This window comes from Streptomyces sp. NPDC017979 (assembly GCF_044328175.1).
Taxonomy (GTDB): Bacteria; Actinomycetota; Actinomycetes; order Streptomycetales; family Streptomycetaceae; genus Streptomyces.
In genome coordinates this window covers 230,687-288,357 of the sequence record NZ_JBIRGU010000008.1, presented here as the reverse complement: position 1 = coordinate 288,357, position 57,671 = coordinate 230,687, and the positions used below count along the sequence as shown (strand labels likewise).

The window sequence follows — 57,671 nt, the reverse complement described above, 5'->3', positions numbered from 1 at the left end:
AAGTTGATGTGGGAGCGGGCGTCGACGAGCAGGGCGCGCTCTTCGCGGTCGGCGAAGGCGCAGTGCACGGCCGTGAACCGGTCGCTGAGCAGGCCGAGTTCGGCGAACCGGCGCACGGGGGTGGCGCCGTGGTACGCGGCCATCACCTCGACCTCGTTGCGCAGCGCGCCGACGTGGGTGGCGAACGGCACGTCGTAGCGCCGGACGAGTTCCGCGAAGCCGGCGCCGAGTTCGTCGGTCATGTTGACGCCGTAGACGGACGTCGGGCGGGCGCGCACCAGTCCGCTGGTGTCGCGCTCGCAGGCGCGCAGGAGCGCTTCGATGCGGGTCAGTACGGTGTCGGCGTCCCGGGTGCGGCGGAAGCGGGTGTCGCCGGGGGCGCAGACCGCGTCGCTGGCCCACGTGCTCACCGAACAGCGCATGCCCAACTCGCGGGCGGCGGTCGCCAGGGCTTCGGGGCGGTTGAAGGATCCGACGTCCCCGAGGGTCGTGACGCCGGAGCGCAGTTGCGTCCACATCGAGTAGCGGGCGATCGCCACCGCCTCTTCGGCGGTGAGCATCTCGATCTGGTCGTAGAAGGAGTCGAAGAGCGTGGATATCTGCTGGATGTCCCCGCCCAGGGCCATGAAGGCGGGTTTGTCGTCCCGGTCGTGGGGCGAGCGCTGCGCGCCCTTGAACACGAAGCGGGTGGCGAACATGTCGTGCCAGTGCGGGTTCACCAGGCCGGGCAGCACGAGCTTGCCCCGGGCGTCGAGCACCCGCAGCCCGACCCGGGTCGTGGGCGTCAGCGCGGCCTCGACCTGCGCCGTCGGCCCGGCAGCGGTGATGCGACCGCCTTCGATCAGTACGGATCCGTCGGGTACGACCTGCGCCCCGACGTCCGCCGGGTAGAGGTACCCGCCTCGGACAAGCAGTGCACTCATCTGCTGGGTCCTTTCGTGTCTCCGTTACCACCAATGAAGTTACGTAGGTAACAGGCGGGGAGCCACGGGCCCTCGATAAGGGGTTCTTCTCGTTGCGCGAAGAAAGCGGGGCGGCGCGGGGGGCGGAATGCGCGGCCGACGGGTGCACGATGGAGGGGAGTTCAGCGCGGGGAATGGGAGAGGCCCGCCGCCCGGGAACGTTCCGGACGGCGGGCCTTGAACTTGGCCGCGGCTACTCAGCGCGCCGCCCCGTCAGCCCACCGCCCGTCAGCCCACCGTACGGAAGAAGGCGCGCAGGTCGTCGACGAGGAGTCCGGGCTCCTCCAGGGACAGGAAGTGTCCGCCGCGCTCCAACTCGGTCCAGCGCACGACGTGGTGGTCGCGCTCGGCCCAGCGGCGCACGGTGACGTCGTGGGCGGACACCAGCACGGCGGTCGGTACGGTGCCGGGCGCCGCGCCCCAAGCGGCCTCGGGCTGTGACGTGCCCTCGCCCTCGCCGGCGCCGGCGCCGGCGTCGGCGCTCCAGGCGGCGGATTCGTCACCCCACGAGTTCGCGGACATCTCCTCGTAATAGACCTGGGCGGCGGAGCCGGCGGTGCCGGTGAACCAGTAGAGCGAGACCTCGGTGAGGATGCGGTCCCGCTCGATGCCGTCCTCCGGAAGGCCCTCCTCCGGGTGCGTCAGCTCCTTGAACTTCTCCACCATCCAGGCGAGTTGCCCCACGGGCGAGTCGGTCAGCGCGTACGCCACGGTCTGCGGGCGCTTCCCGTTGCACTGGAGGTAGCCGTCGTTGAAGTCCTGCATCGCCTGCCAGCGCTGCCGTTCCACTTCCGTGAGCCCTTCCATCTCGCCGTCGACGCCGGCGGGGAAGGTGATCATCGCGTTCATGTGCACGCCGCTCACGTGCTCCGGCGCCTGCTTGCCGACCTCGGGCGCAACCCACGAGCCCGTGTCGTACCCGTGCACGCCGTACCGCTCGTACCCGAGGCCCGCCATCAGCCGGACCATGGCCCCCGCCATCGCGGCGGCGCCCGTGCCCGGTCCGGCCAGCGGGGTGGAGAAGCCGAACCCGGGCAGGGAGGGGATCACCAGGTGGAAGGCGTCGGCCGGGTCGCCGCCGTGGGCGCGGGGATCCGACAGCGGCCCGACGACGTCCAGGAAGTCGACGAAGCTCCCCGGCCAACCGTGCAGCAGCAGCAAGGGGGTGGCGCCCGCTTCGGGCGAACGGACGTGCAGATAGTGCAGGTTCTGCCCGTCGATCCGGGTGCGGAACTGCGGGTACGCATTGAGCGCGGCCTCCTGGGCGCGCCAGTCGTACCGACTCCGCCAGTACTCGGCGAGCTCCTTCAAGTACCCGACGGGCACGCCCCGACTCCACCCGACCCCCGGCAACTCGTCGGGCCAACGAGTGGCGGCGAGGCGGGTGCGGAGGTCGTCGAGGTGGCTCTGGGGAACGTCGATGCGGAAGGTTGTGCTGTCCATGCGCTCAAGCTAGGCACCGTTGCGGTCAGCTTCCGTCCGCAAGGTGGCGGCGTCTGCCCTGCGGGGTGCCTTGACCCGTGCGGCCCGGTGGTGGGGTGGTCGCGCGGAGACCGACGCGCCCGCAGGGCATCGGCGAGGTCGTCAGGGGGTGCGGACAACCACGCGCAGGTCGCACGGATCAATGCGCCCGCAGGAGGTGTCCACGTCGCCCCGCTCCGCAGGCACCCGCACGGACGGGCGAAAAAAATCATTGGCACATGAACGGGATCGCGTCGTACGTTACGCAATCGCCGTCCGCCCGGCGCCCCCACGCCCGCCCGCGGACCGTCCCCCCACACCCACCGCGGCGACTGGAGAACCATGACCGGACCGAGCCTGGCCAAGGAAGACGACGACGCGGCCGCCGAGGAAGGGCTCTTCTCGCGGCGGTACGCCTCCACCACCCTCACCTTCGCCGTGGTGGAGTTCCTCATCGGCTTCGCCGCGCTCGCCGTGCTGCCCACCCTGCCCGTCGCCGCGCGCGACCTCGACGGGGTGGCGCTCTACCCCCTCGTCGCGGGCTGCTTCGTCGCCGCCAGCCTGCTCGGCGGGGTGGTGGGCGGGAACTGGGCCGACCGGGCGGGAGCCCAGCGGCCCCTCGCCGCCGGCGTGGGGCTCGCCGTGATGACGCTGCTGGTCTCCGCCACCAGCACCTCCGTCTGGCAGTTGGCGGCCGGGCGCTTCCTGGAGGGGCTGGCCGCGGGCATGGTCATGGTGTCCATCAACACCGCCATAGCCCACTCCTTCCCCGACCACCTGCGTCCGCGTGCCCTCGCGCTGATGAGCACCTGTTGGATCATCCCCTCGCTGATCGGCCCGCCGGTGGCGGGCCTGGTGGCCGCCGAATGGACGTGGCGGGCGGTGTTCTTCGGGCTCGCCGCGTTGAACGTGCTCCCCGCGCTCGCCGTCGTGATCGTGCTGCGTCGACGCGCGGCCGCCGCCGCGCCGCCCGCCGCGTCGAAGGACAAGGCTCCGCGTCCCGCGCTGCTGGTCGCGGTCGCGGTGAGCCTGGGCGCGGCGCTCGGGCAGTACGGCGTGTCCGGCTGGAACGCGCTCCATCTGGCGTGCACGGCGAGCGGGGTCGTGCTGCTCGTCGTGTTCGCGCCCCGGCTGCTGCCGCCCGGCACCTGGCGCGCCGCGCGCGGACTGCCGGCGACGATGCTGCTGCGCGGGCTGCCGTCGGGGGCGTACTTCACCCTGGAGGCGTACGTGCCCCTGCTGCTCGACTCCGAGCGGCGCATCCCGGCCGTCCAGACGGGCCTGGCGTTCACGGGCGCCGCCTTCGCCTGGGCCGGCGGCTCGTGGATCCAGGGCCAACTGCTGGTGCGCTGGCCCCGTCACCGTACGGTCGCCGTCGGCGCGCTGGTGTTCGCGGCCGCCATCGGCCTCGCCGTCGCGAGCACGTTCCGCTTCGTCCCGGCGCAGGCCGCCGCGGTCTCGCTGGTGGTCGCCGCGGCGGGCATGGGGATGCTCGCGCCCTCGGTCACCCTGCTGGCGCTCAACCACAGCCCGCCCGACCGCCAGGGGTACGCCAGCAGCGCTCTGCAAACGACCCAGAACTTGGGGCAGATCGCGGTGTTGGGCGTCGCGTCCGCGGCGTTCACCCTGGCCCAGAGCTTGGCGTCGGAGCCGCTGGTCGCGTACGGGACGACGTTCGTACTGATCCTGGTGCCCGCGCTGCTGACCGCGCTCCTCGCACCCCGCGCCCGTACGGCCTAAGCCGCCGGTGCGTCGGCTTCTTCGCGCCCCGGCTCCTCCTTCTCCTTCAAGGAGAGCGTCAACTCGCCGTCGCGGGCTTCGACGAGGACCATGTCGCCCGGGTTCAGCGTGCCGTCGAGCAGCATCGTCGACAGCCGGTTGTCCAGCTCCGACTGGATGGTCCGGCGCAGCGGCCGGGCGCCGAACTCGGGTTGGTAGCCCCGGTTGGCGAGGAGTTCCTTGGCGCCTTCGGTGATGTCGAGGTCCACGTGCTGGGCGTGCAACCGGCGCCTGGTGCCCGCCAGCAGCAGATCGACGATGCGCACCAGGTCCGCCCGGGTCAGGGCGTGGAAGACGATGACCTCGTCCACCCGGTTCAGGAACTCGGGCCTGAAGTGCGCCCTCAGCTCGGCCATCAGCTCGTCACGGATCTCGTCGACCTCTCCGTGGTGGTCCAGGATCGTCTTCGAACCGATGTTGCTGGTCATGATGACGACGGTGTGGCGGAAGTCCACCGTGCGCCCCTGGGCGTCGGTCAGCCGACCGTCGTCGAGCACCTGGAGCAGCAGGTTGAAGACGTCCGGGTGCGCCTTCTCGACCTCGTCGAAGAGGACGACGCTGTACGGCTTGCGGCGCACCGCTTCGGTGAGTTGGCCGGCCTCCTCGTACCCCACGTACCCGGGCGGTGAGCCGATGAGTCGGGAGACGGTGTGCCGCTCCTGGAACTCGCTCATGTCGAACCGCACCATGCGGTCGGGGTCGCCGAACAGCAGCTCGGCGAGGGCCTTCGCGAGCTCCGTCTTGCCGACACCGGTGGGGCCGAGGAAGAGGAAGCTGCCGGTGGGGCGGTCCGGGTCGCCCATGCCGGCCCGGCCCCGGCGCACCGCCTGGGAGACCGCGGTGACGGCCTCGTCCTGGCCGATGACGCGTTCGTGCAGGGCGTCCTCCAACTTCAACAGCCGTTCCCGTTCGGTCTCGTTGAGCTGGGAGACGGGAATGCCGGTGCGGGCGGAGAGGACTTCGGCGATGTCGTCCGCCGTGACGCTCGCGGTCTGTTCGCGCTCCTCGCCGCGTTCGGCGAGTTCCCGTTCGACGTCGCGCAGGCGCCCCTTGAGTTCCCCGGCGCGCTCGTAGTCCTCGGCGCTGACGGCCTCGTCCTTCTCCCTCCGCAGCTTGGTGAGCCGGTCCTCCAGGTCGCTGAGCCCGGACGACCCGCCGACCGACCGCAGCCCCACGCGTGCACCGGCCTGGTCCATGAGGTCGATCGCCTTGTCGGGCAGGAAGCGGTCGCTGATGTACCGGTCGGACAGCGCGGCGGAGGCGTCCAGCGCCTCGTCGGTGAAGCGCACCTGGTGGTGGGCCTCGTAGGAGTCGCGCAGCCCGCGCAGGATCTCGACGGTCTCGTCCACGGTGGGTTCGGGCACCATCACCGGTTGGAACCGGCGCTCCAGCGCGGCGTCCTTCTCGATGTGCTTGCGGTACTCGTCGATCGTGGTGGCGCCGACGACGCTGAGGTCCCCGCGGGCGAGCGCGGGCTTGAGGATGTTCCCGGCGTCCATGGCGCCCTCGCCGCCGCTGCCGGCTCCCACGACGGTGTGGAGTTCGTCGATGAAGAGGACGACGGACTTCTTGGCCGCGGTGACCTCGTCGATCACCTTCTTCAGACGTTCCTCGAACTCGCCGCGGTACTTCGAGCCGGCGACCAGGCCCGGCAGGTCGAGGGCGACGACGCGGCGGTTGCGCAGCGCCTTCGGCACCTCGTCGGCGACGATCCGCTGGGCCAGCCCCTCGACGATCGCGGTCTTTCCGACGCCGGGGTCGCCGATCAGGACGGGGTTGTTCTTGGTGCGCCGCGACAGCACCTCGACCGTCTGCTCGATCTCCTCCGCGCGCCCGACCACCGGGTCCAGCCGGCCGCCGCGCGCCTCCTCGGTGAGGTCGCGGCCGTACTGGTCGAGGGTGGGGGTGTCGCCGCCGCCGGCCGGCTCCGGTCCGCCCTGCGGCGCGGCGCCGGCCAGCGCCCCCGGTGCCACGCCTTCGGAGCGCAGGGCACCGGCCAGGCCGGACCGCGGGTCGTCCGCGAGCGCGGCGATCACGTGCTCCGGGCCGATGTAGGACGCACCGGTCGCCTGGGAGCGGGCGTGTGCGGCGAGCAGGGCGCGCTTCGCGGCGGGGGTGAGGGAGGGCTCGACGTCGCCGCCGCCGGTGGGCAGCGTCCTGGCGACGTCCCCGGCCAGCCGGTCCGGGTCCACGCCCGCCTGCTGGAGCACCTGTCGCCCGGCCGGCACCTGCGTCGCCGCCCACAGCAAGTGCCCGGTGTCCAGGTCGGACCCGTCCTCGGCCGCCCGGGCGCCGGCCGCGGCCAGCAGTTCGTGCGCGGAGTCGCTGAGCAGCCGGCCGATGGGGACGCGTTGCACCGCCGGCGGTGAAGCGGCCGGGCTCATCCCGAAGAAGCGGTTGAACAGGTCGGAGAACGGGTCGCCGGACCCGAAGGGCGAAGTCGTCACGTCGATCATCCCTCCGGCGCGCACCGGCGCGGTGCACCACCGCGCACCCGGCACTCGCCGCGTCGATATGCACGTAGTGCCCGAACTTCCACCATTGTTCCCCGCGTCGCCGCCTCCGGCGACCGGAGCGAGCCGTAGGCCACGCGCCCGCGAGGCCCCGCCCCTTCGCTCGGTGAGGGCGCCTGCGCCCCGTCTGTGGCTGGTCGCACAGTTCCGCCCCCGTCTCCCACAGGGCCCGGGGGACCCCAGTGCTTTTAAGGGCGCGGGGAACTGCGCGACCAGCCACGACGCACCCGCGCAGACCAACACTCCCGCAGGACTACGGCGTGTTTGTCCAGTGGCGCTGAGACCTCCCCACGCCCTCTGGTCACAGGGGGCGGAACTGCGCAAACGCCCCCACCGAGCCGCAGACACCAACGCACCCCGCAGGGAAACCGCGGCTTCGCCCAGACGCACCAGGGCCAAGCGGTCGGCCTCGCAGGACGGAGCACCGCGCCTGGCGCAAGGGCCTGCCGAAGGTCGGTGGACGGCGCACCGATCTCCTACCTAAGGTCACGCCGTGCCTGACATATCGCTGACCACGCTCGTACTGCTCGCCGTCGCCGCCGCGGCGGCCGGATGGATCGACGCGGTGGTGGGCGGCGGCGGACTGCTGCTGCTCCCCGCGCTCCTCCTCGGCCTGCCGCAGGCCCCCGCCGCACACGCCCTGGGAACGAACAAGGCGGTGGCGATCGTGGGGACGACGGGCGCCGCCGTGACGTATCTGCGCAGGGCGACGATCGACGTCCGCACGGCCGCACGGATCGGCCTTGCGGCGCTCGCCGGATCGATGGGCGGGGCGTTCTTCGCGGCCGGCATCAGCAGTGCGGTGCTCCGGCCCGTGATCATGGTGGTGCTGCTCGGAGTCGCCGCGTTCGTCCTGCTGCGCCCCGGGTTCGGCACGCTCCCCGAGGAGCGGCGGCGGGCCGTGACCCGGGCGCGGAAGGTGACCGCGATCGTGGTCGTCGGCGGTGGGATCGGGTTCTACGACGGGCTGTTCGGGCCGGGTACGGGGACCTTCCTGGTGCTCGCCCTCACCGCCGTGCTCCACCTCGACCTGGTGGCGGCTTCGGCCACCGCGAAGGTGGTCAACGTGTGCACCAACGCGGGCGCCCTGGTCATGTTCGCCTTCCAGGGCGCGGTGATCTGGCAACTGGCGGCCGTCCTCGCCGTGTTCAACCTGTTGGGGGCCACGGTCGGCGCACGGATGGCGCTGCGCAAGGGGAGCGGATTCGTCCGCGGGGTGCTGCTGAGCGTCGTGCTCCTGCTGGTGACCAAGCTCGCCTTCGACCAGTGGGGGCCGTGAGCCCCCGCTCCCCCGCGCCCGGCCGTCAGTTCCGCTGCTTGAGCGCGCGGTCGAACAGGTCGATCAGCTCCGACCAGTGGCGCTCGTCGGACGCGCGGTCGTAGGCGTCGGTGTCGGCCTGGGTGAAGCCGTGGTGCGCGCCGGGGTAGACCTCCGTCCGATGGCGTACGCCCGCCGATTCCAGCGCTGCTTCCAACCGGTCGATCTGCTCGGTCGGCATGGCGCGGTCCTGGTCGGCGTGGCCGAAGTACGCCTCGGCCCGGATGGCGCCCGCGAGCAGGTGCGGGCTCTGCTCGTCGTCGGCGGCCAGGTTCGAGCCGTGGAAGCCGGCGACGGCGGCGACGCGGTCCGGGAAGGTGCCGGCGGTGCGCAGCGCCAGGTTGGCGCCCAGGCAGTAGCCGACGACGCCGACCGGCCCGTCCGTGGTCAGCGGGGAGTCCCGCAGCCAGTCCACGTGGGCGCCGGCGTCCCGCATCGCCGGCTCCGGGCCGAGCGACTGGATCAACGGGAGGAGTTGTGCGAGGAGTTCTCGGCGCCGCGGGCCGTCGATGAAGTCCGGCAGGGCGACCACGGGGGCCGGCCCCTGCCGGTGGAAGAGGTTCGGCACCAGGACGGCGTAGCCGTGGGACGCCAGCCGGTCCGCCATCTTCCGTACGTGCTCCCGCAACCCGAAGGCGTCCGAGAAGACGAGGACCGCGGGGTGCGGTCCGCCACCGTCGGGGTGGGCCAAGTAGGCATCGGCGGTGCCGTCCGGCGTACGGACGTCCACGCTCCCTCCGTGCACAGCAACCATGTTCGATCCCTTTCCGTCCTTCCGGGAGCCTGCTTCGTCGGCTCGCTCCGTGCGCCCTACGCCCCGGGCACTTCGACGATCACCAGGGTGCCCCAACTACCGGGGCGCACCGAGTGCCGCGCGCCGGCCGGAATCCGGTACACCCCGCCGGGGCCGACGGTCACCGCGACGTCGTCCACCACCAACTCCAACTTCCCGACGAGGACGAACAGCATCTCGGCGGCGCCGTGGGACTCGGCCTCCACCGGCTTCTCGTCCATCCGCAGCACCTTGACGCTGGCCGTCCCCACCTGCCCCAGCAGCCGGGAACTCCAGGCGTCCGGCAGTGCGTTTGCCGCTTCGAAGACGTTGATCGGGCCCATGGCCTACCTCTCAGGGGCGCCGCTCGACAGCAGGCGCCCGCGGCACGTTCGGTGGATGCCAGGGAAGCTACCCGAGTCGCGCCGGGCCTTGGTCGACCGTTCGGTAAAACCTCGGAGCGGCCGACGCGAGCCGCCGTCCCCGAAGCGGTCCACGGCTCCGACGACCCCGCACCAGCCGGCCCGACGGCCCGGTACGGTTCCCGCATGGACGTTTCCGCAATGAGTTCGAACGATGACGCCGTGACCCCGGCGACACGGGTCAAGGAGGCCGCGCGGCGCCAGTTGGTGCAGGTGGGGGCCGCAGCGCTGACGCCGGAAGCCGTGGCGCACGGCGGGGACGTGTCCGTCGCCGAGGTGACGGACGCCTTCCCCGACCGGGACGCCCTGCTGACCGCGCTGGTCATCGACGCGTACAACGCGTCCGCGGCCGAGATGGAGCGGGCGGACGAGGCCGCCAGGGAAGCCGGCGCGTCCGCGGGCGCGCGACTGCTCGCGGCCACCCGCGCGCTGCGCGCCTGGTCCTTCGCCAACCCCGGTGACTTCACCCTGATCTACGGCTCCCCGGTGCCCGGTTACCACGCGCCCCAGGACACGGTCCCGCCCGCCTCCCGCACGCCTGCGGTCCTGGCGGCGATCGTGCTGTCCGCGCTGGAGGCGGGGGAACTGACCCCGCCGCGCCGCACCCTGCCGGGTCCGCCGCTGCTGCTGCCCGCGGCCGAGGAACTGTTCGGCGGCGCCCCGCCGGCACCGTACTCGGACCTCCTCGAACGCGGCATCGCGCTGTGGAGCAGCCTCGTCGGGCTGTTGGTGTTCCAGGTCTTCAGCCGTACCCACGACAGCGTCAGCGACGAGGTCGCGTACTTCGACCACGCCATCGCGGTGGCAGCCGAGGGCATCGGTCTGGAAGTGCCCCTGGACGCGCCCGTGAGCGCGCAGACCGACTGAATCATTCGCCGCACCAGCGGCACCGGTAGGAAATCAGGCAGTGAACACCATCAGAACCCTGTGCTTCGTCATCGCAGCACTCTCTTCGTACGCCGCGCTCGTCTACCGGCTGACCCAGGCCAGGCGCAGTTGGCAGGACAGCGCGTACCGCGCACTGATCACCACCCTGGTGCTCCAGTGCCTCACCTTCACCATGGGCGCCGTCGCCATGGGCGGCGACAGCTTCCTCGGCGTCGGCAACCTCGCGATCCTCGGCATGCACCTGTCCGCGGTCGCGTTCTGCGTCAGTGCGCAGATCATCCTGCTGCGCTGGGCGGCGGCCGACGAGGACGCCCGGCGCAAGTCGCGCTACTGGGTGATCATTGGGATCGCCCTGAACGCGGCGCTGACGGCGCTGTTCTTCCTCGCCGACGGTCCCGGTCGGCCCTCGTCGGACTTCGACACCGGCAGCGGCCAACCGCTGGTCCTGGTCTACCTGTTGGCGTTCATCGTCTCCCAGGCGGTGCCGTGCGTGACGATCTTCCGCCAGTGCGGTCCCTACGCGCGGCTGACCGACAACGCCTCGCTGCGGCAGGCCCTGCGGATGTTGTCGGTCGCCGCGATGGTCCTCTTCCTCTACTGCTCGGCGCGGACGGTCAACATCCTCACGGCCGCGGCGGGGGTCGACATCGGCGCGTGGGCGCTCGCCTCGAACGTGTTCAGCGCGGCGGGCATCGCGATCCTCTCGCTCAGCCTGACGAACTCCTCGTGGGGCCCTGCGGCGGCCCGGTCCCTGGAGTGGGTGCGCACCTACCGTTCGTACCGGGCGCTGTATCCGCTCTGGCGGGACCTGTACGAGTCCTCGCCGGACATCGCGCTGGAGCCACCGGGGGCTTCGGTGTCGGCCTCGGTGTCGGACCTCGACTACCGGCTGCACCGTCGGGTGGTGGAGATACGGGACGGGTGGCGAGATCTGCGCCCCTACATCGACCGAACGGACCGGGCCGCCGACGGTCCGGAACCGGGTGCAAGCGAGGAGTCGCGGCAGGCGTTCACCGAAGCGGCGCAGCTCAGACGGGCGCTGCACGCCAAGCGGGCCGGCACCATGCCGCACGACAACAAGGACGCGGGCGACTTCGACGACCGGGACCCGGACAATTTCTCCGCAGAGGTGGCCTGGCTCACCCAGGTCGCATCGGCCTACAGTAAGCTCGGCAGGGCAGGTTGAGAGCTCCCGCCCGGTTTGCATCCCCCGTCAAACCGGGCGGGCCTCCCCCGTGTCTCCCCCGTTGCGTTGCACTTCGCCGGGCGGATGGCTTCCACCCGGACCGACCCGACCCATCCCCCGAGGGTCGGACCGGTCCGACGCCACTGAGCAGGCCAACCGGGCACCCCCGTGATCCAAGTTAGCTGTCAGCTATCGGCGGGTTCCAACGTTGGCAAAATCCCGCCCAATTGTCAACCGACCGCTAATCTGTGACACTGCTATATAGCCAAGGGCTATGCCGAGGAGGTGACGGGAGGACCATTCACCATGACCGCGACTGACGACGAACGGCCCCTGCTCGCCGTGCGCCTCGACGACCTGTTCAAGACGGTCCGCCCCAAGGGCAAGCACTGGACCAACGCCGAGGTGGCGGAGGAGCTGAAGCGGACGAACCCCGATCTGAAGGTCGGGGGCGTGTATCTGTCGCAGTTGCGAACGGGGAAGCGGTCCAATCCTTCACCCGACCTGCTGGCCGCCCTGGCGCGATTCTTCGGCGTCTCGGTGGCCTACTTCTTCGACGACGAGGTCGCCGAGTCGGTGCTCGGCGAACTCGCCGCGATCGAAGCGCTGCGGCAGTCCGGCGTCCGGGCGGTGGCGATGCGCGCGGCCGGGATGAAGAAGGAGAACCTCCAGGCCATCACCGCCATCATGGACCAGTACCGACAGTTGCAGGGCCTGCCGCCCGTCACCGACTCCACCGCCCCGGAGTGAGCGCGTTGAGGGGCGTCAAGAAGGACCGGCCGTCCGAGCAGGACCGGGCGCGCCGCAGCCAGCTCAAGAAGCTCCGCAAGGCCGGTGCGCAGCGGATCGCCGCGCTCGACCTGCCGGAGGTCTCCGACGTGGCGGAGCTCTGTCGCCACCTCGGCGAGGTGCGCAGCCGGCCGATCACGCTCGTTCCGATGCCGATGCCGTCCACCCACCCGTGCGGGATGTGGGTCGCCGCCCGCGACGAGGACCTCATCTTCTACGACGCCAACACCACCAGCGCGCATCAGGAGCACATCATCTTGCACGAGCTGGGACACATCATCTGCTGCCACCGCGGGGCCGGCGGGCTGGACGAGGACGCCGCCCGGCTCCTCTTTCCGAACCTGGACCCGCAGATCGTGCGCGACATGCTGCTGCGCGCGAGCTACGACAACGTCCAGGAGCAGGAGGCGGAGATCATCGCGTATCTGCTCGCCCAACGACTGGGCGGCGCCGAGCAGTTGCAGGGCGCCCCGGAGGCCACGGCGTCCAAAAGGGGCCGTGACCCCGGGCACAGCGCCCTGCTCAGCCGGATAGAACGCACCCTGATCTGAGGGCGGGCGGCGTACGTGCGGATGCGCGGCGGCGGGGGTGACGGCTCATCGGCCGGTCGCCGCGGCCACCTCCTCGGCCAGCACCGCCACCGCCCGTCGCACGTCGTCCTCCCGGTGCTCGCTGGTGACGAAGAAGCGCAGCCGCGACAGCCCCTCCTCCACCGCCGGGTGGAAGATCGGGTCCGCGATGACGCCCCGCTCGTAGAGCCGGTCCGCGACGCGCAGCGTCCGCGCCGAGTCCCCGAGGATGCACGGCACGATCGGGGTGTGGGCGCTGGAGCCGGTGGCGATTCCCGCCGCGGTGGCCGAGCTGAGGAAGAGTTCGGAGTTCCGGCGCAGTGCTGCCAAGCGCTCCGGCTCGGCGAGGATCAGCTCGGTGGCGGCCAGGGCCGCGGCCGCGTTCGCCGGGGTGAGACCGACGCTGTAGACGAAGCCCGGCAGCGTGTGCCGCAGCCAGCGCACCATGCGGGCCGAGCCGCCGAGGTAGCCGCCGCAGCTCGCGAACGCCTTGGAGAGGGTGCCCATCCACAGGTCCACGTCGCCGCGGTCGACGCCGAAGAACTCGCCGACGCCCCGGCCGTGCTGCCCGACGGTGCCGATGCTGTGCGCCTCGTCGACCAGCAGCAGTGCGCCGAAACGCTTCTTCAGCTCGATGACGGCCGGCAGGTCGACCAGGTCGCCGTCCATGCTGTACGCGCCCTCGACGGCAATGAGCACCCGTCGGAACCGGGAGCGGTTGCGCCGCAGCACGTGTTCGAGCTGGTCGACGTCGTTGTGGGCGAAGGGGCGACGGGCGGCGCCGGACAGGGCGCAGCCCTGGAGGATGCTGTCGTGGGCGAGCGCGTCGTGGACCACGAGGTCACCGTCCCCGACGAGGTGCCCGATCGCGGTGACGTTGGTGGCGTGGCCGCTCACCAGCGTCAGACAGTCCCCCACGCCGAGGAAGTCGGCGAGCGCCCGCTCCAGGCGGACGGTCAGGTCGCGTTCGCCGGAGAGGACCCGGCTGGCGGAGACGGAGCTGCCGTAGCGGTCGATCGCCTGGTGCACGGCGTCGTTGACCTTCGGGTGGCCGGAGAGCCCCAGGTAGTTGTAGCTGCCGAAGGACAGGTAGGGGCGGCCCGCTATCACCGTGGTGGAGCGGATGTTGCCCTCGTGGACGCGGAAGTACGGGAAGTCCGCGCCGCTGTCGACGATGGAGCCGAGGCGCCGTTCGAACTGCCCCACTTCCGGGAAGTCGTCCACGCTCGCGGTCTCGGCCCGCCAGGGCACGGCGGGTTCAGGTGCGGCCGACTCTTGCCCGGCGGGCTCCCGCGGCTCGACCGGGGGTGCAGGGGCGTCCGCCGCCGGCAGTGCCCGGCCCGGAGCGACCAGGCCGATCAGTCCGGCCACGGTGAGATCGGGCGCGTACAGCTCCTCGCTCTGGAAGCCGGGCACCCGCTTGCCGATGTTGGTCTCCAGCTCCTGGAGCATCAGCGAGTCGAAGCCGAGGTCGGCGCTGAGTTTCATCCCTTCGCCCAGGTCGGCGCGGGGGAAGACACCGGTGCGGGAGACCTCTTCGAAGACGATGGACGCGGCCCGGGGCGGGGCCGGCAGGGAGGCGGGAGGCGGCTGCTCGTGCCCGGTCGGCGTGGGCGCGAGCGCTGTCCCGTACGGCTCCCCCGGTGGGACTTCGGGCCCTTCGACCTCGCGCGCGGACTCGTTCACGACCCAGTGGTGGCGCGGCGCGAGGGGGCTGGGCGGCAAGGTGTACGGCGGGGTGCGCCGGGTGAGTGGGCGCAGTCCGGCGCCGGTGGTGGCGCGTTCGGCGAGTACGGTCAGCGCTTCCGTACGGTCTTCGGCGGACAACGCGTCCGGCAGGGGTTCGGCGACCTCGGGCGGCGAGCTGCCCGGGGGCACGGTGCCCACCGTCAGCCCCGGGCCGATGTGCCCGTCGCGACCCGCGGCGACGGCCGCCGCTGCCGCGGTCAGCTTGGCGACGGCGTCGTCCGCGTCCCGTACGACCAGCGCGAGGCGCTCCGCGTGGGACTTCCGGTTCGCCAGGGTGTCCGCCACCCGGTCGATCGAGGGGTGGTCGGTGGCGACGGTGTGTGCCAACTCCCGGGCATACCTGACGAGTCCGGCCCGGTCGCGGGCGCTGAGGACCAGCAGGTGGGGGCCTTCTGCCGGGGCGGGGCGCAGCGGTGTGGCGGGGCACTGCTCCACCACCATGTGGACGCCGGTGCCGCCGAAGCCGAAGGCGCTCACCCCGGCGCGGCGCGGCTGGGCCCGCCCCGGCCAGGGCGTGGGCTTCGTCGCGACGCTCAGCCGGGCGGCGTCGAGCGCGGCGCCGCCGTCGGCGAGGTCGAAGTCGGGCTGCGGCGGTATGACGCCCCGCTGCACCGCGAGGACGGACTTGATGAGGCCGGCCATCCCGGCGGAGTTCAGCGAGTGGCCGACGACCGCCTTCACGGCGCCGAGGAAGGCGGGTTGCGCCTGGGCGCCGCGGAGTTCGCCGAGGACGCCCAGTTCGACGGGGTCGCCGACCGCGGTCCCGGTGCCGTGGGCCTCCAGGTACCCCACCGTGTCCGGTGCGACGCCGGCGTCGCGGTACGCGCGGCGCAGTGCGCGCAGTTGGCCCGCCGCCTGGGGGTGCATGCCGCCCTGGACGGTGCCGTCGTTGGCGGTGCCGACCCCGCGGATCACCGCGTAGACCCGGTCGCCGGCGGCCAGTGCGTCGCCCAGCGTGCGCAGCACCAGCACGCCGGCGCCCTCGCCGAGGACGAAGCCGTCGGCCTCCGCGCCGAAGGGGAGGCACCGGCCGCTGCGGGAGATGGCGCCGATGCGGCACAGGCCCACCAGCAGGTCGGGGGCGAGGACGAGTTGGGCGCCGCCGGCGAGGGCGATGCGGGTGCGGCCGGCGCGCAGCGCGTGCACGGCGTTGGCGACCGCCATCAGTCCGCCGGAGCACGCCGCGTCCAGCGCGTAGCTCTCGCCGTGCAGGTCGAAGACGGAACTGACGGTGTTGGGGCCCATGTTGAGCAGGAGTCCGGCGACCGATGAGCCGTGCAGGCCGTCGACGCCGCGGACGGTCGCCCGCCAGTGCGGGTCCTCGGCGCGGGCGCCGAACTCGCCGCCGGCGAGCTGGCGCATGCGGATCTGCATGGTGCTCAGCTCGCGGTAGCCGCTCTCGGTGAGCGCGGTGATCACCGAGGTCTCCTCGCGGTCGAAGCCGTCGACCTCCCAGCCGGCGTCCTGGACCGCCTCGCGCGCGAGGTCGATCAGCAGCCGGTGCTGGGGGTCCATGGCTCTGGCCCGTCTCGGTGGTATGCCGTAGTGCGCCGCGTCGAAGTGGCCCACGTCCGGCAGGAGCGCCATGGTGTCGGTGTACGTCGCCGAGGTGTCGCGGAAGTCGTCGCTGAGGAAGGACGCGGTGCGCCAACGCGACCGCGGCACCTTGGAGAACTGGGCCTGCGGGTCGGTCAGCAGTTGCCAGTACTCGTTGACGTTCCGCGCTCCGGGGAAGCGGCACGCCATGCCGACGACGGCGACGTCGTCGTGGTGTCTCAACCGTGGTTCGGGCTGGTTCGCGACGTTCATCGGGCGGCCCCCTCGCGCTGGCGCCACCAGTCCACGGTCGCCTTGACCTGCTCTTCGAGAGGGGTGGCCCGGGTGGTGAACTCCGCTTCGTACGCCCGGGAGTCGACGACGAAGGGCCGGTCGAACTGGTAGCGGACCTCCTTCAACTCGCGCAGCAGCGGGGAGAAGAGGGCGCCGAGGCCGAGGACGGCCGGCGGGAGTCCGCGTACGGCGACCGGGGACGTGCCCGCTTCGGCGGCGAGCAGGTCGACCATCTCGCGGACGGACAGCGGGGGTTGCGTCGGACAGTGCCAGGCTCGTCCCCAGGCGCGTTCCTCGCCGGCGACCTCGACCATGGCCTCGGCGACGTCGGGGAGGTAGGTCCAACTGTGCGGGGCGTTCGGGTCGCCCAGGGTGGACACGGCCTTTCCGCGCAGCAGCGCGGGCATGACGCGGCCGGCGAGGTGCCCGCCGTCGGTCACCGTGGGGCCGAAGAAGTCGCCGGCCCGGACCTCGACGGCCTTGATCCGGCCCTGCTCGTGCAGGGACCGCGCGTGCTCCCACGCCCGGGCGCGCACCCGCCCCTTGGTGCCGGTCGCGGCGAGCGGCAGCTCTTCGGTCATGGGCCCGCCCACCGGGCCGTAGCCGTAGAGGTTCCCCAGCATGACGAGGACCGCGCCGGTCTCTTCGGCGGCGGCGCACGCGGCGGCGGTCAGCGGAGCCCATTCGGTGGCCCAGCGGTGGAGCGGCGGTGCGGCGCAGTGGTGGATCGCGGTGGCGCCCCGCGCTGCTTCGATCAGGCTGCGGCCGTCGGCGGCGTTCGCTTTGACGTGCTCGATTCCCGGTTCCGGGGTTCGGCCCGATCTGGTGATGACCCGCACTGAATGACCCTTTTCGGCCAACAGACGAGCGGTGGCGGCCCCTGCGGGCCCGAAACCAATGACGACTTGAGAACTCACACCGGCACACTAACCCGCACCTGTACTGATCAGATGGGGGGCGACCTTGGCCAAGCGCGCCGTACCGCGCGGTCTGGTGGACGATGCGGCAGTCGTTGGATTCGGCCACCGGACCGTCCCGGGGAGGGCGGTCCCTCCCGCGCGACCGGCCCGCCCCGCGGAGCGCGGGGCGGGCCGGTGGTGCGGATCGGCGGGCGGGCGTCAGACGCGGTCGGCCGCGATCAGCAGGTACTGGAAGGAGCCGTCCCGGTAGGAGTTGATGAAGGCGTCCTCGATCCCGGTCACGAGGGAGGACGTGGCGCGCAGCTCCCAGTACGGCAGCGTCGCCGGCGTCAGGTCGACGATGGTCTGGGGCACGAGGCGGTTGTCCACCATGGCGCGCAGGTACTCGCGGCGGGAGTGGATGTTGCACTCGAAGTGCGCGTTGATCTGCGAGACCCACTTCGAGGGCTGGCCGTAGACCGGGTTCCAGCAGCCCGTGATGGTGACGTAGCGGCCGCCGACGGAGAGGATGCGGGAGTGCTCGGCGAAGAGGTCCTCCAGGTCGACGTACATGCTCGACTCGTTGTTCCACGAGGCGGCGACCTGGCCGGTGTCGAAGGGCGTGCCGAGCATGTTGCAGACCTGGGCCCGCACGGACTTGTCGATGCCGAGTTCGCCGGCGCGGCCGTTGGCGAAGTCGGCCTGTTTGACCGAGAGGGTGACGCCTTCGACCTGGCAGCCGAAGCGCTGGTGCGCCATCACCATGGTGCCGCCACGACCGCAGCCGGCGTCCACCAGGACGTCGTCGCGCTGGATGGGGCCGAGGTGGTCCAGGAGCAGTTCGGCCTGGGCGGACTCCAACCGGTGCAGCTCGGCGACGAGCTTCTGCTCGTAGTCGGCTGCGGTGGGGTCGCCGAGCGCCGCGTGGTCGACGTCGCCGATGCCGTAGTGGTGGTGGTACAGGCCGTCGACATCGCCCAGGCGCAGGTTGACGGGCCTGGCCTCGTGGTTCCAGTAGCGGGCGATGTCCCCCTGGTAGGGCGTCGCCGGGGCGGGGATGGTGATGGTGTCACGGGCGGTCGTGACGTCGGGCAGGGTCACTGATGGGTCCTTCCTTACCAGAAGTCGGGCAGGCTGTAGCGGTAGGTGTTGGTCTGGTGCCAGTGGTGGTTGCCGTCGACCCAGGTGGCCACGCCGCGCAGGAAGCGGGCCACGGTCGGGACGGGGCAGGCCACGACGAGGGCGGCGGCCTCCGCCTCGAAGGCGTGCATCAGGTCGTTGTGGACCTCGACCGCCTTCAGGTACGCCTCGCGTTCGGTGCGTTGCTCGCGCTCGGCGATCACCACCGTGAGGTTCAGGTGACGGCCGGGGCTGTCGAGCTCCTTGGTGTAGGAGTACAGGTCGTTGACGATGGTGGTGGCGTTGGAGGCCAGCGCGATGACCCGCTGGAGGGCCGGCTGTGCGTGCAGGTCCGCCGGGAGTTCGTAGCCTCCTACGGTGTCGGTGATGGTGGGGCAGGGGCGGAAGTTGTTGAACTGGCGCATGGCCAGGTACTCCCACACCTCAGGGACGTGGTCCGTCTGGTCCCAGGCGGCCTCGGCGAGGTAGCCCAAGTGCAGTCGGGCCATGTCGTGCCGGAACCGGTCGGCCTGGGAGGGCGTGGCCAGTTGGCGGAAGTGGTCCATGGCGGACCGGTAGGCGCGCCGGGGCGCGTCCTCCTCCAGCGACTGCGCCCAGGCCGGCTCGTACTCCGCCGTGGTGTGCAGCGGGTCGAGCGCGGTGTGCGCCAGCAGCAGTCGTCCGCCGAGGCCGACGGGCGAGCCGCCGTGGTCCTCGCAGTAGCAGTCGTCGACCGCGTTCTCGGCGACCATGAGGCGTGCGGCGGCCATCAGATGGTCGACCGTGGGGGCGTCGGGGTGGCAGGCGGCCATGTAACGCCCCACGGCGAACCCGAGGAACTGCTCCTCCCACTCGGGGGGATAGAGCCTGACCTCGTCGATCGCCCACGTCGCGATCCGGCGGTCGACCTCTTCGGCCCGGGCGCGGTCGTACTCCACCGGGTGGTGGTAGAGGCCGGGGACGGGGCTGCCGGCCGGCGGCCGCCCCGGTCCGTCCGCCGGGGGCGGCGACTGCGGCTCCGCGCGCCGCCCCGGGTACAGGCCCGCCGTGCCGAGGCCGGTGGGTCCGCCCAGGACGCGCCTGAGGGGTTCGGTGCTCATGGGCGCTCCGCTCAGTTGCTGCGGGCGATCTGGACGTTCTCCAGCACGCCGAGGGCGTCGGGCACGAGAACGGCGGCGGAGTAGTACGTGGTGACCAGGTAGGAGATGATCGCCTTCTCGTCGATGCCCATGAAGCGCACCGAGACGCCCGGCTCGTACTCGTCCGGCAGCCCGGTCTGGTTGAGGCCGATGACGCCCTGGTTGTCCTCGCCGGTGCGCATCACCAGGATGGAGCTGGTGTTCTCCTTGGTGATGGGGATCTTGTTGCACGGCAGGATCGGTACGCCGCGCCAGGCGGGGACCTGCTGTCCGCCGACGTCGACGTGGTTCGGGTACAGCCCGCGGGCGTTGAACTCGCGGCCGATGGCGGCGATCGTCCGCGGGTGGGCGAAGAAGTACTTGGCGCCGCGGCGGCGGCACAGCAGTTCGTCGAGGTCGTCCGGGGTGGGCGGGCCCGAGTGGGTCTGGATCCGCTGGTTGAAGGCGGCGTTGTGGAGCAGGCCGAACTCGCGGTTGTTGATCAGCTCGTGCTCCTGCCGCTCGCGCAGGGCCTCGATGGTCAGCCGGAGCTGCTGCTCGGTCTGGTTCATCGGCTTGTTGTAGAGGTCGGCGACCCGGGTGTGGACCCGCAGCACGGTCTGCGCGAGGGAGAGTTCGTACTCCCTGGGGTTCAGCTCGTAGTCGACGAAGGCGCCGGGCAGCGCGGCTTCGCCGGTGTGGCCGGCGGACATGGCGATCTCCGCCTCGCCCAGGCGGTTCTGCCGCTGCTGCGGAAGGGTGCGGAAGTCCTGGAGGTGCGCCTGGAGGCCGGGGGAACGTTCCACCACTGCGGCGAAGTCGGTGCGCGAGAGGGTGAGCAGGGTGCCCGCGGTCCTGGCGACGGCGGTGTGGTCCCAGGTGGCCTCCTGGTCCACCAGCGCGTCCTGGCCGAACCGGTCGCCGTCGGCGAGCACGCCGGTGACGCTCTCGTCGCCGTAGGGGCCGACGGCGATCTGCTCGATGCGGCCGTGCGCGATGAGGTGGATCTGCTCGGCGGGCGTGCCGCGCTCCACCAGCACGTCGCCGGCGTTGAAGTCGCGCTGGACGCACCGGCCGGCGAGTTCGGTGAGCACGTCCACGTCGTCGAAGCCGCGCAGCAGCGACAGCTCGCCCAACTCGCGGGGGATGACCCGGACCTCGGCGCCGTCCTGGACGAACTCGATGCGACCGTCACCGACCGTGTAGGTCAGCCGGCGGTTCACCCGGTAGGTGCCGCCGGAGACCTCGACCCAGGGCAGCATCTTGAGCAGCCAGCGGGAGGTGATCTCCTGCATCTGCGGGGCGGACTTGGTGGTGGTGGCCAGGTTGCGGGCAGCCGCGGTGCTGAGGCTGCTCTGCGGCTGCGGCTCCTGGAGCGGCTCCGGGCTGGTGTCCACGGTCATCGGGCAGGGCTCTCCTTCACGAGTGCAGCGTTCGACGCATGCACGTGTCAGTCAGTGACATGAGGAACAGAGGAAACAGCGGAACGAAAGTGGATGAAATGGATGAACAGGACAGACTCAGGGAACGACGGGGTGCACGGCGAGGGGGTGGTCGAGGAAACAGGCACCCGGGAAGATCGTTCCGTCCCAGATCCATGAGAACCGTAGGGGCTGCCGAGCCCGTTGCTCCATTGGGCGGCTTCGGGCTCCCTCGATGCAGTGAACTTCCGCCGTGTCGGGTTTGCCGGCGTGATCGTTACTGCTAGCCGTCGGGCGAACGTCCGAGCGACGACCGGAACCCCGCCCTTACTCCCCGCCACCGCGTCGATCCGGGGTTTCGCGACCCCCCACCCGGATCGATCAGGATCGAAGAAGCGCAGGTCACCGCAGCGGACCTAGCGTGATCGCACGACCTGGCGCAGCAGACCCGACCCCATCAAACGATCTTGCCCGATTTGGCGGATAAGAAGCGGATTGCCATACTTGTCCGCCGCTGGCGGAGCATGCGGGTGACCGCGGCGACAGGTCGGCCGGATCGAGCAGACGACGCCGAGGGAGACCGCCGAGGCGGCAGCGCCCTACGGATGGAGACACGATGAGCAAGGCCAAGAGGACCGCCGCGCAGCCGTCCGCACCGTACGCCGCCGACAGCCACGAGGTGATCCGCGTGCACGGGGCGCGCGAGAACAACCTCAAGGACGTCAGCATCGAGATACCCAAGCGCCGACTGACGGTGTTCACCGGCGTCTCCGGCTCGGGCAAGAGCTCCCTGGTCTTCGACACCGTCGCCGCGGAGTCGCAGCGGCTGATCAACGAGACGTACAGCGCCTTCGTGCAGGGCTTCATGCCCGCGCTTGCACGGCCCGAGGTCGACGTGCTCGAAGGGCTGACCACCGCGATCATCGTCGACCAGCAGCGGCTGGGCGCCGACCCCCGCTCCACGGTGGGCACCGTCACCGATGCCAACGCGATGCTGCGCATCCTCTTCAGCCGGCTGGGGAAGCCGCACGTCGGCCCGCCCGCCGCGTACGCCTTCAACGTCGCGTCGGTCCGGGCCAGCGGCGCGATCACGGTCGAGCGGGGCGCCGGCGCGCAGAAGGCGGTGAAGCAGACCTTCACCCGCACCGGCGGCATGTGCGTGCGCTGCGAGGGCCGGGGGGCGGTCTCCGACATCGACCTCAGCCAGCTCTACGACGACTCCAAGTCGATCTCGGAAGGCGCCTTCACCATCCCCGGCTGGAAGTCGGACAGTTGGTGGACCGTGCGGACCTACGCCGAGTCGGGCTTCGTCGACCCGGACAAGCCGATCCGCGACTTCACCGCGAAGGAGATGCAGGACTTCCTGCACCGCGAGCCCACCAAGGTGAAGGTCGAGGGCGTCAACCTCACCTACGAGGGGCTGATCCCCAAGATCCAGAAGTCCTTCCTGTCGAAGGACAAGGAGGGGATGCAGCCGCACGTCAGGGCGTTCGTGGAGCGCGCGGTCACCTTCACCACCTGCCCCGACTGCGACGGCACCCGGCTGAACGAGGGCGCCAGGTCGTCGAAGGTCAAGCGGATCAACATCGCCGACGCCTGCGCGATGCAGATCAGCGATCTCGCGGAGTGGGTCCGCGGGCTGCGGGAGCCGTCGGTTGCGCCGCTGCTCACCGCGCTCCAGCAGACCCTGGACTCGTTCGTGGAGATCGGCCTCGGCTACCTCTCGCTGGACCGGGCGTCGGGGACGCTGTCGGGCGGCGAGGCGCAGCGCGTGAAGATGATCCGCCACCTGGGCTCCTCGCTCACCGACGTCACGTACGTCTTCGACGAGCCGACCGCGGGGCTGCACCCGCACGACATCCAGCGGATGAACGGCCTGCTGCTGCGGTTGCGGGACAAGGGCAACACGGTGCTGGTGGTGGAGCACAAGCCGGAGACGATCGCCGTCGCGGACCACGTCGTCGACCTCGGCCCCGGCGCCGGCACGGCGGGCGGCGCCGTCTGCTTCGAGGGCACCGTCGAGGGCCTGCGCGCCAGCGGTACGGTCACCGGCCGGCACTTCGACGACCGGGCGGCGGTCAAGGAGACCGTGCGCAGGCCCACCGGTGCGCTCCAGGTCCGCGGCGCCGCGCAGCACAATCTGCGCAACGTCGACGTGGACGTCCCGCTCGGGGTGCTCGCGGTCGTCACCGGCGTCGCCGGCTCGGGCAAGAGCTCCCTGGTGCACGGTGCGCTGCCGCAGCAGGCGGGGGCCGAGGGCGTGGTGTCGGTGGACCAGAGCCCGATCCGCGGCTCGCGACGGAGCAATCCGGCGACGTACACCGGGCTGCTCGACCCGATCCGCAAGGCGTTCGCCAAGGCCAACGGGGTGAAGCCGGCGCTGTTCAGCGCCAACTCCGAGGGGGCCTGCCCCGAGTGCAAGGGCGCCGGCGTGATCTACACGGACCTGGCGATGATGGCGGGCGTCAGCACCCCCTGCGAGGAGTGCGGGGGCCGCAGGTTCCAGGCGGCGGTGCTCGAACACCACCTCGGCGGGCGCGACATCAGCGAGGTGCTCGCGATGTCCGTGACGGAGGCCGAGGAGTTCTTCGGCACCGGCGATGCGCGCGTCCCGGCCGCCCACCGCATCCTGGGCCGGCTCGCGGACGTCGGGCTCGGCTACGTCACCCTCGGCCAGCCGCTGACCACCCTGTCGGGCGGCGAGCGGCAGCGGCTGAAGCTCGCCACGCAGATGGCGGAGAAGGGCGGGGTGTACGTGCTCGACGAGCCGACCGCCGGTCTGCACCTGGCCGACGTCGAGCAGCTCCTCGGGCTGCTGGACCGGCTCGTCGACTCGGGGAAGTCCGTGATCGTGGTCGAGCACCACCAGGCGGTGATGGCGCACGCGGACTGGATCGTCGACCTCGGCCCCGGCGCCGGCCACGACGGCGGCCGGGTCGTCTTCGAGGGCACCCCCGCCGAACTCGTCGCCGCGCGCTCCACCCTCACCGGGGAGCACCTGGCCCGGTACGTCGGGGGCTGAGCCCGCCGCCGATCAGGCGTGGTGGGTGCGCCGGGAGCAGCGGCACTCACCCAGCCGGATCAGGGGGCTCGCCCCGGCCTCGGCGGGGCGCCGAAGCGGCGGCCGGTCAAGGGGCGGGAACCAGGGCGCGGATGATCCGGGCGACGGTTTCCAGGGGGTCGGGCCCGCCCGCGCCGGTCATCAGCAGGTGGTGCCAGGTGCCCACCAGGGCGAGCGCGATCGACTCGGTGTCGGCGCCTTCCGACACGCGCCCCCGCTCCTGCTCCGCCCGCAGGTAACCGTCGATCGACCGCTGGACCGTGCCGAAGCCCGGGGCGCCGGACTGCCAGGCGTCGCGCACGGACTGTGCCGCGCCGGGACGGGTGAGGGAGAAGGCGACGACGGCACTGTCCAGGGCCAGTACGGCGCGGGCGAGGGCGTCGAGGTTCTCCACCGGGGTGCCGGTGCCGACGCGGGCGGGGAGGTCGCCGGCGTGCGTCGCCATCCGTGCGAAGCGGTCGAGGATCAACTCCGCGACGAACGCGTCCAGCCCGGCGAAGTGGGTGTGCAGCACGCCCTTGGCGCAACCCGCCTCCTCGGTGATCGCCCGGCTGGTGAGGGTGCCGTCCCGGCTCATCACTCGTTCCGCCGCGGTGAAGAGCCGTTCGCGCAGATCGGGGATCGCGATTCCTCGCGGTGACATCAAGTCCCTCCCGGGGATGGGGCATTGCAAGTATGGGCGCACGCCCATACTGTTTGGGCAGGCGCCCATTCTAGGTGTCCCACCACGTCGCCCGGGAGGCATCCCCATGCAGAACGTCGCCAACACCGACCAGTTCCAAGCGTGGAACGGCTACGAAGGTACCCACTGGGCCGAACAGCAGGACCGTTGGAACGCCATCAACGCCAACTTCGACCTGCCGCTGCTCGACGCGGCCGCCATCCAGGACGGGGACCGGGTGCTGGACGTCGGCTGCGGCGGCGGAGCCACCACCCGGCTCGCCGCCGCCACCGCGGGCCGGGGCAGCGCCCTCGGCATCGACCTGTCCGCCCCCGTACTGGAGTTGGCCCGGGCACGGACGGCCGAGGCCGGCATCACCAACGCCTCGTACGTCCAGGGCGACGCTCAAGTCCACCCGCTGGACGCCGACTCCTACGACGTCGCGATCAGCCGCTTCGGCGTCATGTTCTTCGCCGACCCCGTCGCCGCGTTCGGCAACGTCGCGAAGGCGCTGCGCCCCGGCGGCCGCATCGCCCTGCTCGCCGCCGCCGAGCCGGCGGAGAACGAATGGCTCACCGCGCTGCACTCCCTGGGCGCCCTCCTGCCGACCCACGACTTCGGCAGGTCCGGCGGCCCGGGGATGTTCTCCCTCGCCGACCGGGACACCGCGGTCTCGACGCTGACCGCAGCGGGCTTCCAGGACGTACGGGCCGAACACGTCAAGGTGTACGGCATCTGGGGCCGCAGCGCCGAAGAGGCGGCCGACTTCCTGCTCCACTCGGGCCCGGGGCGCCATCTGCTCGCCGGCCTCGGCCCCGGGACCCGGGAGAGCGTGCGCGAGGTGCTCACCGAGCAACTGCGCCCGTACGAGAACGCCGGCGCCCTGCCCCTGCGCAGCACCGGCTGGCTGCTGACGGGCACCCGTGGAGAGCGCACGCCGTCCGCGTGAAACGTCCCTCCGTCACGGGGGTGCGGAGGAGACCGGGCCCGGTGGACACGTCGCCACGACGCGTCCACCGGGCCCTCCTCCGCGACTTCCCCCGCCACGGCACGCCCCGCCCCTCGGGCCCGCGAACTCAGCCACGACCTGGGATTCTTGACCTTAGCTTTACCATCCCTTAGTCAGGCTTGTACCGTTGGCCGCTCACGCCTAAGGGAGGGACCGAGGTTGGACGTCTCAACGACCATGTGGGTGCTCACGATTGTGGGACTGTGCGCACTCATCGCGGCTGACTTCTTCATCGGCGGCCGGAAGCCGCACGAAGTCTCCATCAAGGAGGCGGGCATCTGGACGATCGTCTGGATCGTCCTCGCCGTGCTCTTCGGCATCGGCCTGATGATCTGGGGCACCGGACAGGCTTCCGGTGAGTTCTTCGCCGGCTACGTCACGGAGAAGTCGCTCAGCGTCGACAACCTCTTCGTCTTCGTGCTGATCATGGCGAAGTTCGCGGTTCCGTCGATCTACCAACAGCGCGTCCTGATGATCGGGGTGCTGATCGCGCTGGTGATGCGGGCGGTGTTCATCGCCGCCGGTGCCGCCGCGATCAACTCCTTCGCCTGGATCTTCTACATCTTCGGCGCCTTCCTCATCTACACCGCCTGGAAGCTCATCGAGGAGGCCCGGGCCGGCGAAGAGGAAGAGGACTGGGAGGAGGGGCGCCTGATGAAGGCCATCGAGAAGCGCATCCCCTCCACCGACCAGTGGCACGGCACGAAGCTGTTCATCCGTGAGAACGGCAAGCGGCTGGCCACCCCGATGCTCATCGTCATGCTGGCGATCGGCGTCACGGACGTGCTCTTCGCGGTGGACTCGATCCCGGCGATCTTCGGCCTGACCCAGGACCCGTACATCGTGTTCACGGCGAACGCCTTCGCGCTGATGGGTCTGCGACAGCTCTACTTCCTCATCGTCGGCCTGCTGAAGAAGCTGGTCCACCTGTCGTACGGCCTGTCCGTGATCCTCGCCTTCATCGGCGTGAAGCTGGTCCTGCACGGCCTGCACGAGACGACGGACCTGAACGTGCCGGAGATCTCCCTGCCGGTCTCGCTGGGCGTCATCTTCGGCGTCCTGATCATCACGACGATCACCAGCCTCGCAGCGGCGAAGAAGATGGCGGCGAAGGAAGCCGCCGAGGCCGCGGAAGCGGGCGAGTCGGAGCGGGCGGACGCCCAGGGCTGAGCCCCGCCTCCCGCACCAGCCCGACCGCACCCGGACTTGCCCCCGGGGCGGTCGGGCTGACGCTCTTCTGCGCCGAATCACCTTCGGGACCTTCAGCGAATCCCCACGGCTTTCCGATTCGGGTGCACGGCGCCCCAGCATCGCCGCGTCGCGTTCCTCTGCACTTCCGCACGACAACTAAGCGGGCGAAGGTGTGCAGCGCCCCGGGGCCTGACGGGCTGGCGACTCCGAGGCGCGACCTCAGTGCCACAGCCCCCGGTGTCCGCTCCGCCACACGTCACGCTCCTTCTCGGGCACACGGGCGCGGCTCTCCGTGGTGCGCGACGGCGGTCGGTGGCCGCCAGCCCCCGCCCCCTGGCCTTGGCCCTGGCCCTGGCCCTGCCGCAGCGAACGGTCCAGGTTGCACATCAGCCGGGCGACCCGATCGCTGCCGCCGGCCGCCGGCGGGTAGCGGCGCAGCACGTCGATGAGCACCGGCGTGGCGCGCTGCCGCGACCGCTCCAGCAGGGCATCGCTCTTCGCCGGGTCACCGCCCGCCTGCAACTCGGCGATGCGCGCGACGCTTGAGGAGGCGCGCAGGATGTGGCCGACCTGGCTGGCCTGGGAGATGGGGTGCAGATACGCGGCCGACGCGGCATCACCGGCGGCCCGGGCGGCCAGCCGGGCGGCCTCCGAGGGCGCGGACCTGGCTGCTCGGTGCGCCTCGACGGACGTCATGCGCTGCAACCTGGTCCTGTCGGCGCCGTTGATGAAGGACCAGGCCGCGTCGATCGCCGCGCGCGGGCGCGAGTCGTCGGGCACGGCCCGCTCGAAGACGGCCAGGACGTCCTCCGCGTGCCACACCACGTAGCGCGCGACGGCGCGCAACTCCTCCATCGTCAGGTCGAAGTCCCCGGAAACGGTATGCGTGCTCTGTGCCATGTTCCTGAATTGTATTCTTGAACACTCGGTTGAAACTTTGGACGACGGTTTCTGACTGCGGTGCCCGAAACCCTCAAACGGAGGTCACATGCGACCAGTCGACGTGGCTCGTCAGCACGGCCTCTCCCCACAGACGGTCCGCAACTACGAGGACGTCGGCATCATCCCGCCCGCCGAGCGCAGCCGGTCGGGGTACCGGAACTACACCGCGGCGCACGCCGCCGGGCTCACGGCCCACCTGGCGCTCGTCCCCGCCTTCGGGCACGCGACGAGCCGCCGCATCATGCGCGCCGTCACCAGCGGTCAACTGGACGAAGCGCTGGAGCACATCGACGCCGGGCACGCGCTGCTGGCCCGCGACCGCAACACGCTGCGCACCGTCGAAGCGGCGCTCCCCCACCTCGAAGCCACCGCCCCGGACGCCGCGACCGCCCTCCGCACCCCGTACAACATCGGTGAACTCGCCCACCACCTCGGGCTCGACCCGGCCACCCTGCGGGCCTGGGAACGCGCCGGGGTCCTCACCCCGCACCGCGACCCGCGGACCAAGCACCGCCAGTACCTCGCGCTCGACGTGCGCGACGCCGAACTGGCACACCTGCTGCGCCGCGGCGGCCAGCCGCTGGCCACCGTCGCCACGGTGCTCGGTCAGCTCCGCGAAGCCGGCAGCCTCACGGCGCTCACCGGGGCGCTGGAGCAGTGGCGCCGCGACCTCAGGTCCCGCGGAACGGCCCAGCTGTACGCCGCCGCTCAGCTCTCCGCGTACCTCGACGCCCTGGGCCGAGCCGAGGGGTGAGGCCGCCGGCGGTCACTTCCCGAGCCGCTTCGCCGTCGCGGCGCGCCGGGCGAACACCTTGTCCTGGGAGTCCTGCATCTCCCGCAGCGCGGCCTTGCGTTCCCGCTGCGCGAGCCGGTCCAGATACAGCCGGCCGTGCAGGTGGTCGGTTTCGTGTTGGAGGCACCGGGCGAAGTACCCCCTGCCTTCGATGACCAGAGGGTTGCCGTCCTTGTCGCGGCCCCGGACCACGGCGCGGTCGAGACGGGGCACCATGCGGTAGGGGCCGGGAACGGAGAGGCACCCTTCGGCCTCCTCCACCAGCCGGCGGTCGTCCACGGACACGTCCTCAAGGGCCGGGTTGGCGATGTGCCCGACGTGCCGCACGCCCCACTCGTCCGTGATGTCCCAGACGAACAGTTGAAGGTCCACGTCGACCTGGTTGGCGGCGAGCCCTGCGCCCTCCGCCACCTGGTTGGTCGCGAACATGTCGTCGATCAGCTTCGCCAGCCCGGCCGTGCCGAACTCGGTCACCTCCCGGCACCGACGGTGCAAGACGTCCTCCCCGACCACGGTGATCCTGCGCGGCTCGCCCCGTTCCACCTCCGGCGCGAGCCGTGGGTAGGACTCGACGGGCCTGCCCTGCACCCGTACCCGGCGGTCCCGTGCCGTGTCACCGAACCCAACAGTCACGATCCATCAACTCCCTCTCCCAGACGCCGACTCAGCCGCCGGACCGCACCGGCGCGAGGCCCGACGGCTTGCCAAGAGCTTTGCAAAGTAGCAGACTTTGCAAAATGAGCGATGGAAGCCGTCGAGTCGAGGCCGCGGACGCCCTACGGGACCGGGCCCGTCGGCTCCTGCCCGACCACCCCGTCCGGGTCGCCCTGCTCGACCTGCTCGCCGAAGCTGGCACCCTCACCTCCACCGAAGCCGCCGCCCGCCTCGGGCACAGCTCCGGCCTGTGCTCCTTCCACCTGCGCCAACTGGCCCGCTACGGCCTGATCGAAGAAGTGCCGCAACGAGGCGGCCGGGCCCGGCCGTGGCGGTTGCGCTGGGACGCCCCGCACTCCACCGGCGCGGACGAGCCGGAGGAGTTCACCGCCCTCACCCGCGGGTTGGAGGACGAGAGCTACCAGCATTGGTTGGCCCACCGGGACCAGGCGCCGGCGGAGTGGCAGCAGGACGAGTCCTTCAGCGCGGTGTTGCACCTCACCCCGTCGGAGGCAGCCGAACTCGCGACCTCCGTCCGCGGCCTGTTCGCCCGCTACCGCGACCGGGAGGCCCACCCCGCCACCCGCCCGCCGAACGCCGTCGCCGTGGCCGCGGTCACCCGGCTGTTCCCGCTGCTGGCCGAAGAGCAGCGGGACGGTGCTGACGGGGCGATCGACTCCTAGGACGGCCCGAAACCACCGCCCGCCCGAAGGCCACCGGCGACACCGCGCCCGTTACCCCGTCGGCGCGTCGAGCCGCTGGCCCGCCGCCGTCCCCGGGCGCGCAACGTACCGGACGCCCTCCACGTCCGTGACGGGCGGTACCTCATCTCCGCCCGGATCAGCGCGGGCATCGCCCTGCGGGCGGACGGCGCTGTTTCGAAGACACGGCCTAAGCTTGTTCTTTTTCTTCCAGTTTCGAACGGCGTCTCGTACTGGGTCGCTCACCTGGGGGTTCGCCGGACGTGGGGGCGGCCTTCGTCTGATCATGTGCTCCGACCAAGGTGCATGTGACCACGACGAAGGCCGTGAGGTGAGTCTGCTGCCTGATGCTGTCCGGAGGGAAGCGTTCGGGGAAGCGTCACGCTTCCGGGGAGAGTTCTACGAGTGTCTGACCGCCCGGCGCGACGAGTTGTTCGAACTGGCCGACGCGGTGCTGCTTGCGGACGGTGCGGTGAAGTCCCCGGTGGACCTGACGCTGCTGCCCGAGCATCGTCGTGGGCACGGAGCGATGTACGGCGGCCTGAACCGTGGCCGGATCGACGTCGGCCGGCTGCGGACCGTACTGGCCGGACTGTCGCTGCCGCGTTTCGACGGCGGGCGCCTGGTCCTGGCGGTCGATGTGTCGCCGTGGCTTCGCCCGGACGCGCCGTGCTCGGCGGAGCGCCTGTTCTGCCACGTCTACGGCCGGGCGAAGACGGCCTCACAGTTCATCCCGGGCTGGCCCTACTCCTTTGTCGCCGTGCTGGAGCCGGGGGCCACGTCCTGGACCGCGATCCTGGACGCGGTCCGGCTCGGCCCGGCCGACGACGCGACCGCGGTCACCGCCGCCCAGCTCCGAGGAGTGGTTGAGCGGCTCATCGCCGCTGGTCAGTGGCAGGACGGGGACCCGCACATCGTGATCGTGAGCGATGCCGGCTACGACGTCACCCGCCTGGCCTGGGTCCTACGCGACCTGCCGGTCGAGCTGGTGGGCCGGGTTCGCTCCGACCGCGTCATGCGTCTGCCGAAGCCGCCACGGATGCCCGGGACCAACGGCCGACCGCCCAAGCACGGACCGGAGTTTCGCTTCACCAAGCCGGAGACCTGGCCCGAGCCCGCGATCACCACGGTCACCGACACCACCAACTACGGCAAGGCCGAGACCCAGGCGTGGGACCGGGTCCACCCCCGGCTCACCCACCGCTCCTCCTGGCTCGACCACGACGGTGAACTCCCCGTGGTCGAGGGGACGTTGATGCGGCTGAAGGTCGAGCGTCTATCGAAGGACCGGGAGGCCCCACCGGTGTGGTTGTGGTCCTCCAAGACCGGCGCCACCCAGGACGATGTGAACCGTTCCTGGCAGGCATTCCTCCGCCGCTTTGACCTGGAACACACCTTCCGGTTCGCGAAGCAGACCCTGGGCTGGACCACCCCGAGACTCCGTACTCCCCAGGCCGCGGACCGCTGGGCCTGGATCCTGATCGTCGTCCACACCCAGCTCCGGCTCGCTCGGCCGCTGGCTGCGGACCTCCGCCGGCCCTGGGAGAAGCCCGCCGCATCCGGCCGGCTCACCCCGGCCCGGGTCCGCCGCGGGTTCAGGAACATCCGCGCTCACCTCGCCTGCCCGGCCCGTGTTCCCCAACCCCGAGGCGCCGGCCCCGGACGGCCACCCGGCGCCAAGAACAGACACCGGGCACCCCGCTACGACGTCGGCAAAACCGTCAAACGACCCGAGACCCTCAAAGCCATCGGCAAGCCCGGAAGATCTTGGTAGATAAAAAACAAGCTAAGGGGTGTCCCGTAATCCCCGGTGGATCAGCGCGCGGCGTCAGATGCGGTGCATCGCAAGGCGGAGGGTCGTCCTCATACTGGGCGTATTCGGGCGATCCGACAACGCAGCGAGGTGCCGTAGCTGTCGTCGCGCGCCCGCCGGGGATTACGGGACAGCCCTTAGCGCGTCAGCCTCTCGTGGTCCTCGTCGGACACCGGGACCCCGGACGCCGGACGTAGCTGCGGAACGCCGTTCACGATGGGGTAGAGACGGCGCAACCGCGGGTTGTACAGGCCGTCGCCGCAGTCTTCTCCGGCTGGTGCGGCAGCGGCGACGGAGTCCGCGCCGGACAGCACGAGCCGCAGCTCCCCCTTGTCCAGCGGGCAGACGAGGATGCGGAGCAGCGGGTCATCGGGGTTCACGGGCGGTCAGCTCCTTGGTGGCTGTCTTCGAGGGCGGTGGGCCGGCCGGCTCCGGCGGATCGTGCTTCGGCATCGCGAGGAGCATCGAGACGGCCAGCAGGGTCCCCGCGACCCGCAGCGCCAGCCGCACCGGATCGTCGGGCAGCGCCTCGCCGAACGCGAACGTGCCCAGAACGGCGGTGAACACGCTCGACACCGTCGTACACACGGGCACGACCAGGGAGACCCGGCAGCGCTGGAGCGCCACCTGCGACATGACCAGTCCGAACGCACCGGTGAACAGGAGGAGATAGGGGTACGGGGAACCCAGCACACCGAGCAGCGTTGCACCGGGTCGGTCGAGCAGGCCGGTCAGTAGACCCGACAGCCCCTTGATCGCCAGCGAACTCACCCCGTACAGCAGCCCCAGGGCGATCCCGTAGTCGACCCCCGTCGCCGGCTTCCGGTGCCGCCGCCGAGCCCGGCGCTCCGCGACGGCGTACAGCCACGTCCCGACCGCCAGCGTCGGCGCGCAGACCAACAGGATCATCGGCACCGGCGCATCGCTGCCGACGGTGTCGGTGTCGTGGGACAGGGAGAGGACCACCATCACGAGGGCACCGAGGACCGCCCCGATCGCCAGCCGCTCCCGCCCCGACGTCCGTTCGCCGAGCAGCCGCGCCGACAGCAGCAGGAGCAGCACCAGGCCGGCGACGAAGATGCCCTGCGCTGCGGCGATCGGCAGCGTCCGGTAGACGACGAGTTGCGCCCCGAAGCCGGCGGCCAGTGCCAGCGCGCCCCCGATCCACTGCACGTTCCCGAGGACCAGCCGCAGCAGCCGCGCGGGCTCCCGCACCGAGATGGCGGGCATGCTCCCCAGCGCCCGCTTCTCCAGGACGAACCCCGTGCTGTAGAGCACGTTCGCCAACAGTGCGGCGGCCACCCCCCACCACACGGCCTACGTCTTCCGGGCGTGCAGCAGCAGGATCGAGGAGAGCGAGGGGGCCGCGCACGCCAGCCGGTCCAGGGGCCGCAGCGGGCGGGGCACCCCGTGGAAGGGCGCGCCGGCGACTCGTACCACCTCGAAGCCGGACGCGGTCACGAACTCCCTGAGCGCACGGGCCGTGTAGAGCCTCAGGTGCCCGACGACCTCGCTGCCGGGGCGGCCGTGGATGGCGCGCAGGCTGACCTCGGAGAAGACGGGTTGGACTCCGGCGAGCAGCAGCGCCCGGTTGTACCAGGCGGCCAGGTTCGGGGTGGAGAGCATCAGATGACCACCGGGGCGCAGTACGCGCCGCAGTTCGTCCAGGGCGCTGTCCGGGTCGACCAGGTGCTCGATCACCTCGCTGAACAGCACGGCGTCGGCCGCGCCGGACCGGAACGGCAGCCGTCCGGCGCCGAGTTCGCCGCGCACCACGTCGGTGAGCCGGGTACGCGCCCGGCGCAGGGCGTCCTGCGACCAGTCGACGCCGACGACGCGGTGGCCGGCGAGCAGCGGCGCCGCGGTGGCCGCCGCCGTGCCGTCGCCGCAGCCGACGTCGAGGACGACGGCGGGTCGCGCGGCGGCCGGGCCGAGCGCGGCGGCGAGCATCCGGGCCTGCCGCAAGCTGCGGGCGTCCCCGGAGGCGACGGGCACGGCGGGGTTCTCGTAGAAGTCCCGGAGTCCCCGGGGTGCGGCCCCGGTGGTCGCGCCGGGGGACTCGGCGTCCGTGCCCGGCCTGGCCGTCGCCGTCATCCCGAGCCGCCTTCCGTCGTCCCGCCGGTGCCGGCCGTGGCGGTCTCCGTCGCGTTCAGGCACCGCTCGAACCGCTCCAGCAGCTTCGCTCCGTCCTCCGCGGCGAGTAGCGCCTTCGACCAGCGCAGCGCGAGGTGCAGCCGCCCGGCGGTGGACGCCGTCGTCACGCTCAGCCCCCGGGGCATCCGGGCGGGTGCCGAGAACCACACGGCGTCCGCGCGGCCCGCGTCCCCGAAGTCCAGTGCGTACGCGAGGCGGCCCATGTTGCTCAGCAGCGTCGTGGAGGCCCACGGCCCCGCCGCCCGCCGCAGACCGCGGGCCACCGCGGCGCGCCACGCGACCGGCAGCACCGGAGCCGTCAACATGCCGGCGCCGTAGCCGAGTTGGGGACGGTGTACGGCCTTGAGGACGCGGGTGCGGTCGGCCGTCCGGCGCAGCAGCGCGCCCGTGGCGTCCGGGTCCGGCCCGGCGAGCCCGCGCTCGCCCGCCGCCAGCTCGGCCACGGTGAACGGGACGTCGACGAGCCGGGTGCCGTTCCCGATGGGCATGGCTGCGCCGCGCGGCCGGTCGTCCACCACCATCGTGATCCGGATCGGGCGCGGTGGGGCGCCGTGCTCCCGGTTCCAGTGCGCGATCGTCAGCGCGGTGGCGACCAGGAGCTGGTCGTTCACGGTGTACGCGGCGCCGGGCGGGCGGCGCGGTACGGCCAGGTCGGCCACCAGCAGGCCGTTGCCCGGGCCGCCGGGCGGGGTGCCGCGCGCCACGCGGGCGGGCGGCACCCAAGGGGGCGCCCCCGGCGGCGCCGCGGCCCGACCCCCGGGAGGGGTGCGGACCGGGGGCGCCGCGGGCGCGGCGCGCCGACCGCCGTACAGCTCGGCGGCCGTCGCGAGGACCCGCAGGGCCGCGGGGGCGTCCAGCGCCGTGTGGTTCACGGTGAGGAACAGGGCCGTACTGCCGGGTCTTTCCGGATCGTCGACGACTTCCACCCTGATCGGCGGGGCCGCCGACAGTGGAGGAGCGGAGGCCAGGCAACGCTCCCTGGCCCGCTCCAGCGCCTCGGGTTCCGGATCCGGCTCCGTCACCACGTCCACTCCCGGGTCCGGCCCCTCGGTGAGTTCCCAGAAGTAGCGGCGCCGGTACCAGGGGCCGGGCGCCTGGCGCACCTGGGCGCGCGGGTGGCGGCGCAGGGCTTCGGCGAACGCCCGCCGCAGCCGCGCCGGATCCACCCGCCCCGGCAGCCGGACCTCGATGTGGATCGACTCGGGCTCTCCCGGTTGGAGGCAGTGTCGCTCGACCTCGTCGACGACGGGGAAGGGCACCAGGACGGGCCGCGCGGCCGGCGTGCGACGCACGGACCCGTCCAGGGCCGTCACTGGACGTCACCTCTGGGAGTGCCGGGGGCACCGGACTTCCCGGGGTGTGCCGATGCGTCGGGCGCGGGCGCACCCGGGTCCTCGGCGCTCGACTGAGGGCTCGATCCGGATCCGGAGCCGGAATCGGTCTCGGGCGTCCGCCCGAACCGTCCGAGGCCACCGACGGTCACCAGGGCCGCGAACAGCGCGATGAACGCGAGGACTTGGGCCACGTGTCCGAACGCGCCCGCCCCTGCGGCCGGAGCCTCGCCGGCGCCGGTGGCCGCCGCGATCCCCGCCCCCGCCATCGCGGCGAACGCGATCGGCACCAGCAGTGCGTGCCGCCGCCAGGCGACCAGCGCGAGCGCCGGGACGAGCAGCGCGAACCAGCCCGCGACGACCACGGCCACCAGGGTCACGGCCGCCAGGCCAAGGACCGTCCCCGGCCCGTTCGGCACCGGCGCGGGTGCGTTCCCGGCCGTGCGCTCGGGGTTCTCCTCGCGCCTGCGGTACAGCACCAGCCCGATGAGTGCCAGCAGAGCGACGCCGCTGACGACCAGCCCGATCTCGTACGTCCGGGTCGGCTCGTACGACAGCTTGACCGTGCCGCCCTCGCCCTCGGGGATCTCGAAGCCCTGCTGCCAGCCGTCGAGCCGGAGCGGTTCGAGTTCCTTGCCGTTCAGCGTGGCCTTCCAGCCGTCGTTGAAGTTCTCGTACGTCGTGAGGTACGACGCGGCGCCCGCGCCGACGGACACTTCGCGGCGGTCGTGCTGCCAGTCGCCGACGGTGAGGTCCCGGCCGTTCGCGGCCGGCGCTGCCGGGTTGCCCCGGGTGAGGGTCACACCGGTGATCGCGAGCGGGCCCGCGTCCCCGGCCTCGACCTGGTGCTCGCCCTTGTCGAGTGCCAACTTCGGCTGTTGAGATCCCTGTTGGCAGAGCGTCACGTCGACGGGGCGTCGCTCCAGGAGATCCCTGACGGTGCCCTTCGCGCTGGTCGCGTGGAGGGTGCCGTCGACCGCCAGGGTGGGCCCCTCGCCGCACGCCAAGGCGAACGGGCGGTCGGCGGCGGCCTGCTTCGTGCGGTGGTTGGCGAGGAACGGGACGTGCAGCTCGGTGAGGCCCACGGGGAGCTGGAGATCGTCGTCGGCGAGCGGGTTGTACAGGGTCACCGGCGCGGTCCGGGTGATCTTGACGGTGAGCCGGTTGGTCGTGATCGGGTCGAACCGGGCCCACCCGTTGTCGTCGACGTTGGCGGTCGCCGCGCCGTGCGGGGAGCTGATCTCGATCTTCGTGGGCCGGGCCGAGAGCCCGCCCGCGCCGGCCAGCACCAGCGAGTCCACGGCCTTCATGCCGCGCCACTTCAGATGGATCACCGGCTCGGCCCCGGCGATCCAGGCGGTCGTCAGATCGCCGTCGGTGAGGTTCCGCGCCGACAACTCCGTGCCGAACCCGAAAGTGGAGTCGGCGGTCGCGACGATCTGCCGCCGCTGCTCGGGCGCCACCCGGTACAACAGCCTGTCCAGCTCCTCGCCGGGCACCGGCACCGCGCTGATCTCGACGTCGTGCGCTCCGGCCGCGCCGGTGGTGAAGGAGCGGTGCAGGCCCGACTCCGTGCCGGCCGGCGAGAGCCCGCCCGGGTCGGAAGGCCGGTGCAGCGACACCGTCTCGGCCGGCGCCTTCGAACCCGCGCCGTCGGTGGGCAGCTTCAGCATCCGCGTCACGGTGACGCCGGGGACGGAGATCTCGGCGAACCCGGCGCCGATCAGCCCCGGCCGGTCGGGCACCGCGTCCAGGATGGTGAGCTTCAGCCAGCTCGTCTCGCCGGGCGGCGCGGCGATCTTCTGCGTCTTGCCGTCGGCCGCCAGCGTGCTGATCACGCTGTCCTTCTCGGTCTCCACCTTCACCCGCGTCGCGGCGGCCCGCACCCCGTCCTGCGGAAGCGGGGTCACCTGGAGCGACGACGGCATCTGCTGCTTCCCGTCGAACGCGATGCGCAGCCACTGGCCCTTCGAGCTGCCGGGCGAACCCTCGGCCCACGCCGTGTTCGGGTTGCCGTCGAAGGCGTTCACCGGATCGTACTGCGGCAGGTGGAGCAACCAGTTGCCGCTGGAGGACGCCGTCACCTCACGCGCCCCGCGCAGCTCCGCGACCGTCTGACGCTCGACGCCCTTCCTCGGCAGGATCTGGCGCGGAGCGTCGCCCGGGTCCTGCATGCTGTCGGCGTGGTTGCGCTCGTTCTCGGTGTACGTGTACGAGGTGTTGGTGTTCACCAGGCCGAACCGGGTGTCGGCGCGCCGCAGTCCGTCACCGGTGACCTGGAGCGCCGGCCGCTCGACGCCGGGGTGCTCGTCGCCGGTCAGCACGGTGGGCCGGTTGCGCAGCGACGGGTCCGTGGAGAGCGGCAGCAGCGACTCCGGTCCACCGGACACGACGGCCGTGTCGGCGGCGGCGTACATTCCGGCCCGGCCGGGCTCCGCGGTGCCGTCGGCGGGTGCGAAGATCTCCACCGCGCGCTGCTGCGGGTAGAGGCCCTCGATCTGGAGGGGGGTGTCGTCCGCGATCCGTCCGGCGGTCATGACCGGGCCGAGGCCCTGCACCCGCTGGTAGCCGGACTGCTCCAGGGCCCGCTTCACCGTGGGCGTCGGCACGTAGCCGAGTTGGTCCGGGTCCAGGTCGTTGCGGACCACGACGTAGTGGAGTCCGGCCCGGCCCAGGAAGTCCCGCAGGCCCGGTATCGCGGCGCCGGTGAGCAGGGCCTGCTCCACGGCGTCCATGACGCGCCGGTTCCCGGCCGTGCCGAACGGCACGTAGTCGCGCTGGGCCCAGGCGGATTCGGCGAGCACGTCGAGGGGTTGGTCGATGGGAGAGCCCCAGGTGTAGACGCCGTGCGCGGTCGCCGGGACCACCAGGGCACGGTTCTCCGGCGAGTTCTCCTTCAGCCAGTCGGCCGTGGCCTCCCAGTACGTCGGCAGCTTCTTGAACGAACCCGGCTGCAGGACGGACCCGTTGACGTACGGCAGGACGAGCCCGGGCAGCACCAGCACCGCGGCGATCAGCGGAGCGTACCGACGCTCCCACCGCACTCCGTGGCCCGGACGGGCCCCGCGCTCCCGCGCCACGACGGCGGTGAGGTGGACGAGGCCGAAGACCAGTGCGAGCGCGAGACCGGGCTGGAACTTGTAGATGTTGCGGAACGGCGCCAGCGCCCCGTCCAGCAGTTCCTGCACGGACCCGGCGAACGGTGCGCCGGACTTCCCCGCGTACCCGGAGAGGGTGAGCAGGGCGACCGTCAGCACGGTCAGCACCAGCCAGCGGCGCTCCGGCAGATCCCGCCGGGCGAGCCCCGCGAGCCCCAGTGCGGCGGCCAGCGCGGAGCACACGACGACCGGGACCGATGCCGCGACGCTCCACCCGGCGGGCAGCCAGGCGTTGCCGAAGTGCAGGTACGCCACCCAGTTCCCGGCGCCGCGCAGGGCCTCCGTCGCCGCCATCGTGTCCGTGGTGACCTGTGACGTCTCGACGTACGGGAGGAAGTTCTCCCCGTACGCGCTGAAGATCAGCAGCGGGACGACCCACCACAGCGTCGCCAGGACGACCCCCGGCACCCACCACGCGATGAGCTTCAGCTTCCGCGGGCCGTTCGGCCGGGAGAGCAGATAGAGCCCCACCGGCAGCAGTGATGCGAGGGTCGACACCGCGTTGACGCCGCCCATGAAGGGGATCAGCAGCGCGGAGCGCAGCGCCGCGACGCGCGCGCTGTACCGGTCGTCGGTGAGCGGCAGCAGCACCCACGGCAGCAGTGCGCCGGGCAGCGCGGCGGCCGAGGTGGACCCGACGACGATGGTGAACGTCGGCCACAGCGCGTACACCACGGCGCCGAGCAGCCGTGTCGAACGGTTGCCGATGCCGAGGCGTTCGGCCAGCCGCAGCGCTCCCCAGAAGGCGGTGGCCACGATCAACGACAGCCACAGCCGCTCCGCCAGCCACACCGGCAACTGGACCAGATCGGCGAGGCCGTAGTACGGGAGCATCGGGAAGGCGTACCCGATGTACTGGTTGGCGAGCCCGCCGAAGCCCGCGCGGTCCTGCCACAACTGCCCGAGGTCGGCGATGAACTGCCACGGGTCGGTGGCGACGCCGAGCTTGGTGTCGAACGTCATGCGCCCCGGCGACACCGCCAGGAAGAGCACGAACACCGCGGCCCAGAAGCCCAGGAGCCACCGGCGCGACCGGGGCCCGTCGGGCGGGTCCTGGGTCGCGCCGGTGGTCCGGACGGCCGCCGGAGGGGGAGCCTGGGCCGCTGGGGCCGTACTGGTCATGGACACCGCCGAAGAATGAGGAGGAGATTCCAGGTAGCGAACTCACGCAGGACCGGCACTCGGGTCACCGCCCCGGCCAGGAACGGCCAGTAGCGGGAGCGGGCGGCGACCACGGTGACGTCGGTCCTGGCCCGCACCTGGCGCAGGGTGGGACCGACGTGCACGGCGAAGAGGTTCTCGCCGAGGGCGTGCTTGGCGGGGCGGCCGGTGCGCCGTTCGTAGCGGGCCCGTGCCCTCGTGGCGCCCAGGTAGTGCCAGGGCGCCCATTCGTGACCGCCCCAGGGGGACAGCCAGTTGGTGAACGAGACGTAGATCAACCCGCCGGGGCGGGTCACCCGGGCCATCTCGCTGAGGAAGGTCTGCGGATCGTCCACGTGTTCAAGGACGTTGGAGGAGAAGCACACGTCGGCCGCACCGTCCGCGAGCGGCAGCAGGAAGCCGTCCGCGACGACCGCCCCTTCGGGCGGTTTCGGCCCCAACTCCCCGAGGTCCGGTTCGAAGAGGAAGCTGTGCGCGCCGCGCCGGCGGAACTCCTCGGTGAAGTAGCCGCGACCGCCGCCGACGTCGACGACGGTCCGCCCGCTGACGGGCCCGTCGTACGCCTCGACCTGGTCGGCGGCGTCCCGCGCCAGCAGCTCGTAGCACGTCTCGGGGTCTTCCTGCTCCCGCAGGAAGGCACGGAGCAGCGCCCAGGAACGTTTGAAGGAGGGGTCCTTCAGGGTTGCGCTGCGGCCGGCCCGCGGCGGGGCGTGCGCGGCGGCGCGGATCTTTGAACCAAGGGGTGCCATCGGTCCTCACCCCCGCCGGGAGCGCGCTGCGGCCAGCGGAGGGCCTGCCGGAGCCGACCGGGGCATGCCGGACGGGCCGCACCGGCCTCGGCCCGGGCCGTGCCCTTGGGCCGCGGCCTCCACGGCGACGTCGCGGAACGCCCGTACCGTATTGGCCCAGGTGTACTCCGCCGCCAACTCCCTTGCCGCCCGCCCCATCGCCGACCTGCGCTCCTCGCTGAGCGCCAGCGAGGACCAGGCGGCGGCGAAGGCGCTCTCCCCGCGGGCCAGCACCCCGCTCACCCCGTCGGTGACCGAGTCCCGCAGTCCCGGCACGTCGAAGCCGACCGTCGGGGTCGACCGGATCGCCGCCTCCGTGACCACCAGGCCCCACCCCTCCACTGCCGAGGGGTGCAGCAGCAGCCAGGCCGAGCAGAGCAGTCGGTGCTTCTCCGCCTCCGTGACTCGGCCCGCGAACTCCACTCCGGCACCAGCGAGCTTCCTCAACCGGCCCGCCTCCGGGCCGTCTCCGACGATGACGAGCCGGCCGCCGGTCACCGGTCTGACCCGCTCCCACAGCCTCAGCAGCAGATCGATCCGCTTGTACTCCACGAGCCGCCCCATCGCGAGGAACAACGGCTCGGGCGAGCGCGGGTGTTGGGGTCCGGGCGCCTCCACACCGTTGTGCACGACGCGTATCCGGTGCTGGTCGACGCCGATGTCGCGCAGCGCCCCGGCCGTGGACGGGGACACCGCGACCATGAGGTTCCGCCGTTGTGCCTCCTTGAGGGCGAAGTGCTCCAGCCGGCGCCCGAGCCGACCGGCGGGCGCGAGGGCCCGACCGCCGAAGCGCATGTCCCACAGGTCGGTGTGGACGTGGTTGACCAGACACAGGGTCGGACCGCGATGCCACAGCGGCGCCAGATAGGGCATGCCGTTGCACACCTCGACCAGCAGGTCGCAGTCGCCGACGTGTTGGGCGAGGGCCCTGGGGGCCCGCAGGAAGTGGCCGAGGTCGCCGCCCGCCGACACCACGCGGTAGTCGCGTCGTGCGGCCGGGCCGCCGCAGACGAGCGTGACCTGGTGGCCGAGTCGGGTGAGCCCGTCGGCCAGTCGGTCGACCAGGATCTCGGAGCCGCCGGCTGCGGGGTTGCCGAGGTCGCGACGGGAGAGGAACACGATGCGGCGCGGCTCGGCGGGCGGCGCCGCATGAGGCTGAGCGGGCCGGGGACCGGCCGTGCGCAGCGAAGCGGGCACGTGCTGGGGCATTGGTGCTCCGACTCGTCTCAGGGGGCGGATCCGTGCGGTCGTGGTGCGGGGATCACGTTCGGCACGGGAGGGCGGAAAGGGGGTGGGGACGGAGAGGTGGCACGGGCGGGGCGGTACTCGGGGACGTACACGGCGGTACGGAGGTCGAGCGGGTCATGACCGGTGGCCGGGTCCGGGACCGTGCCGGGTACTGCTCGGCGCGGTCCCGACGGGGTTCCGGCCCCCGGGGCGAGCCGGCCCCGGAAAGGTGCCGGGGCCGCTCGGATGTGTCGGGGTCATGCACGGATGGTGTGGTCGGGTGGGTGGATGGACAGTTTTCGCCCCGCGGTTCGCTGCGGCTACTCACCGGCGTGACAAGTTCCGCACCGGTTACCGGCCGTACATCATCAGGAGGTGACAGATTCCGATACCGGGGTTGCTGCTGTGTCCACAGGACGCCCCCGGGACACCATGACCAGGCCCGCCACGGCCAGCAGCAGCCCCAGCCCGCCCGCCCCCGCGGGCGCCGTCACGCCGACCAGTTGGAGCTTGTCGTTGTCGGCCTTCGCCAGCTCGACCTGCTTCTTCTGCGTCTCCTCGGTGAACGCGATGCGGTCGCTCTTCAGCAGCACCACGGCATCGGACTTCGCGCCGGGCGCCCGCAGCGTCTTCACCGGCCCGATCGCCGCGAACAGGATCCGCCCGGTCTTCTGGTCCGCGACCAACTCGATGCGGTCGTTGGCGTACCACTCCTCGGCGTGCACCTGGCCGCGCTCCGGCTGGCCGACGAGCACCCCGGGCACCTGCCGCGTTCCGGTCTTCACCGGGGCGACCGAGCCGGTGAACAGGTACCCCTCATGGCCCTGGACCTTCGTCTTCTCCTTGAAGGCGAGCTCCACGGTGCCGCCGAGCGTGCTGTCCCACCAGCGGTAGGCGCGCTGCTTCACGTCGAACGGGAACTTCAGGTACGCCTCGCCCTCGAATCGGGGGGTCTCCCCGCAGCAGTGCACCGGGGCGTTGGTCTTCCGGTCGGTCACCCAGCGTTCCACGGTCCACTGGAACGCGTCGTGCGGATCCGACGCCGGCAGGGTGTCGTCGGTGTCGACGCTCGTCGACACGTCCCAGATGGCCCGGCCGCTGTCCTCGCTGTCGGCCACGTCGCCGCGGACCTTCCGGGTGATGGTGAGTTTTGTCTCGTTGACGGTTCGGACCTTCTTGGCGTCGAAGTAACTGCCCTGACCGGTGAAGACCGTGGTCACGTCGGTGTCGATCGGGGTGCGCTGGGCACGTGGCTCGACGTACCAGGCGAGCATCGCGGCCAGCACCAGCAAGAAGGTGCCGATGCCCAGTAGAACGAGCGAAACGGGTGAGGTGGTACGTCGCATCCGGGCACTCCAGAAGGGTTCGAGGCGGCTCGACACAGGGTCGGAAGAGCTCGCGAAATCTCGGGAAGAGCTGAGGTCACAAGGTGACCGAACGTGTGCTCGCGGGTGGCGAAAGTGCAGCCGCGGTATGGGCCGGGAACCGTAGGCGCACCCTTGACTAGGTGTCAATGCATTGCAGAGACTGGCTCCAGCCGGTCGGGGCCGGCACGCGCCGCACGGGAAGCACGATCGGGACCCGTGTCCGTTCACGACCAGGGGACTCGTGAGCACTGGCGCGGATCGTGTGGATCATCCATGGTGGGAACGACCTTTCGACCGGAAAGGCTGGACCCCCAGCATGCCCAGACTGCTCGCCGCCGCACTCACCGCCGTGGCCGCCGCGGCCCTCGCCGTGGGTGCGGCCCTCGGCGTCGTCGCCCTGCTCGACGCCACCCCGGACCAGCCCAACACCCCCCTCGTCACCTACGAGACGGCCCCCCGGGAGCGCTGACCCGTGCCCTCCCCCATCCCGGCCGTCGACCCCCCGGCCGCCAGCGCTGCCTCCGTCGGTGCGGAGGGCCGCGCCGCCCCGTCGCCCGGGGCCCGTTCCGCCTGGCACGACGTACCGCGCGGCAAGGTGCGCCAGTTCGCGGCACTCGCCGTCGCCGAGGCTCCCGCCCTGGCCGAGGACATCCTGCGGGAGATCCGCCGCGAGTACCCGCACGTCCCGGTCATCCTCGACGACTCCGGAGAGCCCAAGTCACTCATCGGGATCCGGCGCGCCATCGAGATCTTCGTGCTGCACCTGGAGACGACCGAGGACCGGCCCCGCGTCCACCCCGAGGTCTTCCAGGACTTCGGCCGCGGCGAGGGAATCGGCGGCCGCAGTCTCGAATCGCTCCAGGCCATCTACCGCCTGGGCGTCCGCCTCACCTGGCGGCGCCTCGCCGAGATCGGTCAGCGCGTCGAGATCCCGCCGCCGGCCATGTACGAACTGGTCGACGCGGGCTACGAGTACCTCGACGGCCTGGTGGACCAGTCGGTCCGCGGCTACGCGGAGGCCGCCGCCCGACAGGCCGGTGAACTCCTGCGGCTCCAGCGCGAGTTCATGGAACTCCTCCTCGCCGAGCACCGTCCGCGCTCCGCCGCCGGCCCGCACGAGATCGCCGCCGCCCTCGCGGAGCGCGCCCCGCGGATCGGCTGGGCGCTGCCGACGAAGGTCTCCGCCGGGGTGCTGTTGCGCCCCGCGCGTCAGGCCGTCGCACCCGCCGTGGGACAGGGCGTCCTCTTGGACATGGAGGCCGAACAGCCCCGCATCGTCGTCCCCGACCCGGACGCGGCGGGCCGTCCGGAACTGCTGCGGCGCGCCATGGCCGGCTGGGCCGGCGCGATCGGACCACCGGTCCCCCTCGTCGACGCCGCCAAGTCGCTGCGCTGGGCGGAGGCTGCCGTACGCCTCATGGAACGCGGCCTCCTCCCGGCGGGAGAGGTGCTGCACTGCACCGAGCACACCGAAGCCCTCGTGCTCCTCCAGCCGGAGGAGCTCATCGACGACCTGGCCCGCCGCGCCCTGGCACCGCTCGCCCAACGCGGCAGGACCCACGCCCGCCGCTTGGCCGAAACTCTCCTCGCCTGGCTGGAGACCCGTGGCGGCGCCCCCGAGATCGCGGGGCGCCTCGGGGTCCACCCCCAGACCGTCCGCTACCGACTCCGCCAGATCCGCGAGCTGTGGGGAGACGAGATCGACGACCCCGACCGCCGCTTCGAACTCGAACTGGTCCTCCGCGCCCAGCGGTTGCGCGGCGAGCTGGGCCGCTACTCCCCCTGACCCGCGGAGCGGGTCGCTGCGGGGCGTCGGCGGCTCAGGCTGTGCTCCCGTCGTCAACAGCGGTACTCGTGCCGGGCCGGGATCCGCTCCAGCGAAGGCGGACATCGAGGTGAACGCTGGTCTTCGCACTGGTGATGACGGCGCCCAGCTGCGTGTCGAGCGTGATGCCGAAAGACACTTCGACCTCCTCCGGGCACTGCGCTCGGGTACGGAACTCGGCGATCACCTCGGCGGCGGCGGAGGCGACCGGTGCGACGGCCTCGCGCAGTGTTCGCTGCGCGCCTTGCAGGCGTTGGCCCAGGCCGACGGCTCCGGTGCCGGTCCGTGCTGGTGCGGAGACGAGGACGACGGTGCCGTCGGAGAGGGCGAACTGGACTGCGTCGGACATGGGGCTCCTCGGTGGAAGGTCGACGGCGGGTGGCGCCCGTTCGGCTCCTGCCGAGCCGGGGTCAGTTCGGGGCACCGCAGATGGCAGTCGCGGGTACGGACGATGTGCTCAACCTCTCCTGCACGTTGCGGAGTTGGGAGAGCAGCGTGCTCAGGTTGTTGGTGCCGTCGGCGTAGTTGAGGACGGCCCGGTAGAAGGCTGCGGCGACGTCCGGGGCCATCGCGTCGGCGGCACTGAAGCACAGCCGGTAACCCGAACGTGGGTTCAGCATGGCGGCGATGCGCTGCTGGACCGCGTTGGCGTACCGGGTCACTTCGGAGTGGGCGGAGAAGGCGGAGGACCCGGATGCGTCGACCCACATTTGCTGGCCCGCCGCGCCGGCGAGGTAAGCGACGAAGCTGCGTGCGCTCGGATTGCCGTCCGCGAACATGCCGATGAAGTCGCCCGACACCTGTACGGGCCGGCTGGTGGGGGGCACGGCGAAGTCGAGCCGGGTGGGCTTCTCGCGGTCCGCTGCCAGAGCCGAGCGCGCGCCTTGGGCCAGTTGGCAGGTGGGGGCGGACGTGGTCATCGCCTGGGTCGCCTCGGCGAAGCCCCTCTTGGACGCGTCCTTGAAGGCCGGCTCCCCCAGCAGCTCGCGCCAGCGCAACCAGGCCCGCTCGACCTCGGGGGACGTCCACAGCAGTGAACCGGACACCCATCGGGCGTAGGCGTCGGCGCCCGTGTCGGCGAGCATGAGGTCGGCGATCCAGTCGGCCCCCGGCCAACCGGAGGTCGGGCCGGAGGCAAGGCCGAGGCACCAGGTGAGGCCGGATCCGTTCGCGAAGCCCGCGAGCGCGTCGGTCGAATCGGTGCGGGGCTTCGGAGTGGTTGTGGAGTCGTACCAAACGAGGCTCTTGACGTCGACCTTGACCGGTATCGCGTACGTCGTGCCCTTCACCTGGGCGAGGCCCCGGAAGGGCTGGAGGTAGGCGCCGATGTCGACGGTGTCCGCATCGAGCGGCTGGAGACCGCCCTCCTCACCCGCGTACCGCACGATGGCGCTCACACTGGGCAGCACGGCGAGGTCCGGCGGGGAGCCCACCTTGACCGAGGCGTCGAGTTGCTGGGTGAGTGCCCGGGTGACCTGGACGTCGACCCTGATGCCCGTGTCGTGCTCGAAGTCCTTGACGAGCGAGTAGAACGCCTGGAACTCGGCCCCTTGCGTCCATGGAACCATGATGGATACGCGTTCGCGTGAATCCGAGCCGGCACATCCCGATACGGCCAGCACCAGGCCGAGGGCCACGAGCACGCGACACAGCCTGGAACCGAGGTGGTGCGGCGCCCTCGTTACGGGTGTCGTCATGGGCGCGGGAACCTGTACTCGGCGAGGCGGGGGCGGTACGCCAGGTGGTTCAGGACGCCGGCCACCACGAGCGCCAGGAGCGCACCGGTCATGGTCACGGGATGCCCGACCGTCGGGTGGGCGGTGAGGCGGCCCTCGTCCCACGCGGTGAGGCCGGCCGAGGCGACGGCGACGCCCGCGGTGAGGGCGAAGGCCCAGAGGAGCCGTGGGCTGACGTGGCGGTGGAAGTGGCGTGCCAGGATCCGGGCGGTGGCGAGGATCAGCGCGAGCATCATGACCAGCGGAGCCGTGGCCAGGCTCCAGAGTTGGACCGGGTCGAGCCAGCCCTCGTCCCGATGCCGCGCCAGACTGCTGCTCTGCATCTCCTTCAGGTCTGCGAGGGAGGCGTGCAGCCCACCGGTGCCGGGAATCGGCCGGCCCGTGTCGGGATCCTTCAGGTGCGGGGCGGTCAGTGCGTCGAGCGCGGTCTTGACGCCTGACCGACCGCTGCGCTGGTGCTCGCGGACCGCCGTGGCGGTGAGTTCCAGGGAGGTGGTCAGCTGCCCGTGGACGAACTGGATCTGTTTCCGGCCGGCTGCCCCGGCCGCGTTGCCCTGGGCGGCGGCCGTGACGAGGGTGCTGATGCGCGCGGTGGCGTTCGCGAACGTCGTGCCGGCACCGATCAGTTCGAGCTGACCGGTGTCGGCCGTTCCCAGCGCCGTGCCCGCGTCCTCTGCCGCTTCCATCGCCCGGTCGATGCCGGCGACCGCCGCGTTCGTGCGCTGTGCTGAGGTGATCTCCCGCCCGCCGTCGATGGCCACCAGGAGGTACACGACGGCGGTCGCGCACACCATGGCCGACATGCTCGCGCGCAGCCAGCGCAGCAGCCGGGTCGGATGCACGCACCGCAGCCTCCGCCATGTCTCGACCAGGCGGCGCCCTGCGGAGAGGCCCGACGCCCGACCGGCCGTGACGCTCATCCGACGGCCTCCGCGCCCTCGCCGTCGACATGGCGGCCGCAGTGCTCGCAGTACTGGGCGTCGCGGGCGACGAGGGCTGCGCCGCAGTGCGGACAGCGGCTTCGAGGGACCCTCGCGGGCGGGGCAGCGCTCTGGTCCGTCGCATCCACGGGCGGGGGGCCGGTGCGCGTTGAGTCCAGCCCGAGCCGTTGCATCTCGCCGCGCGTCACATTCCGCCGTACGATCGCTCGGCCGTCGGGGGCCGTGCCCGCCACTGCTCGCAGCAGCCGCTGCCGTCGTTCGTCGCCGAGTTCTGCGGCGAGTCCCAAGGCGAGGCGCAGTTCCCGGTCGGCACGCTCGTCGTCCTTCTGCTCGTGCGCATCGGCGCAGGCCCGCATCGCCATGCCGAGTTCCTGTTCCGTCTGCACTCGGGTGTGGTAGGTGGGCACTGGGTGCTCGAAGGCTGGGTTGGACCGCCGCCGTACGACGAGGGCCTGTCCCGGCGTGCAGGGCAGGCGCCCCCGGCCGTCGGCGGGTTCCGCGTGCAGCACGATCCGGGCGGCTCTCAGCTTCTCGTCGACGGGCAGCGTCTTGGCCTCGAAACGCAACGACATCTGATACTGGCGGACGCCCGGGGACCAGGCGCCGAGGGGAACGTGGATCTCGTCGCCGCGCCACTGCAACTGACGCGTCAGGTCGGCCTGTACGGGGCGGGTCTGCCGGACGAACCCGAGGTCGAGGCGTTCGTTGAGCCGTAGGCCCAGGTAGAGGCGGGGTACGACGACACGCTGGGCCTGTTTCATGAGGCGTACGAAGTCGCCCGTGAGGTCGGCAATGTCCACGACGGCCTCGGCCGTCCCGTGCAACGCCTCCGCGATGCGCAGGAGTTCGCGGTAGTTCCAGTCCTCGCCGAGTCCGCGCACGTCGCAGGTGAACTGGTCGGTGCAGGCCGCGAGGGCGGCGTCGAGTTCTTCGGGGCTCTCGTGCTCGTCCTTGCCGTCGGTGTAGAGGACGGCGTGGCGTACGGCGCCGGGATCGGTCAAGGTGTCGAAGAGCCGGCGGGCACAGTCCAGCCAGGTGCCGATCGCCGTTCCGCCAGCGGCCAGTTGGGCCGCCACCCGGGCCTTCGCCTCCCGCTTGTGCGCGGCGTCGACCCGTACGAGACCGCCGTCCGGCGGATAGATCACCTCAGCTGCGTGGTGGCCCGCCACGATCCCGAAGAGCGTCCCCTCGCGCAGGGTGTCGACGGCGGCGCAGATCGCCCGCTTGGCCTCGTCGAGCCTGCCGAGTCCGGCCATCGACAGCGAACGGTCCATGATGAGGACTTCGGCGCTGGGCACGGGGGCGGGCCGGGCGTTCTGCTCTGCGCGGGCGCGTACGGTGACGAGGGCGTCGAACCGCGTCGCGTCGAGCGCCAGGTCTGTCGGCGCGTCGACTTCCACCGTGACGTCGAGCGCCGCACGCGATAGGTCCCCCATCGGTCCTCACGACCCCCCTCGTCGCACCCGACCGCCGTGTGCAGCGGGAGTGTAGCGCCTCCGCTCACGCCCCGGAATGGCCCGGGCGCGCCTCGTTCACCGCCCGGTGTGCACGCTCTTGCCGCCTTTTGTGCCGTACGGACCACGGCCACTGCGGTTCCGGGCGCAGTCGGTTGGCGAGGTCGACGAGGGCGACGAACTCCCGCTCGGCGGGAGAGTGCCGGGCGAGAGCACGGATCGCTTCGGACAACGCGAGGCGGTCGCCATGGCGCAGGAACTCCGCGTGGGCCAACTCGACTTGCAGCGCCGAGCGTTCGGCGCCGTCCACGTCGAGCGCCTCCAGCAACGAGCGGGCCCCGGCCAGGTCGTCCGCACCGGACGCCGGCCCGAGCCGGGACACCAGGAGACGGAAGGCCGCGATGCGCGCCTCGCGTTCGAAGCGGATCTCCTGCGACAGTTCGTCGACGATCCGCACGGCGCGCTCGGTGCCGCCGGTGCGGTACGCGACGCGGGCCAGGCCGAATCCGGCCGCCCCGAGTGCCGGGGTGGTGCCGAAGACGGTGGCGTAGTGCGACTCGGCCACCGCGTGGTCACTGAGCAGTTCCGCACACAGGCCCAGCGCGAGTTGCGGGATCAGCTCACCGGGAAGGGCGCCGCGCACCCGGGTGAAGTGCACCGTCGCGCCCGGCACGTCCGCCTCCTTCGCCATGAGCGCCATCAGGCCCGCGTACCAGTGACGGAGCCAGTGCCCCTCGGGAAGCGGTACGTCTCGGAGGGCCTGTGGCGCGCTGTCGGTGTCCGCCGCGCGCAACAAGCGTCGACATTCGGCCAGGTGACCCAGCACCCCTGCGGACACCCTGGGGTCGTCGGCGTCGCCCAGCGGCATCGGCAGCGCCGCCGCGATCTCGCGAGGGTCGGGAGTGGAGATGGACGACGGCAGGGTCAGACGTACGTCGCCGTCCGCTGCGTCCGCCGTGCTGCGCTTGGCTCCCGCTTGTTCCACGGTCGCACTGGTCCAGTGGTCGAAGGGTCGGGCCGCACCGACGCCGCCGTGGAGGGACGCATGAAGCGGGCCGAACAGCGCCGAGGCACGGGTCACGCGGCGGCCGGCCGGCGGCGCCGCCACGACCTGCCGGATCACACCGCTGAGCTGCTCGCCGAACTGGCGCGCCGAGCTGAACCGGCGGGCCGGCCCGTCGGCGTGGGTGGCGCGCTCCAGGAGCAGCGCGAGCGACCGGATCCCGGGTGCGGACGGATCTGCCGTGTAATCGCGGCACGCCTCCTTCAGCGTCATGCCGAGCCCGTACAGATCGAAGCCGGGTGTGGGGCCGTCCTCGTACTCCGCGTCCCCCGGCAGTGGCGCGTACCTCTCGGTGTACTCGGCCATCGGCTCCCGGTCCGTGACGGACCGCACCGCACCGAAGTCGATGAGTCGAACCCGGTCGAGCGGGCCCGAGGGCCCCGCCTCGTGGAAGCGGATGATGTTCAAGGGCTTGACGTCGCAGTGCAGCAGTCCGCGGGCGTGCAGGTAGTCGAGCGCCTGGAGCAGGCGCAGACCGTGCGCGAGGAGGGTCTGGAGCCGGTCGCCGCGTCGCGCGGACAGCGCGGTGCCGGGTACGTACTCAAGCACCAGGTACGTGCGTCCGTGCTCCTCCTCGTAGCCGAGGATGCGGATGATGGCGTCGTGCCGGAGCCCGACCAGGGCGTCGCGTTCCTTGTCTGACCGCGCGAGCGAGGTGCGCAGTTCCTTGAGGACGACATCGGTGTCGAGGTTTCGGTGGTGGGCGAGGTAGGCCGCGCCGTACGAGCCCTGGCCGAGCAGGCGCCGGACCTCGTACCGCCCCGCGATGACGAGGCCCGCGACGTGGGCGAAGTCGAAGCGGGTGCCGCAGCGCGAGCAGAACCCCGCCGTCCGGCCGGCACGGCCGTCATGGCCGCGTCCGACGGGCCGCCCGCAGCCGGGGTTGGCGCAGAAGCGGTGCTCCTCGGCAAGCGGTGCGCTGTCCGCCCGCGGCGCCGGCGCATCGGCGTCCGTCGCGTCCGGGGCGGGGAGGTCGTCGACCAGGGTGAGGCCGTACCAGGGGTCCGGGCGCACCTGCGCCACGCCGACGGCCGCCGGTCTCGACGGCGCTGGCTCAGAGCCCGGACCGTGGGGCAGCGGCTCCCTGTCGCACCTGGTGCAGAAGCCCTGTTCGTCGATGGTGCCGAGTCCGCATTCGGGGCGGTTGCACACCGCCATGGTCTCAACCTCCTTCACTCCGGCCGTCCCCTTCGATCCGTTGGTTGACGGCCGTGATGAAGCGTGGGACGCGTCGCCTGGCCGCCGCGAGGTCGACGGGCACGTGCTGCAGTGCGCGCGCCGCGGCCACGTACAGCTCGCCGAGACGCAGGTCCTCGGGCCCGAACAGACGTGCAGCGCGGACGCGGTGCAGTTCCAGGGCGACGGTGAGGTCCTCGCGCTCGGTCTCCATCTCCCGCAGCGCGTCGGCGTATCGAGCGACGGCGGCACGGGCGGTCACCGCACGAGCCTCGACGGCGGCGATCTCGGCGTTCGGGCGGGTGCCTCGGGCGACGGCGAGCCGGACGTTCAGCCGGGGCGCGCAGCTCGCCGGCAGGCGCGGCGGTGCCAGGAACCTCGACCCCACGGCCCGCTGCAGCGCCAGCGCCTCGTCCTCGGCTGCGCCCAACTCGTCAACGACCGCCCGGGCCCTCGCCTCGTTGGCTGACCCCGGCACGTTGCCGGCGGGCAAGGGGGTCGGGTCGAGGTGCACGTCGTACGCGAGGTCATCGGGCGGTGCTCCCTCGAAGCCGAGGACGAGCCGCAGCCCGCGCGGGCGGGCACGCAGGGCCAGCGGTGCGAGGAGTTCCGTGACGAGCCCTACGGGATCGACGGCGCGGTCCACGCCGTCCACCATCAGGCAGGGCGGCGGCCTGCGGTGCAGCAGGTCGTCCACCAGTTCCGCGACGCTTCCGTGTGCGCTGAAGCCGAACCGTCTCGCGAGGTACGCGCGGACGTCGCCGGTGGATCTGCCGCGTGCGTCGAATGCTGCGTCGACGACGCCGAAGCTGAGCACGGTGCCGGCGGGCGCGCCGGTGCGTTCGTCCTGGTCCCCGTCGGCTCGGCCGGCCGGGCCGGACGTGCGCGCGAGCCGCACCAGCCACGACGATCCCGCTCCGGTGGCGCTGCCGGTGCCCACGAGGACGGTGCCCACCCGATCCGCGTCGAACAGCCGGGTCAACTCCCTGGTCAGCGCGAGTTGCAGCGGATCGTCCAGGTCCACGCCGGGCAGGTCGCCGGAGCCGAAGTCGTCGATGCCGTCGCCGCCGGAGAACGCGTCGAGCCGCGGCAGGTACGACAGGATCGTCTCGGTCGGGAGCATCCAGGCCGCCTTGACGTCCTCGTGGACGAAATCGGCGACCACGATGCCGATGACCCGCCCCTCGAACTCCCCGTCGAGCGCCATCACCCCGGCGCCCGAATAGCCCGGCTCGATCCACGGATCGCCCTCGCGAACGCGCTTGAGCATCCCCCACTCCCCTTCGCGCCCCCCGGAGCCGGCCAGTTCGGCATCGACTCCGACTCCGTACGGCTCGACGCCCGGGAATCCGTAGACGCGCACCCTGCCACCGGAGATGGGCACCTTCCACAGTTCGGTGCGAATGCCGCAGCCGGCCCGCTCGTCGAGCTCAAGCAGTGTCACGTCCCCGCGACGAGTCCCGTTGCGGAACACCCAGGCGCCGGGTGCCACGCGCGCGGTACGGGTCCACTCGGGACTGCACACCGTGCTCCTCACCCGGACGCGCCCCGCCGGTCCGCCGGGGTGACCACCGGCCTGCTCAACCACGTGCGCGCACGTCAGGACGGAACGTTCGTCGAGCAGCACGCCGGCCCCCAACGGGACACCCCGCTCGTCGTCGATCCTCACGCGCCACGGCCTGTCCCGATGGTCATGCTGCGTCATGTACCCACGGTAGATGCACAGTTGGCGCCCGGGGCGTGAATCCGCGCTTGGTCCTTCCGCGCGAGGCAACTGGCTGCGTTCAGAGCCCAGCAAGTCGTGAACGGAGTCCCGTCATGGCAACACATGCCACTGACGTGACGGTCTGCAACCGGCTCACGAAACCCGCGCCAGCCCCCAGTTCAGACCGTCAATGCCAGTCCGCCGCCGTGGGCCGCCGGCCACGGGCAGTCCCGCCGCTCTGCACAGGCGGCACCTCGGGAGCCGTACGGAGAGTGGAGCGCAGGCCGCTCCGCAGGCCGGGATGTAGTCGGCGCCCCGCATCGGCGGGGCGCCGACTACGTCGCCGCACCTACTTGGAGGTGGCGTCCAGTGCGGCGAGCGCCTGGGCCCAGCGCACGTACTTCAAGCCGGCCAGGTCGGAGACCGTCTTCACGCCGAATGCCTCCTGAAGGAGTTCACCGTCCCGGTCGGACACTCCCTTGAGTGCAGAAACGGGCGCGGCAAGGATCTCCGGCAGACCCTTGTCCGCCCACGCCTTGTCCAACACCTTCTCCAGGTCGATCGAAGCCACGACAGCCCTCCCAGGGCGCAATGAATCAATGGTCCGGGCGGCCTGCTGCGGTCACCGCACCCGGCGGATGACGAGCCGTTCAAAGACTGCACGCCTCCCGCCGCCGCCCGCAGGGCAGCCGGGAACAACCGACCCGCCCCTCGCGATTTCTACACGCATGTAGAAGCATAGGGGCGGGGCGCCCTACGCGCACCGCGCCCCGACCGAACGCTCCAAGACGTCCGAAAAGCGTCCCGGTCAGGCGAGGCTGACCACTGCTCTCGCCTTCCCTCCCGCCCCTCAGTCCCGGGAGAGTCACCATGAAGACCCTGCTGTGACTGCCGCTCTTGGTCGCCCTCGTCGTCAACGTCTTCCTGGCTCATCTGGGACGGCTCGCTGCGAGCCTTGGCGAGCGCGGGCTCCGTTCTGTTCAACCTGGCCATGACCGCAGGACCGCTGCCCCCGCCCAGCCGCCGTGCAAAGACCGGCACCTAGGGCGTCCGCTCGGCGGCGGCCGTCGTGGCGGTGCCGAGGACGAAGAGGGCGACCGCCGTCAATGCGATGGTGCGGCTTCGGGCGTTCTCCATGGCGACTCCCTTTGTCCGCTCTGCGACCCATGCAAGGAAATGCACCGGTCCGAGGTTGACCCAAGGGCTCGGAAAGCGGGACCAGTTCCCACGGAGGGGCGCCGCGGCCTGCGTGTCGTCCTGTTCTTGCCCGCTTTCCCAGGTTCTTTCGTTTCGTCGACCACAGACCAACTACCCGGGTTCAGGCCCTCACCCTGCCGGTGTCGTAGGCCCACAGTGCGATCTCGACCCTGTTTCGGGCGCCGATTTTGGTCAGCAGGCTCGCGACGTGGGTTTTGACGGTCGTCAAGCCGATGAACAACTCGGCGGCGATCTCGGCGTTCGTGCAGCCACGGGCGACCAGCGCCAGTACCTCCTCCTCGCGTTCGGTGAGCGGCTCGATCGGTTGGGTCCGTCGGCTTGACGGTTCCCTGGCGGCGAGGGTGGCCAACAGCCGCCGGGTGATGTTCGGCGCGATCAGGGCATCGCCGGCGGCGGCGGCGTGGACAGCCTGGACGAGCAGCGCCGGCCCGGCGTCCTTGAGCAGAAAGCCTCGGGCGCCGGCCCGGAGCGCGCCCTGGATGTACTCGTCGAGGTCGAATGTCGTGATCACCACTACCGCGATGGGGTCCGGGACGCCCCGCCCGGCGAGACGCTTGGTCACCTCGATGCCGTCGAGCCCGGGCATCTGGATGTCGACCAGGCACACGTCGGGGCGGAGCCGGTGCGCCAGCTCGACGGTGGCGTGGCCGTCGGCGGCCTGGCCGACGACCTCGATGTCGAGCTGTGCGTCAAGGATCATCGAGAGGCCGGTGCGCACCAGATCTTGGTCGTCGGCCACCAGGACGCGTACCGTCATCGGCGCGCCTCCGTCGGCATTTCGGCGTCGACCGCCCACCCGCCCTCGGGCGCCGGCCCGGCACGCAGCGTGCCGCCGAGCAGTTGCACGCGCTCGGTCATCCCCAACAGCCCGAAGCCGTGGTTCACCGGCCCTGCCGGGGCGATCTGTCCGTCGTCGGTCACGCGTAGTCGCAGCCTTCCCGCGTCCTCTGCGACCCGGATCTCCACCCGCGAGGCGTCGCGGGCGTGCCGCAGGGCGTTGGTCAGTGCCTCTTGCGCCAGCCGGTAGACCGCCGCGTCGACCTGGGGCGGAAGTCCGTCCATGCCGTCCGGCACCTCCACGTCGACGACCGGGAGCGGGGCGCGTCGGGCGAGGGACACCAGGTCGGCAACGCCGGGCTGGGGGGCACACTCCGCCGGCGCTCCGTCGCGCAGCACCCGGACCATCGCCCGCATCTCCGCGAGCGTCCGCGACGCCTCCCCTTCGATGACCACCAGCGCCTCAAGCGCCGCTTCAGGTCGCTGCCCGGCCATCGCCCGGCCCGCCTGCGCCTGCACAGCGATCGCCGAGACGTGGTGGGCGACGACGTCGTGCAGCTCGCGCGCGAGGCCGACCCGCTCCTGGCTGCGGCTCTGGTCCAACGCCCGGCGCCAGCTCTCGGCACGGTAGCGGAACGCCGCTCCGCCCGCCGCCGCTGCCGCCAAGACGCCGAATCCGCCGATGACGTCGGCCGGCCCGGCGGAGTCGGCGACCGTACTGATTCCCGCAGCGACCGCCACCACCGCCAACCCGATCACGATCTCGCGCCCTGAGCCCCAGCGGACCAGCGCGTAGACGAGCACCAGGAAGTAGATCATCGTGTCGAGGCCCACGCTCGGGGCCCCGCCCGACAGGCTCGCCAGCCCCAACGCCATCGCGGTACCGAAGGCCACCACGACACAGGCCAACGGGTGGGTACGCCGCCACAGCAGCACCGGCGCAAGTCCGACCGCCACGATCGTCGCAAACGGCCGCCAGGCGACGTCGCCCCGGAAGGCTCCTTCGAGCAGCGCCGTCACCAGCACCACCCCGACCAGCACCCAGTCGCGTGACACACGTTCGGGAGCATCCGTGGCACGGGGCTCGACCCACAGCGAACTCAGGGCGTTGACGGTCACACACCCAGCCTAGGGGCCGCCGAGGCGTCGGGGACCGACCGAAAGAACGAGACACCGCCTCTCCGACCGACCGAAAGAACGAGACGCCGCTTCTCCCAACGGCCGAGGCGGATCCGGCCTCGACGCCGATGCGCCCGCCGCCGGACTCAGTGATCGTGGGCCCAGCAGCCCTCACCACAGCAACGGAGCCTACGATGAGAACGCGTCAACCCACCGCGACCGCACGGGAAAACCAGCCGATCCCGGTGAGAGCCAAACTCGCCGCAGCGTGGACGAGCTTCATGTTCCTGTACGTCTACGTGGACATTCTCGCCTTCTTCAAACCCGGCGTCATCAAAGACATCGAGGCCGGCATCGTCTGGGAGTTCAACATCAGCCAGACGCTGTTGACCACCTTCCTCGTGCTCATGGCGATCCCGATCCTCATGGTCGTGCTGTCGATGACGCTGCCCGCCCGGGCGAACCGCATCACGAACCTCATCGTGGCCTCGATACAGGTCCCCTTCGCGGCGTTCAACGCGGCAGGCGAGTCCTGGACGTACTTCTACGGTCTCGGCGTCGCACTGGAAGTGATCCTTCTCGCCCTCATCCTGCGGTACGCCTGGACCTGGCCCCGCACCACACCGTCGGCGACCACGGCGAGCAGCCCGGACCGTGAAACCATGCGCGCCCACCAGCAAGCGTGAACCCGAGAGCAGTCCCCGCCCTGTTCGGAATCGTCTGCCTCGGTGCTGCGCTGAGGGCCGGCACCTCGTCACGGAAGTGCCTCTACTGCTAGATCACCGTCGAGGGCGACGGCCGCTGCTCGCGGCGGGCGTGTCCGCGGTCACGCCGGGAGTTCCGCGACGAAGACGAACTCGCGGCCCGGGCGGTCCGGAGCGTCGCGAACCTCGGGGGCGCGAAAGCCCGCCGCCAGGAGGTCCGTGGCGACCTCGTCGCGGGTGCGGAAGCGGAGCGTCGAATCCGAAGTCAGAACAGCTCCCGAGGCACGGAAGACACAGGTGTGACGAAACGTCACCAAGGGTTCTTCAACGGCCAGGACGTCGAACCAGTTCTCGACCTCGCCGGCACCGGGGACGTCCACGACCTCGTACGACTCCGCCCGCGTCCAGGACTCCCAACCCCGGCGGGCCGGGTCGCGGGTCTCGAAAACCAGCCGACCGCCCGGACGCAGGGCGTCGCGGGCGGCCCGGAGCGTGGCGGTCCACTCCGTGGACGAGGTGATCTGCTGGGCGACGTTCGCCGTCATCGTCGCCAGGTCGAACTCCGGTGGCGGCGACGTGGGGGCCGCGGTCGCGTCCCCGTGGATCCACCGCACGCGGTCCGCGCCCGGCTTCGCCCGGGCCACGTCCAGCGACGCCCGCGCCGGGTCGACGCCCGTCACCTCGGTCCCTCGGTCCGCGAGCAGCAGGGCGAAAACTCCCGTGCCGCAGCCGATGTCCAACACCCGGCGCGCCCCGAACTCGGCCGCCATCGCGAGATAGGCGTCGAGATCGCTGCGGTCCGGGTGGAGCTGATCGTAGATCGAGGCGAGTCGGTGGTCCTGGAAGATCTCGTCAGCCATGGGGCCGACCGTACAGCGACGCGGTGCGGGAAAGCCCGCGGTTTTCGGTACGTGAGGGTGTGCGTGCTGCCCTTTCACGGTGGCCGGGGCCGCTGATGCGTCGTTCATCGGAGCCCGCGGTTCGTGGCCGTCGGGTCGGTGCCGCGGGCGTCGTGGCTTCGTGGGTACGCCTCACCGGACGTTCCTGCCCGGCCGACGAGCAGGGCCCGGGCAACACTGGCCTCCCGATCCCCCTCAGCACTGTGGCCGCGGAGGCGGGCACGCGCATGGGTTGTGATCAGGGGCCG

At 71.7% G+C, this 57,671-nt stretch carries 45 protein-coding genes and 1 pseudogene (1 of these 46 cut by a window edge); 15 read left to right on the top strand and 31 right to left on the bottom strand.

The features are described from left to right. Positions 1-923 carry the 5' portion of an amidohydrolase family protein gene (locus ACH4E8_RS22160; RefSeq protein WP_398450718.1) on the bottom strand. The gene continues 613 nt to the left of window position 1, outside the view, so only the first 923 of its 1,536 coding nucleotides appear in the window; its start codon is at positions 921-923; the stop codon falls past the left edge of the window. A gap of 267 nt (positions 924-1,190) precedes the next feature. Continuing rightward, a complete protein-coding gene (locus tag ACH4E8_RS22155; RefSeq protein ID WP_398450716.1) occupies positions 1,191-2,405 on the bottom strand; it encodes an epoxide hydrolase family protein in 1,215 nt (404 codons plus the stop codon). A gap of 360 nt (positions 2,406-2,765) precedes the next feature. Between ACH4E8_RS22155 and ACH4E8_RS22150 the strand changes: the two genes are divergently transcribed. Continuing rightward, a complete protein-coding gene (locus ACH4E8_RS22150; protein WP_398450714.1) occupies positions 2,766-4,163 on the top strand; it encodes an MFS transporter in 1,398 nt (465 codons plus the stop codon). Here ACH4E8_RS22150 and ACH4E8_RS22145 read toward each other — a convergent pair. Further along, positions 4,160-6,658 (bottom strand): ATP-dependent Clp protease ATP-binding subunit, encoded by a 2,499-nt coding sequence (locus ACH4E8_RS22145; protein WP_398450712.1) that lies wholly within the window; start codon positions 6,656-6,658, stop codon positions 4,160-4,162. The two genes, ACH4E8_RS22150 and ACH4E8_RS22145, sit on opposite strands and share 4 nt — an antisense overlap. 550 nt (positions 6,659-7,208) lie before the next feature. Here ACH4E8_RS22145 and ACH4E8_RS22140 point away from each other — a divergent pair. After that, on the top strand, positions 7,209-7,994 hold the full coding sequence (locus ACH4E8_RS22140) for a sulfite exporter TauE/SafE family protein (RefSeq protein ID WP_398450710.1): 786 nt from the start codon (positions 7,209-7,211) through the stop codon (positions 7,992-7,994). Positions 7,995-8,019: 25 nt separating this feature from the next. Here ACH4E8_RS22140 and ACH4E8_RS22135 read toward each other — a convergent pair whose 3' ends face one another. Both ACH4E8_RS22135 and ACH4E8_RS22130 read right to left on the bottom strand, forming a co-directional pair. Beyond that, positions 8,020-8,763 carry a dienelactone hydrolase family protein gene (locus ACH4E8_RS22135; protein ID WP_398450708.1) on the bottom strand — a complete coding sequence of 248 codons (744 nt, stop codon included), beginning with the start codon at positions 8,761-8,763 and terminating at the stop codon, positions 8,020-8,022. An 80-nt stretch (positions 8,764-8,843) separates the two neighbouring features. After that, a complete protein-coding gene (locus ACH4E8_RS22130; protein WP_398450706.1) occupies positions 8,844-9,149 on the bottom strand; it encodes a cupin domain-containing protein in 306 nt (101 codons plus the stop codon). A gap of 219 nt (positions 9,150-9,368) precedes the next feature. On the opposite strand from ACH4E8_RS22130, the gene ACH4E8_RS22125 reads away from it, so the two are divergent. The 4 genes from ACH4E8_RS22125 to ACH4E8_RS22110 all read left to right on the top strand — a co-directional run bounded on the left by ACH4E8_RS22125 (position 9,369) and on the right by ACH4E8_RS22110 (position 12,641). After that, complete coding sequence (locus tag ACH4E8_RS22125) at positions 9,369-10,094, top strand: TetR/AcrR family transcriptional regulator (protein ID WP_398450704.1); 726 nt, start codon at positions 9,369-9,371, stop codon at positions 10,092-10,094. 40 nt (positions 10,095-10,134) lie between these two features. After that, positions 10,135-11,301 carry an MAB_1171c family putative transporter gene (locus ACH4E8_RS22120; RefSeq protein ID WP_398450702.1) on the top strand — a complete coding sequence of 389 codons (1,167 nt, stop codon included), beginning with the start codon at positions 10,135-10,137 and terminating at the stop codon, positions 11,299-11,301. 306 nt (positions 11,302-11,607) lie between these two features. After that, complete coding sequence (locus ACH4E8_RS22115) at positions 11,608-12,051, top strand: helix-turn-helix domain-containing protein (RefSeq protein ID WP_398450700.1); 444 nt, start codon at positions 11,608-11,610, stop codon at positions 12,049-12,051. Positions 12,052-12,056: 5 nt separating this feature from the next. Further along, positions 12,057-12,641, top strand: coding sequence for a toxin (locus tag ACH4E8_RS22110; RefSeq protein ID WP_398450809.1), 585 nt, complete (start codon positions 12,057-12,059; stop codon positions 12,639-12,641). Positions 12,642-12,686: 45 nt separating this feature from the next. On the opposite strand, the gene ACH4E8_RS22105 is transcribed toward ACH4E8_RS22110, so the two are convergent. From ACH4E8_RS22105 to ACH4E8_RS22085, 5 genes and pseudogenes are all read right to left on the bottom strand, one after another. Beyond that, positions 12,687-16,217 (bottom strand): aminotransferase class I/II-fold pyridoxal phosphate-dependent enzyme, encoded by a 3,531-nt coding sequence (locus tag ACH4E8_RS22105; protein WP_398450698.1) that lies wholly within the window; start codon positions 16,215-16,217, stop codon positions 12,687-12,689. After that, the gene (locus ACH4E8_RS22100; protein WP_398450696.1) at positions 16,214-17,155 is read right to left on the bottom strand and encodes an NAD-dependent epimerase/dehydratase family protein; all 942 of its coding nucleotides are present in this window, start codon (positions 17,153-17,155) and stop codon (positions 16,214-16,216) included. Before ACH4E8_RS22100 ends, ACH4E8_RS22105 begins: the two co-directional genes overlap by 4 nt. 201 nt (positions 17,156-17,356) lie before the next feature. Then, positions 17,357-18,238 (bottom strand): geranyl diphosphate 2-C-methyltransferase, encoded by an 882-nt coding sequence (locus tag ACH4E8_RS22095; protein ID WP_398450694.1) that lies wholly within the window; start codon positions 18,236-18,238, stop codon positions 17,357-17,359. Between the two features lie 14 nt (positions 18,239-18,252). Then, positions 18,253-19,341: pseudogene (locus ACH4E8_RS22090) on the bottom strand (family 2 encapsulin nanocompartment cargo protein terpene cyclase); the annotation flags it as partial. A 26-nt stretch (positions 19,342-19,367) separates the two neighbouring features. Further along, complete coding sequence (locus tag ACH4E8_RS22085; RefSeq protein ID WP_398450692.1) at positions 19,368-20,777, bottom strand: family 2B encapsulin nanocompartment shell protein; 1,410 nt, start codon at positions 20,775-20,777, stop codon at positions 19,368-19,370. A gap of 634 nt (positions 20,778-21,411) precedes the next feature. On the opposite strand from ACH4E8_RS22085, the gene ACH4E8_RS22080 reads away from it, so the two are divergent. Beyond that, positions 21,412-23,817 (top strand): ATP-binding cassette domain-containing protein, encoded by a 2,406-nt coding sequence (locus tag ACH4E8_RS22080; RefSeq protein WP_398450690.1) that lies wholly within the window; start codon positions 21,412-21,414, stop codon positions 23,815-23,817. A gap of 106 nt (positions 23,818-23,923) precedes the next feature. Here the strand turns inward: ACH4E8_RS22080 and ACH4E8_RS22075 are convergent, their stop codons facing one another. Further along, positions 23,924-24,499, bottom strand: a complete 576-nt coding sequence (locus ACH4E8_RS22075) for a TetR/AcrR family transcriptional regulator (protein ID WP_398450688.1) — start codon at positions 24,497-24,499, stop codon at positions 23,924-23,926. A gap of 106 nt (positions 24,500-24,605) precedes the next feature. Between ACH4E8_RS22075 and ACH4E8_RS22070 the strand changes: the two genes are divergently transcribed. Further along, entirely contained in the window at positions 24,606-25,466 is an 861-nt protein-coding gene (locus ACH4E8_RS22070) for a class I SAM-dependent methyltransferase (protein ID WP_398450686.1), read from the top strand. A 219-nt stretch (positions 25,467-25,685) separates the two neighbouring features. Next, on the top strand, positions 25,686-26,696 hold the full coding sequence (locus tag ACH4E8_RS22065; protein WP_398450684.1) for a TerC family protein: 1,011 nt from the start codon (positions 25,686-25,688) through the stop codon (positions 26,694-26,696). A 240-nt stretch (positions 26,697-26,936) separates the two neighbouring features. On the opposite strand, the gene ACH4E8_RS22060 is transcribed toward ACH4E8_RS22065, so the two are convergent. Further along, positions 26,937-27,617, bottom strand: a complete 681-nt coding sequence (locus ACH4E8_RS22060) for a putative immunity protein (protein ID WP_398450682.1) — start codon at positions 27,615-27,617, stop codon at positions 26,937-26,939. Between the two features lie 88 nt (positions 27,618-27,705). Between ACH4E8_RS22060 and ACH4E8_RS22055 the strand changes: the two genes are divergently transcribed. Then, positions 27,706-28,413: a MerR family DNA-binding transcriptional regulator gene (locus tag ACH4E8_RS22055; protein WP_398450680.1), complete on the top strand. Its 708-nt coding sequence runs from the start codon at positions 27,706-27,708 to the stop codon at positions 28,411-28,413. Positions 28,414-28,425: 12 nt separating this feature from the next. Here the strand turns inward: ACH4E8_RS22055 and def are convergent, their stop codons facing one another. Further along, entirely contained in the window at positions 28,426-29,040 is a 615-nt protein-coding gene (def, locus tag ACH4E8_RS22050) for a peptide deformylase (protein WP_398450807.1), read from the bottom strand. Positions 29,041-29,189: 149 nt separating this feature from the next. Here def and ACH4E8_RS22045 point away from each other — a divergent pair, with 149 nt between their 5' ends. Together ACH4E8_RS22045 and ACH4E8_RS22040 are read left to right on the top strand one after the other, a co-directional pair. Next, entirely contained in the window at positions 29,190-29,789 is a 600-nt protein-coding gene (locus ACH4E8_RS22045) for a helix-turn-helix domain-containing protein (RefSeq protein ID WP_398450678.1), read from the top strand. 349 nt (positions 29,790-30,138) lie between these two features. Next, positions 30,139-31,581 carry an NF041680 family putative transposase gene (locus tag ACH4E8_RS22040; RefSeq protein WP_398450676.1) on the top strand — a complete coding sequence of 481 codons (1,443 nt, stop codon included), beginning with the start codon at positions 30,139-30,141 and terminating at the stop codon, positions 31,579-31,581. Positions 31,582-31,757: 176 nt separating this feature from the next. Here the strand turns inward: ACH4E8_RS22040 and ACH4E8_RS22035 are convergent, their stop codons facing one another. The 8 genes from ACH4E8_RS22035 to ACH4E8_RS22000 form a co-directional block, all read right to left on the bottom strand. Beyond that, positions 31,758-32,000 (bottom strand): Trm112 family protein, encoded by a 243-nt coding sequence (locus ACH4E8_RS22035; protein ID WP_398450674.1) that lies wholly within the window; start codon positions 31,998-32,000, stop codon positions 31,758-31,760. Then, positions 31,987-32,934 carry a hypothetical protein gene (locus ACH4E8_RS22030; protein WP_398450673.1) on the bottom strand — a complete coding sequence of 316 codons (948 nt, stop codon included), beginning with the start codon at positions 32,932-32,934 and terminating at the stop codon, positions 31,987-31,989. The genes ACH4E8_RS22035 and ACH4E8_RS22030 overlap by 14 nt, the downstream gene beginning before the upstream one ends. Before the next feature lie 3 nt (positions 32,935-32,937). Further along, on the bottom strand, positions 32,938-33,714 hold the full coding sequence (locus ACH4E8_RS22025; protein ID WP_398450671.1) for a methyltransferase domain-containing protein: 777 nt from the start codon (positions 33,712-33,714) through the stop codon (positions 32,938-32,940). Beyond that, positions 33,711-35,087, bottom strand: coding sequence for a condensation protein (locus tag ACH4E8_RS22020; RefSeq protein ID WP_398450669.1), 1,377 nt, complete (start codon positions 35,085-35,087; stop codon positions 33,711-33,713). The genes ACH4E8_RS22025 and ACH4E8_RS22020 overlap by 4 nt, the downstream gene beginning before the upstream one ends. Beyond that, positions 35,084-39,385: an alpha-(1->3)-arabinofuranosyltransferase family protein gene (locus tag ACH4E8_RS22015; protein WP_398450667.1), complete on the bottom strand. Its 4,302-nt coding sequence runs from the start codon at positions 39,383-39,385 to the stop codon at positions 35,084-35,086. Before ACH4E8_RS22015 ends, ACH4E8_RS22020 begins: the two co-directional genes overlap by 4 nt. Then, positions 39,382-40,173 carry a class I SAM-dependent methyltransferase gene (locus tag ACH4E8_RS22010; RefSeq protein ID WP_398450665.1) on the bottom strand — a complete coding sequence of 264 codons (792 nt, stop codon included), beginning with the start codon at positions 40,171-40,173 and terminating at the stop codon, positions 39,382-39,384. The genes ACH4E8_RS22015 and ACH4E8_RS22010 overlap by 4 nt, the downstream gene beginning before the upstream one ends. A 6-nt stretch (positions 40,174-40,179) precedes the next feature. Then, positions 40,180-41,421 (bottom strand): glycosyltransferase family 4 protein, encoded by a 1,242-nt coding sequence (locus ACH4E8_RS22005; RefSeq protein WP_398450663.1) that lies wholly within the window; start codon positions 41,419-41,421, stop codon positions 40,180-40,182. Positions 41,422-41,807: 386 nt separating this feature from the next. Continuing rightward, on the bottom strand, positions 41,808-42,785 hold the full coding sequence (locus ACH4E8_RS22000) for a DUF3068 domain-containing protein (RefSeq protein WP_398450661.1): 978 nt from the start codon (positions 42,783-42,785) through the stop codon (positions 41,808-41,810). A 337-nt stretch (positions 42,786-43,122) separates the two neighbouring features. Between ACH4E8_RS22000 and ACH4E8_RS21995 the strand changes: the two genes are divergently transcribed. Beyond that, positions 43,123-43,275 carry a hypothetical protein gene (locus tag ACH4E8_RS21995; protein WP_361966671.1) on the top strand — a complete coding sequence of 51 codons (153 nt, stop codon included), beginning with the start codon at positions 43,123-43,125 and terminating at the stop codon, positions 43,273-43,275. A gap of 126 nt (positions 43,276-43,401) precedes the next feature. Continuing rightward, positions 43,402-44,592 carry a helix-turn-helix domain-containing protein gene (locus tag ACH4E8_RS21990; RefSeq protein WP_398450805.1) on the top strand — a complete coding sequence of 397 codons (1,191 nt, stop codon included), beginning with the start codon at positions 43,402-43,404 and terminating at the stop codon, positions 44,590-44,592. A 34-nt stretch (positions 44,593-44,626) separates the two neighbouring features. On the opposite strand, the gene ACH4E8_RS21985 is transcribed toward ACH4E8_RS21990, so the two are convergent. The 9 genes from ACH4E8_RS21985 to ACH4E8_RS21945 all read right to left on the bottom strand — a co-directional run bounded on the left by ACH4E8_RS21985 (position 44,627) and on the right by ACH4E8_RS21945 (position 55,820). Beyond that, entirely contained in the window at positions 44,627-44,980 is a 354-nt protein-coding gene (locus tag ACH4E8_RS21985; protein ID WP_398450659.1) for a CU044_2847 family protein, read from the bottom strand. 61 nt (positions 44,981-45,041) lie between these two features. Next, positions 45,042-46,199: an extracellular solute-binding protein gene (locus tag ACH4E8_RS21980; RefSeq protein WP_398450657.1), complete on the bottom strand. Its 1,158-nt coding sequence runs from the start codon at positions 46,197-46,199 to the stop codon at positions 45,042-45,044. Positions 46,200-46,324: 125 nt separating this feature from the next. Beyond that, positions 46,325-47,209 (bottom strand): hypothetical protein, encoded by an 885-nt coding sequence (locus ACH4E8_RS21975; RefSeq protein ID WP_398450655.1) that lies wholly within the window; start codon positions 47,207-47,209, stop codon positions 46,325-46,327. 74 nt (positions 47,210-47,283) lie between these two features. Continuing rightward, complete coding sequence (locus tag ACH4E8_RS21970; RefSeq protein ID WP_398450653.1) at positions 47,284-48,744, bottom strand: VWA domain-containing protein; 1,461 nt, start codon at positions 48,742-48,744, stop codon at positions 47,284-47,286. Between the two features lie 64 nt (positions 48,745-48,808). Next, on the bottom strand, positions 48,809-50,983 hold the full coding sequence (locus ACH4E8_RS21965) for a tetratricopeptide repeat protein (RefSeq protein WP_398450651.1): 2,175 nt from the start codon (positions 50,981-50,983) through the stop codon (positions 48,809-48,811). 4 nt (positions 50,984-50,987) lie between these two features. After that, positions 50,988-52,706, bottom strand: coding sequence for a trypsin-like serine peptidase (locus tag ACH4E8_RS21960; RefSeq protein WP_398450649.1), 1,719 nt, complete (start codon positions 52,704-52,706; stop codon positions 50,988-50,990). A 349-nt stretch (positions 52,707-53,055) separates the two neighbouring features. Then, the gene (locus ACH4E8_RS21955; protein ID WP_398450647.1) at positions 53,056-53,277 is read right to left on the bottom strand and encodes a hypothetical protein; all 222 of its coding nucleotides are present in this window, start codon (positions 53,275-53,277) and stop codon (positions 53,056-53,058) included. A 747-nt stretch (positions 53,278-54,024) separates the two neighbouring features. After that, positions 54,025-54,681, bottom strand: a complete 657-nt coding sequence (locus ACH4E8_RS21950) for a response regulator (protein WP_398450646.1) — start codon at positions 54,679-54,681, stop codon at positions 54,025-54,027. Beyond that, a complete protein-coding gene (locus ACH4E8_RS21945) occupies positions 54,678-55,820 on the bottom strand; it encodes a sensor histidine kinase (protein WP_398450644.1) in 1,143 nt (380 codons plus the stop codon). The genes ACH4E8_RS21950 and ACH4E8_RS21945 overlap by 4 nt, the downstream gene beginning before the upstream one ends. Before the next feature lie 194 nt (positions 55,821-56,014). Here ACH4E8_RS21945 and ACH4E8_RS21940 point away from each other — a divergent pair, with 194 nt between their 5' ends. Continuing rightward, positions 56,015-56,506, top strand: a complete 492-nt coding sequence (locus ACH4E8_RS21940; RefSeq protein ID WP_398450642.1) for a DUF6326 family protein — start codon at positions 56,015-56,017, stop codon at positions 56,504-56,506. A 140-nt stretch (positions 56,507-56,646) separates the two neighbouring features. Here ACH4E8_RS21940 and ACH4E8_RS21935 read toward each other — a convergent pair whose 3' ends face one another. Beyond that, positions 56,647-57,384 (bottom strand): class I SAM-dependent methyltransferase, encoded by a 738-nt coding sequence (locus ACH4E8_RS21935; RefSeq protein ID WP_398450640.1) that lies wholly within the window; start codon positions 57,382-57,384, stop codon positions 56,647-56,649. Positions 57,385-57,671 lie beyond the last annotated feature (287 nt).

Excerpts from the sequence above, each read along its gene's own strand:
- ACH4E8_RS22155 (WP_398450716.1), bottom strand. The coding sequence starts at position 2,405 with ATGGACAGCACAACCTTCCGCATCGACGTTCCCCAGAGCCACCTCGAC.
- ACH4E8_RS22150 (WP_398450714.1), top strand. The coding sequence starts at position 2,766 with ATGACCGGACCGAGCCTGGCCAAGGAAGACGACGACGCGGCCGCCGAG.
- ACH4E8_RS22145 (WP_398450712.1), bottom strand. The coding sequence starts at position 6,658 with ATGATCGACGTGACGACTTCGCCCTTCGGGTCCGGCGACCCGTTCTCC.
- ACH4E8_RS22130 (WP_398450706.1), bottom strand. The coding sequence starts at position 9,149 with ATGGGCCCGATCAACGTCTTCGAAGCGGCAAACGCACTGCCGGACGCC.
- ACH4E8_RS22125 (WP_398450704.1), top strand. The coding sequence starts at position 9,369 with ATGAGTTCGAACGATGACGCCGTGACCCCGGCGACACGGGTCAAGGAG.
- ACH4E8_RS22115 (WP_398450700.1), top strand. The coding sequence starts at position 11,608 with ATGACCGCGACTGACGACGAACGGCCCCTGCTCGCCGTGCGCCTCGAC.
- ACH4E8_RS22105 (WP_398450698.1), bottom strand. The coding sequence starts at position 16,217 with ATGAACGTCGCGAACCAGCCCGAACCACGGTTGAGACACCACGACGAC.
- ACH4E8_RS22085 (WP_398450692.1), bottom strand. The coding sequence starts at position 20,777 with ATGACCGTGGACACCAGCCCGGAGCCGCTCCAGGAGCCGCAGCCGCAG.
- ACH4E8_RS22080 (WP_398450690.1), top strand. The coding sequence starts at position 21,412 with ATGAGCAAGGCCAAGAGGACCGCCGCGCAGCCGTCCGCACCGTACGCC.
- ACH4E8_RS22075 (WP_398450688.1), bottom strand. The coding sequence starts at position 24,499 with ATGTCACCGCGAGGAATCGCGATCCCCGATCTGCGCGAACGGCTCTTC.
- ACH4E8_RS22070 (WP_398450686.1), top strand. The coding sequence starts at position 24,606 with ATGCAGAACGTCGCCAACACCGACCAGTTCCAAGCGTGGAACGGCTAC.
- ACH4E8_RS22060 (WP_398450682.1), bottom strand. The coding sequence starts at position 27,617 with ATGGCACAGAGCACGCATACCGTTTCCGGGGACTTCGACCTGACGATG.
- ACH4E8_RS22055 (WP_398450680.1), top strand. The coding sequence starts at position 27,706 with ATGCGACCAGTCGACGTGGCTCGTCAGCACGGCCTCTCCCCACAGACG.
- ACH4E8_RS22045 (WP_398450678.1), top strand. The coding sequence starts at position 29,190 with ATGAGCGATGGAAGCCGTCGAGTCGAGGCCGCGGACGCCCTACGGGAC.
- ACH4E8_RS22025 (WP_398450671.1), bottom strand. The coding sequence starts at position 33,714 with ATGACGGCGACGGCCAGGCCGGGCACGGACGCCGAGTCCCCCGGCGCG.
- ACH4E8_RS22015 (WP_398450667.1), bottom strand. The coding sequence starts at position 39,385 with ATGACCAGTACGGCCCCAGCGGCCCAGGCTCCCCCTCCGGCGGCCGTC.
- ACH4E8_RS22010 (WP_398450665.1), bottom strand. The coding sequence starts at position 40,173 with ATGGCACCCCTTGGTTCAAAGATCCGCGCCGCCGCGCACGCCCCGCCG.
- ACH4E8_RS22005 (WP_398450663.1), bottom strand. The coding sequence starts at position 41,421 with ATGCCCCAGCACGTGCCCGCTTCGCTGCGCACGGCCGGTCCCCGGCCC.
- ACH4E8_RS22000 (WP_398450661.1), bottom strand. The coding sequence starts at position 42,785 with ATGCGACGTACCACCTCACCCGTTTCGCTCGTTCTACTGGGCATCGGC.
- ACH4E8_RS21995 (WP_361966671.1), top strand. The coding sequence starts at position 43,123 with ATGCCCAGACTGCTCGCCGCCGCACTCACCGCCGTGGCCGCCGCGGCC.
- ACH4E8_RS21985 (WP_398450659.1), bottom strand. The coding sequence starts at position 44,980 with ATGTCCGACGCAGTCCAGTTCGCCCTCTCCGACGGCACCGTCGTCCTC.
- ACH4E8_RS21980 (WP_398450657.1), bottom strand. The coding sequence starts at position 46,199 with ATGGTTCCATGGACGCAAGGGGCCGAGTTCCAGGCGTTCTACTCGCTC.
- ACH4E8_RS21970 (WP_398450653.1), bottom strand. The coding sequence starts at position 48,744 with ATGGGGGACCTATCGCGTGCGGCGCTCGACGTCACGGTGGAAGTCGAC.
- ACH4E8_RS21965 (WP_398450651.1), bottom strand. The coding sequence starts at position 50,983 with ATGGCGGTGTGCAACCGCCCCGAATGCGGACTCGGCACCATCGACGAA.
- ACH4E8_RS21960 (WP_398450649.1), bottom strand. The coding sequence starts at position 52,706 with ATGACGCAGCATGACCATCGGGACAGGCCGTGGCGCGTGAGGATCGAC.
- ACH4E8_RS21950 (WP_398450646.1), bottom strand. The coding sequence starts at position 54,681 with ATGACGGTACGCGTCCTGGTGGCCGACGACCAAGATCTGGTGCGCACC.
- ACH4E8_RS21940 (WP_398450642.1), top strand. The coding sequence starts at position 56,015 with ATGAGAACGCGTCAACCCACCGCGACCGCACGGGAAAACCAGCCGATC.
- ACH4E8_RS21935 (WP_398450640.1), bottom strand. The coding sequence starts at position 57,384 with ATGGCTGACGAGATCTTCCAGGACCACCGACTCGCCTCGATCTACGAT.